Here is a 54444-nt window from a genome sequence, read left to right on the forward strand (position 1 = left end):
GAAGAAGGCCTGCGCTTCGCAATCCGCGAAGGCGGCCGTACCGTCGGCGCCGGCGTGGTTGCCAAGATCATCGCCTAATGAGCGTTTGATCCGCCGGCGGTTCGTTCCGCCGGCACAACAAGAGGGGCGGAACCTAGGTTCCGCCCCTCTGTTCGACCGGGAACGATGATATACTCTCGCTCCTTTGCTGCACGTAGTACCTCACAAATCATTGCCGGCCTCAAACCGGTTCGCTCTTTTCTAAGGAACTAGCATGTCCCAGAATCAGAAAATCCGTATCCGCCTGAAAGCGTTCGACTACAAGCTGATCGACCAGTCCGCACTGGAAATCGTCGACACCGCCAAGCGCACCGGCGCCGTCGTCAAGGGCCCAGTCCCACTGCCGACCCGCATCCAGCGTTTCGACGTCCTGCGTTCCCCGCACGTCAACAAGACCTCGCGCGACCAGTTCGAAATCCGTACGCACCAGCGCCTGATGGACATCGTGGATCCGACCGACAAGACCGTTGACGCACTGATGAAGCTGGACCTGCCAGCCGGCGTCGACGTCGAAATCAAACTGCAGTAATCGAATTTCTGGCGTCGGCGGAGCACTCCGCCGGCGGCAAAATAATCGGGGCCGGGAAGGGCCGCCATCTGGCGAACCTTTCCCGGCCCCGATGCTTTTCCGGGCCGCCTTTCCACTCCCTTCCGCCGAGCGCGCGGCTCTACCGTTGCGTAAATGCCATTGCCATCACACTCATTACATCAGGCATGGTAGGATCATCGACATGCCTTTTTGATAACGCAGCGAGCAGGCATCAGGAACGTCATCGGACACCATACAAGGGGAAATCATGAGAATCGTCTGGTCCGCCTCAGTCACCATGCTGCTCCTGCTGCTGGCAGCGATGTGCTTCGCCGTCCCGTATTCGTCGACGGCGCCGGTCTATATGCAACTCGGCGCCATCGCGCTCGGCCTTGTCTTCCTGGCCGCGGCCATCAATACCACCGGGCTGCATCATGCGGTGGCCGACCGGCTCGTCGTCCTGCTGCATATCGGCGCCGGCGTGCTGGTGGTGGCGGCCCTGATCCCGGGCGCCGCGTCCATTATTCGCTAGCCCGGCCTGCCCAGCGCTCGCACATTGCCCTAGGTTAATCATGCTAGAATCGACGGCATGATGTTTTGATAACGCGGCAGCGGAGGAGCGATGAAGGCGGTGACGGACGCGGCAGGGGCGCACTTGAAACGGTTGAACGACACCAGCTGGCCGACCTTGCTGGGCTACGCGTATGCCGCGTTCATCGGTATTGCGCTGCTGAGCCTGGCCGTGCCCGAGCCGTGGCGCGCGAGCGTCAAACCATTCGTCCTGGCGCTGCCGCTGATGCTCATCGTTGCCAAGGACTTGTCCTCGATTCCCGATGTCGCGGCCCGGCTGCGCGCGCTGCGCCGGCAAGGCGCCGGCATCGGCCAATGGACCGCGGCCTGCCTGCCGCCCGGACTGGTCGGCCTGGCGCGGCTGGAGCGCGCCATCTGGCGGGGCTTTGTCTGCTGACTGCGCAGGCAGCCGGCGCCGGCGCGTCCGGCCGGGCTGCGCTTCACTTTCCATGAACAGGGTGCCTATTCGACGGTGATCGCCATTGGCCTGTTTTCCGTGTTCGTGGACCTGCCGCTCGGCGCGGCGATCCTGCCGCTGCTGGTCGACGATGCCGCCGCCGTCCGCACGCTCCACCTGGTGTTCGCCGCGGGCAGCCTGTATACCCTCGTGTGGCTGCTGGGCGACCGCTGGCTGCTGCGCGGCGGGCACCACGTGCTCACCAGCAGCCACCTCGACCTGCAAGTCGGCGCCCGCGCCAGCGCCTGCATCCCGCTGGCGGCGATCGCGCACGCACAGGCCTTGCGCCAGCCGGTGCGCGAGTGGGCCAGGACCCATCCGCTGCGCCACACGGAGGCGGTCACGATCACACGCTTCGACAAGCCCAACCTGGTGCTGCGCCTGCGCGACGATGCCTGCTGCGCCATCACCCACCACGGGGTCGAGCGCAGCGGTGTGCGCTACGTGTTCATTTACCTCGACCGTCCCGAGCGCCTGCTCAAGGCGCTCGCGGCAAGCGCGTAGGGTGGACTCGTAGGGTGGACTCCCGAGTCCACCGCTGCGGCGCGTCCTCTCCCTACGTGCGGTCAGTCCTTGCTGCCCGTCTTCCAGCGCAATCCAAACCCGAAACGCCGGTCCATCAGCTCATGCGCGCTGGTGCGGCCCTCCTGCTCGAAGTACTCGACCATCTTGGTCACCGAAAGCTGCCCGCCCTGGTTCTCGATCATGGCGATCGCGCACATCATCTGCTTGCCGCCCTGGTCAAGGCGTACCTCGATCGGCGGCTGGTTCGGGACCGCGATCGTCACCACGCCATCGGTCGCCGACCAGTTCGGCACGCCTTCGTAGATGAACGAGAAGATGATCGCGCGGCGGATCTGGGCGAACTGGTCGCCGTTGATCCACAGGTTTTCGCCATTGCTCGAGGCGCCGGTGCGGTCGTCGGCGTCGAGCTTGATGAACGGTGCGTGGTCGTAGTCGCCCCAGGCATTGCCGAGCGCCTGCACCAGGCCCTTGCGCCCATCGGCCAGCTCGAACATGCAGCCGAGGTCGAGGTCGATGCCGCCCGAGCGGCGGCGCCCGCCCGCGGCTCCGCCCAGCCCGCCGCTCAGGGCGCCGCTCAGGCGGCCCAGCAGGCCGCTTTTTTCGGGAACGGGGGCTGGCGCCGGCGCCATGTTGCCCGACTGGTTCCAGTTCAGGTTGACGTGGATGCGGCCGAAACCGGCGCTGCCGCGCTTGTCGAGCGAGACCTTGTCGCCGCGCTTTTCCAGCGTGACTTTCGACAGCGAGATCTTCGGTGCGGCCGGGGCGGGGGCGGCCGGGGCGGGCGCGGCCGGCGCCGCTTCGGTTCCGCCAAAGTGCTTGAGCAGCGCCGACAATCCGCCATTGAAACCCTGGCCGACCGCGCCGAAGCGCCACTGTCCATCCCTCCGGTAGATCTCGGCCACGATCACCGCCTTCTCGTCGCCGAAGTCGGCGCCCGACCATGGGAAGCGCAGCGCGCTGCCTACGCTCAGGCTGCTGGCGCCGAGGGCGCGCATGGTCTGGGCGCCGTCGATCGCGGCGACAAACACCAGCTTGGCGATCGAGCTCGGGAGGGCATCGAGCTTGACGTTAAAACGGGCGCGGCCGGCGCCGAGCTCGAGGCGCACGGCGTCGCCCGGACTGGCCAGCTGGTTATAGAAAATCATGTAGCGGTCGTCGGAGAGCCGGTCGCCGGCGTCCAGGCCGAAGCACGAGACGTCGACCGAAAAGCCGGCGGCGCTGATGTCGACGTCGACCGCGAAGCTGCTGCCGACGCCCAGGTCCGCCAGTTTCCCTTTCTGGCCGCGTGAGAATGTGTTCATGTGCTTTCCCTTTCGATGGTGGTAGCGTTGGTGGCGCCGTGGTGCGCGCCGAACAGGCGCGACTGCGCGACGGTGCGCTCGGCCCAGGCGCGGTGGGTGGCCACTTCGCACATCGAGTCGTGCATCTTGAAGACGGCCGGGCTGTTCTCGTCGAGGATGGCGTGCGCCGCCGCGAGGTCCTGCGGCTTGACCTTGTAATGCTGCTCGATCGGCGTGATCTGGGTCGGGTGGATGGCGGTCTTGCCGACCATGCCGTAGGCGATATCCTCCAGCACTTCCTGGTCGAGCAGGTCGGGCAGGTCGAGGTGTTCGAACACCGGCGCCGTCAACGCGAAGTCGTACGGGCGGAAGATCGTCACCAGGCGCGCGATCACGGGCCCGAGCGGGGTGCGGTAGATCGTCATGCCGCGCGGCCGGCGCAGGCCGAGCAGGGCCAATAAATCGTTGCCGCCGATGCGCAGGGCCAGGATGCGGCTGCGTACGCCGGGCGCCTCGAGCAGCTCGCGGAAGGCTTCCATCTCGCGCTCGCTGAACACGTCGGCCGTCTCGAGGGTCGGCATCAGGACGTGGTCCGTGTCGCGCACCTGGCGGTAATACGACTCGAAATTGTGGCGCGTCGCCTTCGGGATCACGAAGCCGGTCAGCTTGTGCACGCCCGGCATCGCCAGCACCCGGGCCAGCACCTCGGGGCTGCGCACGCGCACGAAGCGGTCGGCCTCGACCTCGGCGCGCATGTTCTGCAGCACGACCGACAGGTTGAACAAGGCCCAGCCGAGGTCGCGGTCGGCGACCGAGTCTTCGGTACAGAAGATCAGCGAGCGTGCTTGCGGCAGTTTCTCGCCGTTGGCGACCTGCAGCAGGTCTTTGTGGTTGGCTGGCACGTAGAGCGACGCACCCATCGATTTATGCATCCGACGCACTCCTGATCAGGGAAACGGCTTGGTAGGGCAGCGCCGCGTCGATCTCGACGGGCACCTGTTTTTCTTCGGCGAGCAGGCGCAGGTGCGCCGTCGCCTGGTTCGACGCCTCGCGCAGCAGCAGCAGGCGCGGTACGCGCCGCAGCAGCACCCGGGTCGCTTCGCCGATACCCGGTTTGACGAGGTTGACGTCGGCAATCCCGTAGCGCCCCATGGCGGCCTCGAGATAGGCGCGCGAGCGGGCGGCGGCCGCGCCAGTATCGGCCGCGGCCGGCGCGCTGGTATAGGTGCAGGCCAGCGCCAGCCGTTCGAGCTCGTCGACAAAGCTTTGGGAGCGGTCGTGCGGCGCGAAGGCGTCGTACAGCACGCAGCCGTGGAAGTCGCCGGGGCCGATCGCCGCGCTCAGCACCGAGCGGCTGACCAGGCCCGACACCGTCGCGTTCAGGATGCTCGACGGGATCAGGTAGTCGTCGCAGGACGCCGCCACGCTGGCCGCGCCGGCCAGGTCCGACAGCACGTGCAGGCCGCCGTCGAGCAGCACCCCGTGCGCGCGGTTGAAGCGCTCGATCGAGCTTGCCAGTTCGCGCGCGATGACGCCCTTGCCGGTCCAGCCGTCGACGAACACGATCGACCCGGGAGCGTGGCCCTGGGCCAGGATGTGGCGCAAGGCATTCGCGTCGATGCCGCGGTCGCGCACGATCGACACCGAATAATGCGCTGCCGCGCGCCCGTGGATGCGCTCCAGCAGGCGCTTGAGCACGACCCCGACGGGGGTGCCGCCGCGCGCCAGCGATACCACCGTGACCGGTCCTTCGCGCCGCTGTGCAATCAGCGCGGCCAGGCGCACGCAGTCGCGCGCCATGCGCTCGCCGTTGGCGCGGCAGGCGTCGTCGAAGATGGCCAGGTAGCGCCTCGAGGGCAGCCGTTCCGGCGACAGCATCTCGCTGTAGTGGCGCCGGCCGGACTGGATCAGCGCTTCCTTGTCGGCCACGTCGACGAAGTCCGCCAGCGGCAGGGGCTTGAGCAGGAAGGTCACGTCCTGCGCCTGGTAGCTGCCGGAGAAGCTCACAGCGCCTCCACCGTCAGCCTGGCGAGCTGGGTGCGGCGCGGGATGATCGCGTAGTCGCAGTCGGCCATGAAGCGCGCGTCCGAGCGGCTGTCGCCCATGCCGAAGCTGACGATCTCGCCATGCTCGCGGCGCAGGCGCTCGCGCACCCAGGCCACCGCCTCGGCCTTGTCGAGCGTGGTGGGGAGGACCGCGAGATTGTTGCCGTTGCGGTGCACGCAATAGCCCTCGTTGCCGTCCGCGATCCACGGCAGCACCACCTCGCGCTCGACCCGTTCCAGGTTCAGGGCGACCTTGTCCGGGTCCTTGACGACGATGAAGAAGGGGGTGCCCGCGTCTTCCACCAGGCGCGCCCGGCCCTGGTAACCGGTCTGGTCGCACCAGGCGCCGATGCGCGCCGCGAGCCGTTCCAGGCCGGGCAGGGCGGCCGTCATCAGCGCATGCATGCGGCCTTGCCAGTCGCGGTCGATGTCGCCGCCGGGCTGCAGGACGATGCCGCCGAAGTTCAGGATGGCGTAACTGGAAAAGCCGAGCTCGACGCGCTTGAAGGCGTCGAGGCTGCGGGCCGTGGTCGGGATCACGGTCATGCCCTCGCTGACAAAGGCGAAGAAGGCGCGCTGGGCCGGCGTCGTGTACGAGCAGATGCGGCCGTCGCTGTAATAGGCGGCCGGCTCGAGGGCGTCGCGGGTCGCGCATTTTTCGAGCGTCTGGAACAGGGTGTCGTCCAGGTCAGCGAACAGGAACTTCTTCAACGTGGTCCTCGGTATGAAAGTGGAACAGGCGCGCGCCGAGCGTGCGCGCGAATGCCTGCAGGGCGTCGATGGCCGGCGTCTCGTGGCAGACCAGCACGTGCTGGTACTGTCCGGCGGCGACGTTGTACAGGAAGTTGGGAATGCCCTCGCCGTAATTGTCGGGGAAGCTCATGGCGTTCGCTACCGCGCCCCAGGGCAGGATCGGCGAGCGCGTGGTCGATTGCACCACCACGTCCAGGCCGCGCCGCTCGAGGGCCGCGCCGAGCAGGGTGGAAGCGTGCATGAATTCGCCGGTGCCGAGCACCAGGACCTTCTCGTCAGGGGCGATCTGCGCGGCCAGCCGGTCGGCCAGCGCCTCGGGCGGGCGCAGGGCGCGCGCCAGGCCCAGGCGGCCGAAGGCCGTGCTGGCGCCGCGCTCGGCCCGGGCGTCGTAGCGCTGGGCCGGCGCCGCGCCCGCCGGGCAGTCGGCGGCCTGGAAACGGTAGGCGCCTTCCACTAGCGCCCCCATCGTGGCGGGCAGCCCGAAGCGTTCCGTGAGGCTGCCGCTGGCAGCCTGGCCCATGAAGTTGGCGATCACCGCCAGGTGCACCCGTTCGATGGCCGGGTTCAGGCGCAGGCAGGCCCGGGTCAGGTTCAGGAAGGTGTTGCCGGTGCTGGCCTCGTCGTCGACCAGCACGATGGTGCGCGCGTTCAGCAGCAGCGACTGTTCATGCGCGCCGGCCGGCATGTGCAGGAACTGGCGCGGCGCATGGCTGTGCGCTTCCTCGAATTCGATGATCGGGCCGCTGCCGACGCGGTAGCGCGTGGTCTGCAGGAACAGCGCGCTGCGCTTCGGATGGGCGCGCAGCCAGGCTTCGAACACGCCCTGGCCGAGGCCGACCGCGGTTTCCGCCATGGCAATGAAGACGACCGGGCCTTCTGCGTCGGGGACGCCGGCGGCCAGGCGCGCGTGGACCTCGAGCATGCGTGCCGGCGCCACCGGCCAGTGCTTGCCGAGCACCTTGCTGACGAACAGGAAACCCCGTTTCGCATTCGCACGGGCGGCAAAGCCCAGCAGGGCGTCGAGTTCCTCGGCGCCGGCGTGCAGTTCGATGTCGAGCAGGCCGGTCGGCAGCTGCTCGCGGCGCCGCACGGGCAGGGCTGTTTCACCCTCCATGCGCGCGTTCATGCCAGCTCCACGGCGTGCGACTGTTCGCCGACCCGCATGCCGTCGCGCACGGGGGCGATCTCGACGCCGTCGAAGCCGTCGGCGAAGCCGCGCAGCGCGATGTACGGCAGGATCGGCCCGGCGATGCAGGCCATGCCGATCCCGCCCGACATGCGCGGATTGATTTCGAGCAGGCGCGGCTTGTTCGCGCTTTCCCTGAACTGGACGTTGAAGATGCCGTTCAGTCCATGCGTGCTGCATAACCGGGCAGTGGCCTCGAGGATGTCGGCGCGCTGGTCGATGCGCTGGCCGGCGCCGGACTGGTTCGACTTGCGGCGCACCACGGCCGTCACCAGGCGGCCCTGGTCGCCGACGCAGTCGACGCTGTATTCGCGGCCTTCCAGGTATTCCATCAGCAGCATCGTGCGGAAGCTCCCCATCTCGGCCAGGCCGCGGCGGAAGTCGGCCAGCGACACGTGGTATTCGGCGCCCGCCATCAACAGCTGGGCGGCGTTGCGCCCTTCGTCGAGCACGGCAAAGCCAAGCCCGTAGATCGAGTGCGAGGGTTTGACGCACAGCTTCGCATGCTGGCGGCGCAGGACATCGTAGGCTTGTTCGAAGCCGGCTGCATCCTCGAAACGGCAGAAGGCGGCGACCGGCGCCTGCGGCAGATCGGTCTCGGCGTAGAAGCGCGCCTTGTCGTGGATGAACTGCAAGGCGTCCTCGGTGCCTGCGCTCAGCACGCGCGTGCCGATCGCTTCGAAGCGCGCGTGGCAGCCTGCCAGCAGCGTCGCCTCGCGGCCGGGAACAAAGATGTCGACGCGCTGCTCGCGGCAGAAGGCCAGGCACCAGTCGACGTATTGGGCCGGTTCGAGGCCGGTCGGCTCAGGGTGGAATTCGTGGGCCACGCGCGCGGCCGGCGTGCGCGGATTCGGATTGCTGTGGATGATGTGGAAACGCCCGTCGGTGTCGGCCTCGCGGATCAGGTCGATCGCGGCAAACACGGACGAGAAGGTGCGATTGAACCAGACGCGCATGAAGTTCTTCTTCTCTTGCAGGGAGAGGCGCCTGGCAAAATCTCCATGGCGGCGTTGCACGCGTCTCGCCGTACCAGTGTACTGTCTTCGACGGTGCGCCTTGCCACGAAGCTTTTGTCAGACGCTCTAAAGCGCCCCGTGGCCAGCGGGGCAGGAGGCGAGGCCGGAAGGCCTCACGGCCGAGTACTCAGACGTTGACGCCGAACGAGCGGGCGAGGGGGCCCAGGCCGCCGTTATAGCCCTGGCCGACGGCGCGGAATTTCCAGTCGGTCCCGGCGCGGTACAGTTCGCCGAAGATCATCGCCGTTTCGGTCGAGCTGTCTTCGGACAGGTCGTAGCGCGCCAGTTCGGCGTTGCCGTTCGCGTTCAGGCAGCGGATGAAGGCCTTGCCGACCATGCCGAAGCTCTGGCGGCGGCTTTCGGCGTCGTGGATGGTGACGCAGAACGAGATCTTGTCGACGTCGCCTGGCACGCGCGACAGGTCGACGGTGAGGGTTTCGTCGTCGCCTTCGCCCTGGCCGGTGGTGTTGTCGCCGTTGTGGACGACCGAGCCGTCGGTCGACTTCAGGTTGTTATAGAAGATGAAGTCGGCGTCGCTGCGCACCTTGGCGTCGGCTTTCAGCATGAAGGCGGAACCGTCGAGGTCGAAGGCGGCGCCGTCGGTCGAACGCGGATCCCAGCCGAGGCCGATGACGACCTTGGTGAGGTTCGGTGCTTCCTTGCTGAGGTTGACGTTGCCGCCTTTTTGCAGACTGATTGCCATTACAGCTCCTTTCGTTGGGATGGAACGGGTGTCGCGCGGCCTTTGCAGGTACGCGCGGGCGCTGGTGTGAATATAGCGCTAATTGACCGATTCTACACATCGGGGCTTATGGCAGGCTTAGGCGGGGTGAGCCGTTACGAGGCGTGCGAAGGCAACCGCCCCGCGAACACCCTCGCGCAACTCAGCTATTGCAAACCTGCCCAAGCCTTGGCATAATGCGGCTCCCCGGGCGGTTAGTTCAGCTGGTTAGAATACTTGGTCGACATCCAAGGGGTCGCAGGTTCGAATCCTGCACCGCCCACCAGACACCTCACATAGTCGCAGCGCTCTCGAAGCGCTGCAGAGAAAAGGCGCAGTAGTGCCTTTTCTGTGCTGGCCAGCCAGGCCAGATTCCTTCTTCTCCACGACACTGCGAAAAACGCGCAACAGGGGCGACATACCCTTGATTATCTTGTTGCGTCAAGCCTTTTTGCGCGCTATACTAGCCGGCTTCGGTATGGGATCGTCTTTTTAGAACCTGTACGTTTTTAGTAGTTCAACTACCCCCGCCCAATCGTAGGTGGGAATGGAGAAAAAATGAGCTTGGGCCTTCTCGGTCGCAAGGTTGGCATGATGCGCATCTTCACGGATGACGGGGATTCGATCCCAGTTACCGTGCTCGACGTGTCGAACAACCGTGTCGCACAAATCAAAACTCCTGAAACTGACGGCTATGCTGCAGTCCAGGTCGCATTCGGTCAACGTCGCGCTTCCCGCGTGACCAAGGCAGTTGCGGGTCACCACGCAAAAGCAGGCGTCGAAGCTGGCACCATGCTGCGCGAATTCCGCGTTGACGCTGCCAAGGCAGCCGAACTGAAAACTGGCGACGCAGTCAATGTCTCGCTGTTCGAAGTGGGCCAGAAAATCGACGTGCAAGGCACCTCGATCGGTAAGGGCTACGCCGGTACCATCAAGCGTTACAACTTCGCATCGGGCCGTGCTACCCACGGTAACTCGCGTTCGCACAACGTTCCTGGCTCCATCGGTATGGCGCAGGATCCGGGCCGCGTGTTCCCTGGCAAGCGCATGACCGGTCACATGGGCGACGTCACCGTCACCACCCAGAACCTGGAAATCGCCCGCATCGACGCTGAGCGTCAACTGCTGCTGGTCAAGGGTGCTGTTCCTGGCGCGAAAAACGGTCAAGTGATCGTCAAGCCAGCCGTCAAAACCAAAGCACAGAAAGGAGCTTAATTATGGAACTTCAGCTCCTGAATGAGCAAGGTCAAGCCGGCGCCGGCGTTGCAGCTGCTGACGAAGTGTTCGGTCGCGAATACAACGAAGCGCTGATCCACCAGGTCGTGGTCGCCTACGCTGCCAACGCACGTAGCGGTAACCGCAAGCAGAAAGACCGTGAAGAAGTCAGCCACACCACGAAGAAGCCATGGCGCCAAAAAGGCACCGGCCGCGCTCGTGCTGGTATGTCGTCGTCGCCACTGTGGCGCGGCGGTGGTCGCATCTTCCCGAACTCGCCTGACGAGAACTTCACCCACAAGGTCAACAAGAAGATGTTCCGTGCAGGTATCTGCTCGATCTTCTCGCAGCTGGCCCGCGAAGGCCGTCTGAGCGTTGTCGAAAACCTGTCGATCGAAGCGCCAAAGACCAAGCTGCTGTCGCAAAAGCTGCAGGGCATGGGCCTGGAATCGGTCCTGGTGATCACCGACACCATCGACGAAAACCTGCTGCTGGCATCGCGTAACCTGCCGCACGTGCTGGTTGTCGAGCCGAAAGCAGCCGACCCGATGTCGCTGGTGTTCTACAAGAAAGTCCTGGTCACCAAAGCTGCACTGGCCAAGATCGAGGAGATGTACGCATGAGCACCGCAATCAAATTTAGCGAAGAGCGCCTGATGAAGGTGCTGATGGCTCCGGTCATTTCCGAGAAAGCCACCTTCGTCGCGGAAAAGAACGAGCAGATCGTGTTCAAGGTCCTGCCTGACGCGACCAAGCCGGAAATCAAGGCTGCCGTCGAGCTGCTGTTCAAGGTCGAAGTGGAATCGGTGCAGACCGTGAACCGCGAAGGCAAACAGAAGCGTTCGGGCCGTTTCAACGGTCGTCGCAACCACACCAAGCGTGCTTTCGTGTGCCTGAAGCCAGGCCAGGAAATCAATTTTGTCGAGGAGGCTAAATAATGGCACTCGTTAAGATGAAGCCAACCTCCCCAGGCCGCCGCGGCATGGTGAAAGTTGTGACCGAAGGCCTGTACAAGGGTCGTCCGCTCGCAGCACTGGTTGAGAAGAAATCGAAGACTGCTGGCCGTAACAACAACGGCCACATCACGACCCGTCACATGGGTGGTGGTCACAAGCAACACTACCGTCTGATCGACTTCAAGCGTCAGAAGGATGGCATTCCTGCCAAGGTCGAGCGTATCGAATACGACCCGAACCGTACCGCGCACATCGCACTGCTGTGCTACGCGGACGGCGAGCGTCAGTATGTCATCGCCACCAAGGGCATGGCTGTCGGCGACAGCGTCATGAACGGCGCCGAAGCACCGATCAAGGCCGGTAACTGCCTGCCGATCCGTAACATCCCGGTCGGTACCGTGATGAACTGCGTCGAGATGCTGCCAGGTAAGGGTGCCCAGATGGCCCGTACCGCCGGCGCCGCCGTGGTCCTGATGGCCCGCGAAGGCACCTACGCCCAGGTTCGCCTGCGCTCGGGTGAAGTTCGCCGCGTGCACATCGAGTGCCGCGCTACCGTTGGCGAAGTCGGCAATGCCGAGCACAGCCTGCGCAAGATTGGTAAAGCCGGTGCGATGCGCTGGCGCGGTGTTCGTCCTACCGTTCGCGGTGTGGTCATGAACCCGATCGATCACCCGCACGGTGGTGGTGAAGGTCGTACGGCAGCTGGTCGCCATCCAGTGTCGCCATGGGGTCAACAGACGAAGGGCAAGAAGACGCGTTCGAACAAGCGTACTTCTTCGATGATCGTCTCGCGCCGCGGCAAGAAATAAGGGATAACACATGACTCGTTCATTGAAAAAAGGGCCGTTCGTTGACGCCCACCTGGTGAAAAAAGTCGAAGCCGCGCAAGCGAACAAAGACAAGAAGCCAGTCAAAACCTGGTCGCGCCGCTCGACGATCACGCCTGACTTCATCGGTCTGACGATCGCTGTGCACAACGGCAAGCTGCACGTGCCGGTGTACGTCTCCGAGAACATGGTCGGCCACAAGCTCGGCGAATTCGCGCTGACCCGTACGTTCAAGGGCCACGCCGCTGACAAGAAGGCGAAAAAATAATGGAAACTAAAGCAATCCTCAAAGGCGTGCGCCTGTCGGAACAAAAGGGCCGCCTGGTTGCGGACCTGATCCGCGGCAAGAAAGTTGACGCAGCACTCAACATTCTGCAGTTCAGCCCGAAGAAGGGCGCCACCATCATCAAGAAGGTTCTCGAGTCGGCCATCGCCAACGCGGAACACAATGACGGCGCCGACATCGACGAGCTGAAGATCACCCAGATCTACGTTGAAAAAGGTCCGATCCTGAAGCGCTTTACGGCACGTGCCAAAGGCCGCGGTGATCGCATTTCGAAACAATCCTGTCACATCTACGTGACTGTCGGTAACTAAGGAGTCACACGATGGGACAGAAGATTCACCCAACAGGCTTCCGCCTGTCCGTCACCCGTAACTGGGCGTCGCGCTGGTACGCCGGCAACGGCAACTTCGCTGAGATGCTCAACGAAGACCTGAAGGCCCGCGCCTTCCTGAAGAAGAAGCTGAAGAACGCTTCGGTCGGCCGCATCGTCATCGAGCGTCCAGCCAAGAACGCGCGCTTCACCATCTACTCGTCGCGTCCAGGTGTCGTGATCGGTAAAAAAGGCGAAGACATCGAAGTGCTGAAGACTTCGCTGGCGAAGATCATGGGCGTGCCCGTGCACGTCAACATCGAAGAAATCCGCAAGCCGGAAATCGATTCGCAGCTGATCGCCGATTCGATTTCGCAGCAGCTCGAAAAGCGCATCATGTTCCGCCGCGCGATGAAGCGCGCCATGCAAAACGCCATGCGTCTGGGTGCCGTCGGCATCAAGATCATGTCGTCGGGCCGTCTGAACGGCATCGAAATCGCCCGTACCGAATGGTACCGCGAAGGTCGTGTGCCTCTGCACACCCTGCGCGCCGATATCGACTACGGCACCAGCGAAGCATCGACCACGTACGGCATCATCGGCGTCAAGGTCTGGGTCTACAAGGGCGACCGTTCGGTCACCGGCGAAGCCCCGGTCATCGACACCCCGCCGGACGAGAAGAAGCCACGCGGCCCACGTCGCGACGATGGCAAGCCATCGCGCGGCCCACGTCCAGCTGGCGGTGCCCGCCCAGCCGCAGCGCCAACCGTGCGTGCGCGTCCAGCCGTCAAGCTGGCGACCCCGGCCGCTGCTGCACCAGCTGAGAAAGCAGGAGAATAAGCATGCTGCAACCATCGCGCAGGAAGTATCGTAAAGAGCAGAAAGGCCGTAACACCGGCATTTCGCACACCCGCGGCACCGCGGTCTCGTTCGGCGAATTCGGTCTGAAGGCAGTTGCCCGCGGCCGTATCACCGCACGCCAGATCGAGGCGGCACGTCGCGCCATGACCCGTCACATCAAGCGTGGCGGCCGTATCTGGATCCGTATCTTCCCGGACAAGCCGATTTCGAACAAGCCGGCCGAAGTCCGTATGGGTAACGGTAAGGGTAACCCGGAGTACTACGTCGCTGAAATCCAGCCAGGCAAAGTCCTGTACGAGATGGACGGCGTCGCAGAAGAACTGGCGCGCGAAGCATTCCGCCTGGCCGCTGCCAAACTGCCACTGGCTACCACGTTCGTCGTGCGCCAGGTCGGCCAATAACAGGAGTTGAATATGAAAGCATCGGAACTCCGCGGCAAGGACCAGGAAGCGCTGCAAAAGGAGCTGAGTGAGCTGCTGAAGGCCCAGTTTGGCCTGCGCATGCAAATCGCTACCCAGCAGCTGGGCAACACCGCGCAGCTCAAGAAAGTACGTCGCGACATCGCGCGTGTGAAGACTGTGATGAACCAGAAGGAAGCCAAATGAACGACACCACTAAAACGGCGCTCAAGCGTACGCTGGTCGGCAAGGTCGTGTCCGACAAAATGGACAAGACGGTGACCGTACTGATCGAACGTCACGTGAAGCACCCGCTGTACGGCAAAATCATCGTGCGCTCGAACAAGTATCACGCACACGATGAGACCAACCAGGCCAAGACCGGCGACACGGTCGAGATCGCGGAAGGTCGCCCGATTTCGAAGACGAAGGCTTGGACTGTGACCCGTGTTGTGCAGGTTGCACAGGTACTGTAAGCACTAAAATTTGTCTTGCGTGGCCCGCTGGTATCTGCGATACTAGCGGGCTTCGTTCATGTGTTGCCGCAGTTTGTCCCCCTCGGTAACTGCGGCCTGTTCGAAGTTTATTGGAAAGTCCAATCACCCAATCGTAGTGCTCCAGCAGGGGCGGTGCGGCGGGACCAAGACTGACCGCAGGCCTACGGTACTCCGTGGGGTTTCTTCGGCTTAAGTTGGGAAAGAAAATACTATGATTCAAACTGAAAGCCGGCTCGAAGTGGCCGACAACACCGGTGCAAAAGAAGTTTTGTGCATCAAGGTGTTGGGCGGCTCCAAGCGCCGTTATGCGAGCATTGGCGACATCATCAAGGTAACCGTCAAGGTTGCTGCGCCACGTGGCCGTGTCAAAAAAGGTGAAATTTATAACGCTGTGGTTGTGCGTACCGCTAAAGGTGTGCGCCGCCAAGACGGCTCCCTGGTGAAGTTCGACGGCAACGCCGCCGTTCTGCTCAATGCCAAGCTGGAACCGATCGGCACCCGTATCTTCGGACCAGTGACCCGCGAACTGCGCACTGAAAAGTTCATGAAGATCGTGTCCCTGGCACCTGAAGTACTGTAAGGAGTCGTAATGGATAAGATTCGTAAAAACGACGAAGTCATCGTTTTGGCCGGTAAAGACAAGGGCAAGCGTGGCGTGGTTTCGCGTCGCGTCGACGCCGAGCACGTGATCGTCGAAGGCGTGAACGTGGCCAAGAAGGCCGTCAAGCCTAACCCGATGACTGGCGTTCAAGGTGGTATTGTCGACAAGACGATGCCGATTCACGTCTCCAACGTCGCGCTGTTCAACGCCGCGACCGGCAAGGCTGACCGCGTAGGCTTCAAAGACCAGGACGGCAAGAAAGTCCGCGTCTACAAGTCTTCCGGCGAAGTTGTGAAGGTTTAAGATCATGGCCCGTCTCCAACAATTCTACAAAGAAAAAGTCGTCGCTGACCTGACCGAAAAATTCGGCTACAAGTCGGTGATGGAAGTGCCGCGCCTGACCAAGATCACCCTGAACATGGGTGTTGGTGAAGCGATCGCCGACAAGAAAGTGCTCGAGCACGCTGTCAGCGACCTGACCAAGATCGCCGGCCAGAAGCCAGTGACGACCAAGTCGCGCAAGGCAATCGCCGGTTTCAAGATCCGCGAAGGCTACCCGATCGGTACGATGGTCACCCTGCGTGGCAACCGTATGTACGAGTTCCTGGACCGTTTCATCACCGTGGCCCTGCCGCGCGTGCGTGACTTCCGCGGTGTCAATGGCAAATCGTTCGATGGTCGTGGCAACTACAACATCGGTGTCAAGGAACAGATCATTTTCCCTGAAATCGATTACGACAAGATCGACGCGCTGCGTGGCATGAACATCTCGATCACCACGACCGCTAAGACCGACGATGAAGCCAAAGCGCTGCTCGCCGCCTTCAAATTCCCGTTCAGGAACTAAGAGCAATGGCAAAACTTGCACTGATTAACCGCGAACAGAAGCGTGCAGACCTGGTGGAGAAATTCGCCGCAAAGCGTGCAGCTCTGAAAGCGATCATCGACGACCAGTCGAAGACTGAAGAAGAACGTTACGAAGCGCGCCTGAAGCTGCAGGCACTGCCACGTAATTCGGCGCCGACCCGCCAGCGTAACCGCTGCGCCATCACCGGCCGCCCACGTGGCACCTTCCGTAAATTCGGCCTCGCCCGTACCAAACTCCGCGAATTCGCCATGAAAGGCGAAATCCCGGGTATGACCAAAGCCAGCTGGTAATAGGAGAATAAGCAATGAGTATGAGCGATCCTATCGCCGATATGCTGACCCGCATTCGCAACGCACAAACTGTTCAGAAGACCACGGTCGCAATGCCGTCGTCGAAAGTCAAGGTTGCCATTGCCAACGTCCTGAAGGACGAGGGTTACATTGAGGATTTCGCCGTAACCACCGAAGGTGGCAAGTCGGAACTGAAAATCGGTTTGAAGTACTACACCGGCCGTCCGGTTATCGAGCGCATCGAGCGCGTGTCCCGTCCTGGCCTGCGTGTCTACAAAGGCAAAGACGAGATCCCGACCGTCATGAACGGCCTGGGCGTCGCGATTGTGTCGACCCCGCAAGGCGTGATGACTGACCGCAAAGCCCGCGCCAATGGCGTCGGCGGCGAAGTTATCTGCTACGTAGCTTAAGGAGTAGACGATGTCTCGAGTAGCTAAGATGCCAATCGCTGTCCCAGCTGGCGCCGAAGTGGCGATCACTGCAGCAGCGATCACGGTAAAAGGCCCACTGGGCACCCTGACCCAGGCGCTGAACGGCCTGGTCAAGGTTGAAAACAACAACGGCACGCTGACGTTTGACGTGGTCGACGATTCGCGCGAATCGAACGCCATGTCGGGCACCCTGCGCGCCCTGGTCAACAACATGGTTGTCGGCGTCACCAAGGGCTTCGAGAAGAAGCTGAACCTGGTCGGCGTGGGCTACAAGGCAGCAGTGCAGGGCAACGCCCTGAACCTGTCGCTGGGCTTCTCGCACCCTGTGCTGCACGCGATGCCGGAAGGCGTCACCGCAGTGACCCCGACCCCGACCGAAATCCTGATCAAGGGTATCGATCGTCAAAAGGTCGGCCAGGTTGCCGCCGAAGTGCGCGCTTACCGCTCCCCTGAGCCTTACAAGGGCAAGGGCGTCCGTTATTCGGACGAGGTGGTGAAGCTTAAAGAAACCAAGAAGAAATAATCGGAGCTGACGATGGACAAGAAAGAATCGCGTCTGCGTCGCGGACGCCAAACCCGCATCAAGATCGCGCAGCTGGGCGTGAACCGCCTGTCGGTACACCGTACCAACCTGCACATCTATGCGAACCTGATCAGCCCGGATGCGAAGGTCCTGGTTTCGGCTTCGACGCTGGAAGCAGACGTGCGCGCCGAACTGGCCGGTCAAAGCGGCAAGGGCGGCAACGCTGCCGCCGCTGCCCTGGTTGGCAAGCGCGTCGCAGAGAAAGCACTGAAAGCAGGGATCACCGAAGTCGCATTCGACCGTTCGGGTTTCCGTTACCACGGCCGTGTGAAGGCGCTGGCAGAAGCCGCGCGTGAAGCCGGTCTGAAGTTCTAAGGAAGAATCGTCATGGCAAAAATGCAAGCGAAAATGGCAAGCGACAAGCCGGATGATGGCATGCGCGAAAAAATGATCGCGATCAACCGCGTGACCAAAGTGGTCAAGGGTGGTCGTATCATGGGTTTTGCAGCGCTGACCGTTGTCGGTGACGGCGATGGCCGCATCGGCATGGGTAAAGGCAAGTCGAAGGAAGTTCCTGTCGGCGTGCAAAAGGCAATGGAAGAAGCCCGCCGCAACCTGATCAAGGTGCCCCTCAAGAACGGTACCCTGCACCACACCGTCTCCGGTCGTCACGGCGCCTCGCGCGTCATGATGATGCCAGCCAAGCCTGGTACCGGCGTCATCGCTGGTGGCGCAATGCGCGCTATCTTCGAAGTGATGGGCGTGACCGACGTGGTCGCCAAGTCGACCGGTTCGTCGAACCCGTACAACCTGGTGCGCGCTACCCTCGACGGTCTGTCGAAGATGAGCACCGCTTCCGACATCGCCGCCAAGCGTGGCAAGTCGGTCGAAGACATCATCGGTTAAGGTGAAGACAATGGCAAACACCATCAAAGTACAACTGGTCAAGGGCCTGATCGGCACCCGTCAGGATCACCGCGCTACGGTGCGTGGTCTGGGTCTGCGCCGCGTCAACTCGGTTTCCGAGTTGCAGGACACCCCGTCGGTGCGTGGCATGATCAACAAAGTCTCGTACCTCGTTAAAGTAGTCGGGTAAGCCTTCGGGCTTACCTAACGGAGAAAACAATGGAATTGAATACCATTCAACCAGCTGACGGCGCCAAGCACTACAAGCGTCGCGTCGGCCGCGGTATCGGCTCCGGCCTGGGCAAGACCGCCGGTCGCGGTCACAAGGGTCAGAAGTCGCGTTCGGGCGGTTTCCACAAAGTCGGCTTCGAAGGCGGTCAGATGCCTCTGCAGCGTCGTCTGCCGAAGCGCGGCTTCAAGTCGCTCAACGCAACGTTCAAGGCTGAAGTGCGTCTGTCGGACCTGAACAACCTGGCCGTCGGCGATGTCGACATCCTGGTGCTCAAGCAAGCAGGCATCCTGCCAGTGGTGGCGCGCGACGTGCGCGTGATCCTGTCGGGCGAGATCACCAAAGCGGTGAACCTCAAGGGCCTGAAGGCAACCGCGGGCGCGAAAGCGGCCATCGAAGCAGCTGGCGGTTCGGTCGCCTAAAGCGGCCGCTGCCTGATCGGAGCACAAATTGGCGACTAATTCACAACTTGGTAAAAGCGCCGCCGCCGGTTTCCCCTGGGGCCGGCTGTGGTTTTTGCTTGGCGCATTGGTCGTGTACCGCCTCGGTGCCCACGTCCCGGTTCCCGGGATCGACCCCGTCGCGCTGGCATCGCTGTTCAAGCAGAACGAAAGCGGCATCCTGGGCATGTTCAACATGTTCTCGGGTGGCGCGCTTGAACGCTTTACCGTGTTCGCACTCGGGATCATGCCCTACATTTCGGCTTCGATCATCATGCAGCTGGGGTCGATCGTCTCGCCGCAGCTGGAAGCGCTGAAGAAGGAAGGCGAAGCAGGGCGCCGCAAGATCACCCAGTACACCCGTTACTTCACGGTGGTGCTGGCACTGTTCCAGGCGTTCGGCATTGCCGCCGCGCTCGAAACCCAGCCGGGCCTCGTGCTCGATCCGGGTATCGGCTTCCGCTTCGTCACGGTCGTGACCCTGTTGACCGGCACCATGTTCCTCATGTGGCTCGGTGAGCAGATTACCGAACGTGGCCTGGGCAACGGCATTTCGATCATTATCTTCGCCGGTATCGCAGCCGGTCTGCCGTCGGCACTGGGTGGCTTGTTCACCCTGGTATCGAACGGTTCGATCAGCAGCTTCGCCGCGATCGTTATCGTGATCCTGGTGGCCTTTACGACTTACGCGGTGGTATTCGTGGAGCGTGGGCAGCGCAAGATCCTCGTGAATTACGCCAAGCGCCAGGTCGGCAACAAGGTGTACGGTGGCCAAACCAGCCACCTGCCCCTGAAGCTGAACATGGCCGGCGTGATCCCGCCGATCTTCGCGTCGTCGATCATCCTGTTCCCGGCGACGATCGTCGACTGGTACACGCGGGGCAAGGACACCAGCAGCCCGTTCATCGGGTTCCTGAAAGACCTGGCAGCCTCGCTGACGACCGGTGAGCCGATCCACGCCTTGCTGTATGCGGCGGCGATCATCTTCTTCTGCTTCTTCTATACCGCGCTGGTCTTCAACAGCAAGGAAACGGCGGACAACTTGAAGAAGAGCGGCGCGTTTGTCCCGGGCATCCGCCCTGGTGACCAGACCGCACGCTACATCGACAAGATCCTGATGCGCCTGACCCTCGCTGGTGCGGTGTACATCACCCTCGTGTGCCTGGTGCCGGAGTTCATGCAGTCGTACTGGAAAGTTCCTTTCTACTTCGGCGGCACGTCGCTCCTGATCATCGTGGTGGTGACGATGGATTTCATGGCACAAGTGCAGAATTACGTCATGTCGCAGCAATATGAATCGCTGCTGCGCAAGGCGAATTTCAAGGGTGGGATTCCGACGCGATAAGCGGGAGCGAAGAGATCGAATGGCAAAAGACGACGTCATCCAAATGCAGGGTGAGATTCTCGAGAATCTCCCGAATGCGACATTTCGCGTAAAGCTGGAAAACGGACATGTGGTCCTGGGGCATATCTCGGGTAAAATGCGGATGAACTATATCCGCATCCTCCCGGGAGACAAGGTAACGGTGGAGTTGACCCCGTACGACTTGTCCCGGGCGCGTATCGTATTCCGCACCAAGTAAAAAATATTAAGTAACCTCACCAGGAAGAGAGTACAAAATGAAAGTTAATGCTTCAGTCAAGCGGATCTGCCGCAACTGCAAGATCATCAAGCGCAAGGGCGTGGTCCGCGTGATCTGCGTCGAGCCGCGTCACAAGCAGCGTCAAGGTTAAGAGGAATAACGAATGGCACGTATTGCAGGGGTTAACATCCCAAATCATCAGCACACTGTTATCGGCCTGACGGCGATCTACGGTGTTGGCCGTCCACGTTCGCAGAAGATCTGCGACGCGACTGGTATCGCGACCAACAAGAAGGTCAAGGACCTGGACGACAACGAACTCGAGAAGCTGCGTGACGAAGTTGCGAAGTTTGTCGTGGAAGGCGATCTGCGCCGCGAACTGTCCATGAACATCAAGCGTCTGATGGACCTGGGCTGCTACCGCGGCATGCGTCACCGTAAGGGCCTGCCAGTGCGCGGCCAGCGTACCCGTACCAATGCACGTACCCGCAAAGGTCCGCGTAAGGCCGCTCAATCGCTGAAGAAATAATCTAGGAACCTGACCATGGCTAAGCAACAAAGCAGCGCAGCAGCAGCACGCGTTCGTAAAAAAGTGAAGAAGAACGTGGCTGAGGGCATCGCCCACGTCCACGCTTCGTTCAACAACACCATCATCACGATCACCGACCGCCAGGGCAACGCTCTGTCGTGGGCGACGTCGGGTGGCGCTGGCTTCAAGGGCTCGCGCAAGTCGACCCCGTTCGCGGCTCAGGTCGCTGCTGAAGCAGCCGGCAAGGTCGCACAGGAAAGCGGCGTGAAGAACCTGGAAGTGCGCATCAAGGGCCCAGGCCCAGGCCGTGAATCGGCTGTCCGCGCTCTGAACAACCTGGGTATCAAGATCACCGAAATCCAGGACGTGACGCCAGTGCCGCACAACGGCTGCCGTCCTCCGAAGCGTCGTCGTATCTAAATCCAGCCGGGCAGTTCGCTGCCCAGTTGTTTTCAATACACCGCTTGAGCAGCAAGCAGTAGCAAAAGCCGGTGCAGTGACCCGAATTCGGGTATACTGCCCGGCTGTTGTCGCCTTGAGCCCCGGCTCAGGGTGTTATTTTTAGCCACGTCCGCTCAATCATGGGTCGGACTAGCGCCTGCCGCATCTCGGGATGCCGCTGGGGCGTGATTAATACATTAAAGGATTCAACGTGGCACGTTATATCGGACCAAAAGCAAAACTGTCGCGCCGTGAAGGCACCGACCTGTTCCTCAAGAGCGCACGCCGCTCGCTCGACTCGAAGTGCAAACTGGACGTCAAGCCAGGCCAGCACGGCGTCAAGTCGGGTGCCCGCACCTCGGACTACGGCAACCAGCTGCGCGAAAAGCAGAAGGTCAAGCGCATGTACGGCATCCTCGAGCGCCAGTTCCGCCGCTACTTCGCAGAAGCCAACCGCCGCAAGGGCAACACCGGCGAAACCCTGCTGAAGCTGCTGGAATCGCGCCTGGACAACGTCGCTTACCGCATGGGCTTCGGCTCGACCCGCGCCGAAGCGCGCCAGCTGGTCAGCCACAAGGCCTTCACGGTCAACGGTAACGTCGTCAACATCGCTTCGTACGCAGTCAAGACCGGCGACGTCATCGCCGTTCGCGAAAAGGCCAAGAAGCAAGTGCGTATCGTCGAAGCGCTGTCGCTGGCCGAACAAGTCGGCATGCCGAGCTGGGTGTCGGTCGACAGCAAGAAGATGGAAGGCACCTTCCGTTCGTTCCCAGAGCGTAACGAGATCGCCGCCGACGTCAACGAAGCACTGATCGTCGAACTGTACTCGCGTTAATCGTTAGTCGGTATTCACGCCCGCTCCTCACCGAGCGGGCGTTTGCACTTCCAAAAGAATTCTCACATGCCATCAGCCTTATCGGTGTAACGAGCCGAGGGTATTGAAAAGGACATTTCATGCAAAATAGTTTGTTGAAGCCACGTATCATCGATGTCGAAGCCCTGGGCGCCGGTCACGCCAAAGTCGTGATGGAGCCGTTCGAGCGTGGCTACGGCCACACCCTGGGCAACGCGCTGCGCCGCGTGCTGCTGTCGTCGATGATCGGCTACGCGCCGACCGAAGTCACCATCGCCGGCGTCGTGCATGAGTACTCGTCGCTGGACGGCGTGCAGGAAGACGTCGTCGACCTGCTGCTGAACCTGAAGGGTGTCGTGTTCAAGGTCCACAACCGTGACTCCGTAACGCTGACCCTGAAGAAGGAAGGCGAAGGCGCCGTGCTGGCATCGGACATCGACCTGCCGCATGACGTGGAACTGATCAACCCGGATCACGTGATCGCTCACCTGACCGCCGGTGGCAAGCTGGACATGCAGATCAAGGTCGAAAAGGGCCGTGGCTATGTGCCTGGTAACGTCCGCCGTCTGTCGGAAGACACGAACAAGACGATCGGCCGCATCATCCTGGACGCATCGTTCTCGCCAGTGCGCCGCGTCTCGTACGCAGTGGAATCGGCCCGTGTCGAGCAGCGTACCGACCTGGACAAGCTGATCATCAACATCGAAACGAATGGCGTCATCACCCCGGAAGAGGCGATTCGCCAGTCGGCACGCGTGCTGGTCGACCAGCTGAACGTATTCGCTGCCCTGGAAGGCACGGAAGCCGCCGCCGAAGCACCATCGCGTGCTCCGCTGGTCGATCCGATCCTGCTGCGCCCGGTCGACGACCTGGAGCTGACCGTCCGTTCGGCAAACTGCCTGAAGGCCGAGAACATCTACTACATCGGCGACCTGATCCAGCGTTCGGAAAACGAACTGCTCAAGACGCCGAACCTGGGCCGCAAGTCGCTCAACGAAATCAAGGAAGTCCTTGCTTCGCGCGGCCTGACCCTGGGCATGAAGTTGGAAAACTGGCCCCCAGCAGGTCTGGAGAAGTAATCAGTATTCACCCGAAAGTACACACTACTTTCGGGTGGGATCAGTCAAAAAGGACTGGCAAAGCCAGATCCTTTTTGATTGAAAAAAGCGTAGTAATTAACCCCTAATAACCGGTCCGCGGTCATGCGTCATGCATGAACGATCGAAGAACTGGATTTAAAAACCTCGAAAGGAAGTACCATGCGTCACCGTCACGGCCTCCGTAAGCTGAACCGTACCTCGTCCCACCGTCTCGCCATGCTGCGCAACATGACCGTCTCGCTGCTGCGTCATGAAGCCATCAAGACCACCGTGCCAAAAGCCAAGGAACTGCGTCGCGTCATCGAGCCGATCCTGACCCTGGGCAAGACCGACACGCTGGCCAACAAGCGCCTGGCATTCGCCCGCCTGCGCGACCGCGAAATGGTGCAGAAGCTGTTCGCCGAACTGGGCCCACGTTACGCCAACCGTAACGGCGGCTACCTGCGCATCCTGAAAATGGGTTTCCGCGTGGGCGACAACGCGCCAATGGCGTACGTCGAGCTGCTGGACCGTCCGGAAGTCACCTCGGCTGAAGAAGCTCCTACCGCCGAGTAATCGCTCCGTGCGACAAGAAAAACCAGGCCTCGTGCCTGGTTTTTTTTCGTCCGTCCCCGCTCGGGCGAACCGGGCCCCGCGTTACCCATCGGTACGCAAGCGGTGTACCATTTGCGCTGTGTAGCCGATTCCAAAGGAAGTCATGCCCCGTTCTCTGTCTCGCGCGCCCGCCGGCCTGTGCGCCGCGTTCTGTTTCGTGCTGTCGCTGCTGTTCGTCCTCGCAGCCCCCGCCCGCGCCCAAGAATTCCTCGACCCCTCGCTCGCCTTCCGCGTCTCCGCGCAGATGGAAGGAGACAAGACCGCCGTCCTCACCTATGCGATCGCCGACGGCTACTACATGTACCGCGAGCAGTTCAAGTTCAAGGCCGAGGGCGCCAAGCTGGGCGAGGCGCAGATCCCGCCGGGAAAAGTGAAATATGACGAGACCTTCCAGAAGGATGTCGAGACCTATAAAGGCTCGGTGACGATCCGGATTCCCGTCGAGGGCAGCGGACCCTTCACCCTGGTTGCGACCAGCCAGGGCTGCGCCGACGCCGGCCTGTGCTATCCGCCGCAGGAAGCGCGCCTCGCGCTCGCGGCGGGCGCCGCCGCCTTGCCGCCGAGCCTGCCGATCGGCGCCAACGCCCCCGCCCAGTCCCCGTCCATCCTGTCGTCGAGGCCCCTGAGCGAAGGGCCGCGCGGCGCGGGCACGAGCGAGGCGCCGGCTTCGGCTGCGGCCGTGCAGGCGCCGGCCGCGGCGCAGGCGCCGTCCGAGATGGCCGGCATCGACGCCATCCTGCAGGGCGGCCGCCTGCTCGCGATCGTGCCCGCGTTCGCGCTGCTCGGGCTGGGCCTGGCATTTACCCCCTGCGTGCTGCCGATGGTGCCGATCCTGTCGTCCATCATCGTCGGCGAGGGCGGCAACACCAGGCGTTCGCGCGGCCTGCTGCTGTCGGTGACCTATTCGCTCGGCATGGCCATCGTCTACACCGCGCTCGGCGTGGCCGCCGGCCTGATCGGGGAGGGCCTGGCCGCGGCCCTGCAGAACCCCTGGGTGCTGGGCGCTTTTGCCCTGTTGATCGTGGCGATGGCGATGTCGATGTTCGGTTTCTACGAGCTGCAGGTGCCGGCTGCCCTGCAGACCAGGCTGGCCGGCGCGTCGAGCCGCCAGCGTTCCGGCAAGCTGGCCGGGGTGTTCGCCATGGGCGCCATCTCGGCCCTGATCGTCGGTCCCTGCGTGGCAGCGCCGCTTGCCGGCGCCCTGGTCTACATCAGCCAGACGCGCGACGTGCTGATCGGCGGCGCCGCGCTGTTTTCGATGGCGATCGGCATGAGCATCCCGCTGTTGCTGGTCGGCGTCTCGGCCGGTTCGCTCCTGCCGCGGGCCGGCGCCTGGATGGAATCGGTGAAACGCTTCTTCGGCGTGCTGATGCTGGGCATGGCCTTGTGGCTGGTCTCGCCGGTGTTGCCGGCGGCGCTGCAAATGGCGCTGTGGGCAGCCCTGCTGCTCGGTTACGGCGCGTGGCTGCTGAGCCGGCGCGGGCACTGGGCCTCGCTCGCCCTGGGCGCCGCCTTCGGCATCCTCGGCGCGATGCAGCTGGTCGGCGTGGCCAGCGGCGGGCGCGACGCCCTGGCGCCGCTGGCGCACCTGAGCGGCACCCCGCGCCACGCGCTCACCTTCCAGCGCGTAAAAACCGTGGACGAACTCGACGCGGTGCTGGCCGCGAACCGCGGCAAGACCGCGATGCTCGATTTTTATGCGGACTGGTGCGTGTCCTGCATCGAGATGGAAAAGCTGACCTTCGTCGACCCGGCGGTGCAGGCGAAGCTGGCCAATACCTTGCTGCTGCAGGTCGACGTGACGGCCAACGACGCCCACGACAAGGCGATGCTGAAACGGTTTGGCTTGTTCGGCCCGCCGGGGATTATTTTCTTCGACGACAAGGGCGTCGAGATCGCGGACAGCAGGGTGATCGGCTTCCAGAACGCAGAGAAATTCTTGCGGTCGCTGCAAAAGCTCGACTAGCAGAGAAGCGTAGGGTGGAGTCCCGACTCCACGCCCTTGCCGGCCGCGTCGATCGGATGATCGAACCGTCTCCGCCTGCTGCTGCGCTGGCAGGAGGGCGCCAACGAAGATCGCACCTCCCACCCGTGGAGTCGGGAACGGTTCGCCGCCCGCTCCACCCTACACGGGTTTAGCTTTGTACTGCCGCGCCGCGCTGGCCGTGGTGGCCGTGGTGGCCGTGATGGCCGCGGTGCTTGCCGCCGAAGCGCATCGCCTTGCTGTCCATGACCTGCTTCTGTTCCGGCGTCAGCGCGGCGTAGAAGCTGTTCAGGGCCGCCAGGCGCGCTTCCATGCGGGCGGTGCGCTGCTTCTGGCGTTCGATCTGCATCTGCAGGCGCTGCGGAGCGGGCAGGGCGGCCAGCTTGGCGCGCTCGGCGCCGGCCTGGGCCAGCGGACGCTGTTGCGGCTTGCCGGCGGCCAGGAAGGCGGCGAAGGCCGGTTCCTGCTGCGGGGTCAGCTTCAGCTCGGCGCGCAGCTTGGCGGCGCGCTGGGCCTGGCGCTCGGCCATTTTCGCGTGACGCTCGGCCTTGTGGGCCGCGCGCTGCTCGACGGTCATGGCGTGGCCATGGCGGCCTTCCTGCGGCTGGGCAGCCGGCTGGGCGGCGCTCTGGGCATAGGCGGCACCGGCGAAGCCGATGGCGGCGAGGGAAACCAGGATGTTCTTGCGGATGGTGTTCATTTCAGGTGTCCTTTTGGTGTGTGAGTCAGTGTGAGCGCCCAACAAAACTCTCATGGCGGCGTTGCGTCGTCTCGCCGTACTAGCGTACTGTCTTCGACAACGCGCCTTGCCCTGAGAGCTTTGTCAGACGCTCTTCTTGTGTGGCGTGAACTGCTCGCTGCACAGGACCATCTTCGCCAAAAAATGTAAGCCCAGCGTGTCCCCTGCCACACACTTTGTATCAATATGTTTCCTTCCTGAATCCATATACATACCGATACAAATGCGCTGTGCACTGCGAATGTAAGCAGGGATAATTGCGCCCATGGACAATCCCTCTACTATCCTCATCGTCGACGACGACCGCGACATTCGCCAGCTGCTGGCCGATTACCTCGAGTCGAATGGCTACCGCGCGCTGGCAGCGGGCGACGGCGTCGCGATGTGGAAAATTCTCGACGAGTCGCGCCCCGACCTGATCGTGCTCGACCTGAACCTGCCCGGCGACGACGGCCTGACCCTGTGCCGCAAGCTGCGCGCCACCTCGAGCCTGCCGGTCATCATGCTGACCGCCCGCAACGAGCCGCTCGACCGCATCCTCGGCCTGGAGATGGGCGCCGACGACTACCTGCCGAAACCCTTCGAGCCACGCGAGCTGCTGGCGCGCATCCGCAGCGTGCTGCGCCGCTCGCATGCGATGCCCTCGAATGCCCCGACCGAGAACGTGCAGCAGATGCGCTTTGCCGGCTGGACGCTCGACCTCACCGCGCGCCACCTGGTCAACCCGGACGGCGTGGTGATCATGCTCTCGGGCGCCGAGTTCCGCCTGCTGCGCGTCTTCCTGGAACACCCGAACCGCGTGCTCAACCGCGACCAGCTGCTCAACCTCACGCAGGGACGTGACGCCGATCCGTTCGACCGCTCGATCGACATCCAGATCAGCCGCCTGCGCCAGAAGCTGGGCGAGGATGCGCGCATGCCGCAAATTATCAAGACCGTGCGCAACGGCGGCTATGTGCTGGCCGGCCAGGTCACGGTGGAGCCGGCCGCGTGAAAGCCTTCATCGGCTCGATGACCGGCCGTGTCTTCGCTACCCTGTTGCTCGGCATTCTGGTATCGGCCGCGCTGACCCAGTGGCTGGCCGACGTCGAGCGCCAGCGCGTGCTCGAGCGCCAGCGCGACCAGACCCTGATCGAGCGCGCCGAGCAGCTCATCATGGCGACCGAGATCGTGCCGGCCTCGGCCCGGCGCGCCTACCTGGCCGTGGCCAACCGTCCCGGCCTGCAGCTCGAAGTCGGCGCGCCGCATCGACAGGCGCCGATGTCGATCTTCGCCAGGACCCTGTCCGACCGCCTCGGCCCGGACTACCTGATCGCCTCGGCAGCACAGCGTCCCGAGGCCTGCGCCCATCCGCCGCGCATGCCCCTGCTGTACGGCCTGCTCAGCGCCGAATGGACCGGCGCCTGCGAAAACCTGAACGTGCGCCTGCGCGACGGCGAGCAGCTGCACCTGGCCGTCCTGCCGCCGCGCTCGCTGGTCGGCGTCGAGACCGATTACCGCGGCGTGCTCGCCCTGTTTTTCGTCAGCATCGCCTTCCTCGCTTACCTGGTCGCGCGCATGACGACGCGCCCGCTCAAGCAGCTGGCGCAAGCGGCGCAGGACCTCGGCAACGACATCAACCGCGCCGCGCTCGACCTCACCGGCGCCAGCGAAATCCGCCAGGCCAGCGCCGCCTTCAACGCGATGCAGGCGCGCATTCGCCAGTACATCTTCCAGCGCACGCAAATGCTGGCCGCGATCACCCACGACCTGCAGACGCCGCTCACGCGCATGCGCCTGCGCCTGGAAAAAGTCGCGGACGACGAGCTGCAGGAACGCCTGATCGGCGACCTGTCGGCCATGCAGGCCATGGTGCGCGAGGGGCTCGAGCTGGCGCGCAGCATGGATACCACGGGGAGCATGCAGATGCTCGACCTCGATTCGCTGGTGGCCGCCAGCGTCGACGACGCCGCCGACGCCGACCAGCCGGTCACGCTGTCGGGGCGCTCGGGCATGGCGCTGCTGGGACGTCCGCTCGACCTGCGCCGCTGCCTGGGCAACCTGATCGACAACGCGGTCAAGTACGGCCAGACGGCCCAGGTCGTGGTGGACCGGGTCAAGGGCGCGGCGCGCATCCGCGTGCGCGACGCCGGCCCCGGGATTCCACAGGCCGAGATGCAGCGCGTATTCGATCCGTTCTACCGCGTCGAGACCTCGCGCTCGCGCGAATCCGGCGGCACCGGCCTGGGCCTGACGATCGCCCGCAACATTGCCGAACAGCACGGGGGCAGCATCACGCTCGCGAACCATCCCGAAGGCGGACTGGAAGTGACGCTGATGCTGCCGGAATACTATCCTGAAAAATAAGGCTGCCATGGGCGCCAGTGACGCTGGTAGCATCGCAGCTTTCGCATTGCATTGATTGATCGATAAAGCCGCCGGGACGCGCGGTAAGGGACCTGAATGAAAAAGAATACGCTAGCAGTGATCGCCATCGTCGTTGCCGCCGGTGCGGCGGGAACCTGGTACATGAACCGCGGTGTCCATGCCGAGGCCGGAAGCGGGCAGGGCGCCCCGGGCGGTCCCGGCGGGCGCGGCGGCGCGATGCCGCCCACCACCGTCAATGTGGTCGCGCCGCAACGCCAGGATGTCGGCGTCGACGTCGCGGCCAACGGCACCGTCACCCCGCAGCGCACGGTCGATTTGCGGCCGCAAACGACCAGCACGATCCGCCAGGTGCATATCAAGGAAGGCCAGTTCGTGAAGGCCGGCCAATTGATGTTCTCGCTCGACGACCGCAGCGACCAGGCCAGCCTGGCCCAGGCGCAAGCCGAAGTCCAGCGCGGCCGCGCCACCCTGGCCGACCTCGAGCGCCAGTACAAGCGCAGCCAGGAACTGGTCGCCCAGAAATTCCTCGCCCAGAGCGCCGTCGACACGCTGCGCAGCCAGGTCGAGGCGGCCCGCGCCGCGCTGGCCGCCAGCAGCGCCGCCGCGCGCGCCCGCCAGGTCAACGCCAGCTACACCAGCATCCGCGCGCCGATGGCCGGCCGCGTCGGCGCCATCAACGTCTATCCGGGTTCGCTGGTGCAGCCGGCGACCTCGCTCACCACCGTCACCCAACTCGACCCGATCGACGTCGCCTTCACGCTGCCGGAATCGAGCCTGGGCTCGCTGCTGGCCGCGCAACGGGCGGGCAAGGTCGCCGTCGAGGCGAGCACCGGCGAGGCCGACGCCAAGCCCGTGACGGGCGAACTGAGCTTTGTCGACAACACCGTCGACCCGACCAGCGGCACCATCCGCGTCAAAGCCCAGTTCGGCAATGCCGAGGGCCTGTTGTGGCCGGGACAATACGTGAATACCCGGGTGACCGTGCGCACGATCAAGGACGCCATGGTGATTCCGCAAAACGCGATTATCATCAACGCCCAGGGGACCTTCGTCTACGTGGCCGAGAAGGACGGCACGGCGCGCATGGTGCCGATCACGCGCCAGCACGCCTTCGGCCTGAACGCGGCCGTGACCGGCCTGTCCGGCAACGAGCAGGTCATTACTGAAGGCAAGCAGAACCTGCGTCCGGGCGGCAAGGTACGCTTGGCAGGTGCCAAGCCACAAGGCGGTCCTGCTGCACCGGCGGGAAAGGATAAAGCCGCATGAATTTGTCCGAACTGTGTATCCGCCGCCCGGTGATGGTGGTGCTGCTGTCGATCAGCCTGGTGCTGGTCGGCGTGCTGGCCTACATGCACATCCCGGTCGCCGCACTCCCTAGCTATAACACCCCGGTCATCAACGTCGGCGCCAACCTGCCCGGCGCCAGCCCGGAGACGATGGCGTCCTCGGTGGCGCTGCCGCTCGAAAAGCAATTCTCGACGATCGCCGGCATCAAGCTGATCACCTCGACCAGCACCCAGGGCAATACCAGCCTGACCCTCGAGTTCGCCAACGAGATCGACGTCGACAAGGCCGCCGTCGACGTGCAGGCCGCGCTGCTGGCCGCCCAGCGCCAGTTGCCGCAGGAGATGACGGACCTGCCGTCCTACCGCAAGGTCAATCCGGCCGACTCGCCGATCCTGTTCATGCACATGACCTCGCCGTCGATGAACCTGTCGGAGCTGAACGATTACGCCGAGAACATGGTCTCGCCGGCGATCTCGACCCTGCCAGGCATCGCCCAGGTCACGGTCAACGGCGGCAAGCGTTACGCCGTGCGCGTGCGCGCCCGTTCCGACCTGATGAACGCGCGAAATATTTCGATGGACGAACTGGCCGCCGCGCTGCGCGCCGCCAATTCCAACGCGCCGCTGGGCGTGCTCGACGGCCCGGCCCAGACACTCACCATCCAGGGTGGCGGCCAGATGCGCAAAGCAGCCGACTTTGCCAACCTGATCGTCGCCAACCGCGACGGCCTGCCGGTGCGCCTGCGCGACGTGGCCGAAGTCGAGGACAGCTACCAGTCGGTCAAGGCCGCGGGCAGCCTGAACGGCGAGCGCTCGATCGTGCTGATGGTGCAGCGCCAGCCGAATGCGAACACCGTGCAGGTGGTCGACTCGGTGCGCGCGCTGATGCCGAAGTTCGAGCAGCAACTGCCGGCCTCGATCAAGATCCACCTCGTCAACGACCGTTCGATCTCGATCCGCGAAGCCATCCACGACGTCAACCTGACCCTGGCCGGCACGGTGATCCTGGTCATCCTGGTGATCTTCCTGTTCCTGCATCGCCTGACGGCCACCCTGATCCCGGCGGTGACGGTCCCGATCTCGCTGCTGGGCGCGCTGTCGCTGCTGTACGCCTTCGGCTACAGCCTCGACAACATCTCCCTGCTCGGCATTACGCTGGCGGTCGGCCTGGTGGTCGACGACGCCATCGTGGTGCTGGAAAACATCGTGCGCCACATGGAGATGGGCAAAAAACCTTTCCATGCAGCCCTGGTCGGCTCGCGCGAGATGGGTTTTACCATCATCTCGATCTCGATTTCGCTGGTGGCCGTGTTCATCCCGATCTTCTTCATGCCGGGCGTGATCGGCTTGCTGTTCCGTGAGTTCGCGGTCGTGGTGGGGCTGGCCGTGCTGGTGTCGGCGGTGGTCTCGCTGACCCTGGTGCCGATGCTGTGCTCGCGCCTGATCAAGGGCGGCGGCCACGTCGAGCCGCACGAGATGTCCTGGATCGGGCGCCGTTTCGAGGCCATGTTCACGAGCGTGCGCAACGGCTATGGACGCACCCTCGATTCCGCGCTGCGCCACCGCTTCCTGGTGCTGATGCTGGCCGTCGGCACCCTGGTACTGACCGTCTTCCTGTATTCGACCATGCCGAAGGGCTTCTTCCCCGAGGAAGACCTGGGCCAGCTGCGCGTCACCGTCGAAGCGGCCGAGGACACCTCGTCGGCCAAGCTGATGGAACTGCAGGGCAAGGTGGTCGACGCGATGCGCGCCAACAAGCACGTGCAGGACGTCACCTCGTTTACCGGCGGCGGCAACACCGGCCGCATGTTCCTGGTGCTGGTGCCGCGCAGTGAACGTCCGGCGATGCCGGTCGTGCTGGACGAATTGCGCAAGGCCACGCGCGGGATTGCCGGCGTGCAGGTCTACATGTCGCCGGTGCAGAACCTGCAACTGGGCGGACGCCAGAGCAAGAGCCGCTACCAGTACACGCTGCAGAGCGTGTCGGGCGGCGAAATCGGCGGCTGGGCCGAGCAGTTCCTCGAGCGCATGCGCGCCAACCCGCTGTTCCGCGACGTCACCAGCGATTCGCAGAACCGCGGCCTGCAGGCGACCCTCGACATCGACCGCGACAAGGCGTCGCGCCTCGGGGTCGACATGGCCAGCGTGCGCAGCGTGCTCTACGCCACCTTCGGCGAGCGCCAGGTGTCGACCATTTATACGAGCGCGGCAAGTTACTACGTGATCCTGGAAGCGGCCGAAGCGGACCGCTATTACGACGATGCGCTGGGTAAAGTCTCGGTGCGGTCGAAGTCGGGCGAACTGGTGAAATTGTCGAGTTTTGCCAGCGTGCGGCGCACGGTCGGCCCGATCGCGATCAACCACCAGGGGCAGTTGCAGGCCATTACCCTGTCCTTCAACCTGGCGCCGAACGTGCCGCTGGGCGATGCCACCGCAGCGATCGAGCAGATGGGCCGCGACATGAAGCTGCCGGCATCCGTCATCACCCAGTACGGCGGCGACGCGGCAGTGTTCCAGGACACCCAGTCGAGCCAGCTGATCCTGATCATCACGGCGATCGGCGTCATCTACGTGCTGCTCGGCGTCCTGTACGAGAGCTACATCCACCCGCTGACCATCCTGGCAGGCCTGCCCTCGGCGGCGGTCGGGGCCTTGCTCACGCTGTGGCTGTTCGACATGGACCTGACGCTGATCGCGATGATCGGCATCCTGATGCTGATCGGTATCGTCAAGAAGAACGCGATCATGATGATCGACTTCGCGCTCGATGCCCAAAGAAATGCCGGCATGAAGCCGGTCGATGCGATCCGCGAGGCCTGCATCCTGCGCTTCCGCCCGATCCTGATGACGACGCTGGCGGCGATGATGGGCGCGTTGCCGATCGCGCTGGGCATCGGCGCCGGCGCCGAGCTGCGCCAGCCGCTGGGCCTGGCCGTGGTGGGCGGCCTGATCTTCTCGCAGGTGATCACGCTCTACATCACGCCGGTCATCTACCTGTACCTCGACAAGTACAGCGGCACCGGGCCGATGACGGACGACGACGTGGCCGCGGCCGAGGCGGCCCACGCCACGCCCGAGCCGCATCCCGCGCTGAAGCACCCGTCACGGGCGGCCTGAAACAAGTTGTAACAACTGTCGGCAGAGCAAGACGGTAAGCTCGGGGCAGGAACCTTGCTCAGCCGAGCGAGCGGAAGGTGTGTTGGCCGAGACGCCAAGGCAGTGATGCTCGCTGTACGGCGGTACAGCGAGCATCGGAGGCCGACACGCCGACGCGCAGTAGGCTGAGCGAGGTTCCTGTAAGGCAGGAGTGCGGAAGGGGCCCAAACCGGGTAGACTTCCGCACTCGGCCGCCTTCGGCGACTTATCAGGATGTGCTATTGAACTTGCGTGACGATTCCCATACCTGCACGAGCGAGAGCGATGTCTGCGCACATTGCGGGCAGCCCCTGCCTGCAAGCACCGTGCTCCAGTATGGCGAACGGCGCACCAACCGCACCGGCCTGGCGCTCACGATCGGCCTGCACCTGCTGCTGGTAGGCTTGTACTTGTACCAGCCGGAACGTACCGAGAAAAAGGCCTCGGCGCCATCCGGCCAGGAAGAAGTCGTCTACGTCGCGCCGCTGTCGAAGCCGTCGCCGCCGCCGCCGCAGAAGTCGGCCACCCGCAAGCCTGTCGAACCCTCGAAGAACACCCCGCGCGCCGCGCCGACCCGTCCGCGCGTGGAGCGCCTGCCCGACACCATTACCTTGCCCGACGAAAAACCGGTCGAAGTCGCCAAGGCCGAGCCGGTGCAGGAAGCCAAGCGCGAGGAGGCGCCGCCCGCAATGGACATGGCGGACTTCATCGCCAAGCGCCGCCAGGCGCGCGGCGCCACCGACCCCAGCACCACCACCGAGGAAAGCGAAGCGGCGCGCGGCACCCGCAACGCGCTGGCGAACATCGCGGCGATCAACAACCGCGGGCGCGACGACGCGAACGAGTCGGGCGGCATCTTCTCGGTATCGAACAAGACCTTCCACAGCATGGACCTCAAGTTCCGCGGCTGGAACCCCAACTTCAAGCGCCGCTGGCTGACTGCGGTGACGGTGGAGCAGGGCAGCGAGCCGGACGTCGAAACGGCCGTGGTCAAGAAGATGATCGAGCTGATCCGCCGCGAAAAGAAGGGCGACTTCGAGTGGGACTCGCATCGCCTGGGCCGCGTCGTGACGATGAGCGCGCGCCCGCAGGACACGGCCGAGCTGCAGGCTTTCCTGATGAAGGAAATGTTCCCGGAGTACAGGGCGGCACCAGGCCGGTAATGCGAAAAAAAGCCGTGCCCCTGCACGGTTTTTTTTATTTCAGCAACGTAGGGTGGGCACAAGTGCCCAACCTACTTGAAAGTAGCGGCGCCACTTTTTCTCTCGGCAATTAAGTACGTCGGGTCGACACAGGTGTCCACTCCACGCGCCGCTCCATTGCTCAGCTCGTTTGAGTTTTGCCATAAACACAATATGCAGACGCGTTAGGCTCAAGTGCATGCCCCATCTGGTGCGTGCCAGCCACCGGTTTTAGAGGGGCAATGTCCCTGGTCGCCAGGGCCCACCTGAACCAACCGGAGCACGTCATGACCGACAAGCCTTACCCGGCTTTCAATCCCACGCGCCGCGCCACCCTCAAGACCGCAAGCCTCGCACTCGGCGCCAGCATGCTGCCGCTCGGCGCCTTCGCGGCGAAACCGGCAAACGCGCCGCAATACCGCCGCTACAATGCTTCTTCGACCATGGGCAAAAGAATGCTCAAGAGCTATGCCCGCGCGGTGCGCGCGATGCTCGAGCTGCCGCCCGAAGATCCGCGCAACTGGTATCGCCATGCGATCGTCCACACGCTCGACTGCCCGCACGGCAACTGGTGGTTCCTGTCCTGGCACCGCGGCTACCTGGGCTGGTTCGAGCAGATCTGCCGTGAGCTGAGCCACGACCCGCATTTCGCGCTGCCCTACTGGGACTGGACCGCGGAACCGCAGATCCCCGACGGCATGTTCGACGACGTGCTCGACCCCAACCATGCGGCCTACATCCCGAGCGCCGACAACTTCGAGCGGCGCCTGGCCAGCGCGATCGCCGGTTCCGGCTACTGGAGCTCGCCCGGCGGCGTCTTCAGCCGCAATTCGCAGTATGCGCAACTGCTGGCGCGCAGCGTGCGCTTCGATGCCGACCTGATGTTCGACATCCTGCGCGACCCGTCCGGACGCCTGTTCTTCGACCAGCCGAATGCGCGCGGCATCCGCCGCGAGCGGCCCGGCTTCAACGTCTCGACCAGCGATTCGGTCTCGATCGCCACCGTGCGCGCCGCCCTCGATGCGCGCGACTTCCCCACCTTCGGCAGCCCGAAGAGCGCGAACCACGCCACCGCGGCCGGTTTCGGCATCCTCGAGGCACGCCCGCACAATTCGGTGCACCGCTGCGTCGGCTCGCGCGACTGCAATTTCGTCGAGACGGCCGGCTTCATGGCGGACATGCTGTCGCCGGTCGACCCGATCTTTTTCCTGCACCACGGGAACATGGACCGCCTGTGGGACGTGTGGACGCGCAAGCAGGCAGCGCTCGGCCTGCCCACCGCACCGGCCGGCGCCGAGCTGCGCACCGACTTGCCGGACGAGCAGAAATCCGCTGCCGAGCGCGCCACCGACTACTACCGCTGGGCGCGCGAACCGCTGCTGTTCTTCGTCGACAGCCGCGGCCAGCCGGTGACCAAGACCCGCAACGGCGATTACGAGTCGATGGCCGCCTTCGGCTACGACTACGAGCCGGGTTCGGGAGAGGAGGTTGCCGGCGGCGCGGGCGGCGGCAAGCCGCGCACGGCGACCCGGCGCGTCTACGGCGGCAAGGTCCTGAATCGCCGCGTGCACGGCCCGCAACCGGCCATGGGGACGGTCCAGCTGCCGGCGGGGACGGTCGAACAGGCGGCCAGCAGCGGCACCAGCCTGGTCGCCAACGTCACGCTGAACTTCCCGCAACTGTGCCGCGACGCCTACGTCGTCCTCCTCAACGGCCCGGACGACCCCGCGCATGTGGAGCAGGGCAGTCCATTCTACCTGGCGACGATCACCATGTTCGGGCACCGCGGCACCCACGGCGCGCTGTCCTTCGCCCTGCCGCTGGGCGACAGGCTCCAGCAGTCGGGCAGGATGCAGCCGATGGCGGGCGACGGGACGGTCAGGCTGCGGGTGGTGTCGATGCACGCGATGATGGGGCACCACGGCATGGGCGACGAGGGAGACGTCGAGCTGGTGGGCGTGAATATCGAAGCGTATTGAGCGGCGGTTGCCGCGGCATAAAAAAACCGTGCCTCGGCACGGTTTCTTGTTTTGAATCCGACGGGACGGATTTAGCCGCCCGCCTTCAGCTTGCGCGCGATGTCCAGCGCAAAATACGTCAGCACGCCATCGGCGCCGGCGCGTTTGAAGGCCATCATCGCTTCCATCATGACCTTGTCGTGGTCCAGCCAGCCGTTCTGGGCGGCGGCCTTGATCATCGCGTACTCGCCGCTGACCTGGTAGGCGAAGGTCGGCACCTTGAACTCGTCCTTCACGCGGCGCACCACGTCGAGGTAGGGCATGCCGGGCTTGACCATCACCATGTCGGCGCCTTCGGCGATGTCGAGCGCCACTTCGCGCAGCGCTTCGTCGCTGTTGGCCGGATCCATCTGGTAGGTGTTCTTGTCGGCCTTGCCGAGATTCGCCGCGGAACCGACGGCGTCGCGGAAGGGGCCGTAGAAGGCCGAGGCATACTTGGCCGAATACGCCATGATGCGGGTATGGATGAAGCCGCGCTCCTCGAGCGCGTTGCGGATCACGCCGATGCGCCCGTCCATCATGTCCGAGGGCGCCACCACGTCCACGCCGGCCTCGGCATGGGTCAGGGCCTGGCGGGTCAGCATGGCGATCGTCTTTTCGTTGACGATGTAGCCGGTCTCGTCGGGCAAGCCGTCCTGGCCATGGGTCGTGTAGGGATCGAGCGCGATGTCGGTCAGCAAACCGAGTTGGGGGAAGCGTTGTTTGAGCGCCCTGACTGTGCGCGGCACCAGGCCGTCGGGGTTGGTCGCTTCCACCCCGTCATCCGTTTTCAGCGAAGCGTCGATGACCGGGAACAGCGCCAGTACCGGAATGCCGAGCGCCACGCATTCTTCGGCCACGCCCATCAGGAGGTCGCTTGATACCCGTTCCACGCCCGGCATCGATGCCACCTGCTGGCGCTGGTTCTCGCCGTCGAGGATGAAGACCGGATAGATCAGGTCGGATGCGGTGACGGTGTTTTCGCGCATCAGGGCGCGCGAGAACGGGTCGCGGCGCATGCGGCGCAGGCGGGTGGCGGGATACATGACGGAGGTAATCGTGGTCATCGAAGTCGCTTTCTTCAGGAGGTGTGGTCCGGGTTGGCGTCGCCGGCGGGATCGGCCGCATCATCGACAGCGTCATCGCGGTCCAGTCCGACCAGTTGCTGGATCTTGGCATCGGCTTCCTCGATGCCGATGCGTTTCAGGGCGGAGAACAACTGCACCGTAAACGGGAAACCTTCGCCATCCTCGTCGACATAGCTTTCCAGCACGCCTTTGGCTTCGCGCAGCACGTTGGCCTGCTCGTTACGGTTGAGCTTGTCCGCCTTGGTCAGGATGCAGTGGATCGGCTTGCCGGTCGGCGCGAACCATTCGAGCATCTGCACGTCGAGGTCGGTGAAGGGACGGCGCGAATCCATGATCAGCACCAGCGCCGCGAGCTGCTCGCGCCGCTGCACGTAGTCGCCGAGCAGCTTTTGCCAGTGCAGCTTGGCATTGCCCGACACTTCCGCATAGCCATAGCCCGGCAAGTCCACCAGCAGGGCGCGGATTTCATCGACGATCGTCGGGTCCTTGCGGTGCTGGCCGACGTGGGCGCCGCCGATCGAGAAATAATTGATGTGCTGGGTGCGGCCAGGGGTCTTGGAGGCGAACGCCAGGCCCTTCTGGTTGGTCAGGATATTAATCGCGGTCGACTTGCCCGCGTTGGAACGGCCGGCGAAGGCGATCTCGGGCACCACGGTGTTGGGGAGATCGCGCAGCTGGTTGACGGTCGTGAAGAAGCGGGCTTGCCAGAGTTTGGACATGGGGGAGAGGTGAAAAAGGCAATGAAATGAAGCAATAGGGAAACAAAGCTATTGTACAATAAGGGGTTATCTATTGTTCGCGGCGTGAAGAACCTCGAATAACCTGCTGCGCGTCGGATATTTGCCCTGCGCCGCCAAGGCGATAGCCCGCTGTACCACCGTACAGCGAGCATCACCGCCTCGGCGGCTCGGGCAAATCTCCTTCCGCTCGCGACGGTCCTCGAGTTCCTTCTATAAAAGGCGCTGGTTTCAGTTCTGTATTTACAATAATTTGTTGTCGACTTTTTCAGGGTGCTCGAATGAATCGTGTGTCTGTATCGACCGCTAGCGCGGTGTTCGTGAAATCGTTGTTGGCTGCAACCCTGGTTCTCGGTACTGCCGCTACGGCCGGCGCCGCGGAAGCGCAGCGTCCCGCCAAACCCGATCCCGCCAAGGGTGCCACCCTGTACGACAGCGGCGACAATGCCCGTGGCCTGCCTGCCTGCCTGTCCTGCCACGGCGCCAACGGCAATTCGACCATCGCGGCCAATCCCAAGCTGTCGAACCAGATCGAAGCCTACACCCATAAACAGCTGGTCGACTTCACGACGCCGCAACGCGTCAACCCGATCATGACGACCTATGCCAAGATGCTCACCGACGAGGAAAAGCGCAATGTTGCCGCTTACCTTGCCGTGCAGCAGGCCAAGCCGGGTGCGGCGAAGAACAAGGACACGGTCGAGCTGGGCCGCAAGATCTACCGCGGCGGCATCGCCGAGAAGGGCGTCGCCGCCTGCGCTAGCTGCCACGGCGCCACCGGCAGCGGGATTCCGGTACAGTATCCACGCCTCGCCGGCCAGATGCAGGATTACACGGTAGCCCAGCTGGTGGCCTTCCGCACTGGCGCACGCAACAACAGCCCGCAGATGACGGCCCTGTCGCAGCGCCTGTCGGACGCCGAAATGAAGGCTGTCGCCGACTACATCGCCGGGCTGCGCTGATCCCATGTCGTGCCGGTAAGATGAAAGACGAGGGGTAAGACCAAGGGGTGGCGGCGCGAGCCGGCGCCCCTTTCTTTTTGATCCCTGCAAGCTTGCGGTGATCCGCCGCACGAGGAAGTTGGAAACAGAATGAGCACCACCGGAATTGAATTGAACACGCGCCGCCGCTGGGTGGCCGAAGCTGTCGAGCTGGTGTCGTCGATGCGTTTTGCCATCAGCCTGCTGGTGCTGCTGTCGATTGCCGCCATCATCGGCACCGTGGTGCGCCAGGGCGACATCATGCCGAACTATGTGAACCAGTTCGGCCCCTTCTGGTACGAAGTCTTCCGCAAATTCGGCGTCTACACCGTCTACACCAGCTGGTGGTTCCTGGCCATCCTGCTGGTGCTGATCGTCTCCACCGGCCTGTGCGTGGTGCGCAACGGGCCCAAGATGATGCGCGACATGCGCAGCTGGCGCGAGCATGTGCGCGAAGACTCGCTGCGCAACTTCCACCACAAGAACGAGTGGACGGCCGCGCTCGATCCGGCCGCCCTGGCCGCGCAGAGCGCGGCCCGCCTCGGCCACGCCGGCTACAAGGTCAAGATCGTCGAGAAGGAGCACGGCGTGCTGGTGGCGGCGAAGAAGGGCGCGGGCAACAAGTTCGGCTATATCTTCGCGCACACGGCCATCATCGTGATCCTGCTGGGCGGCATGCTCGACTCCGAACTGCCCATCCGTGTCCAGCAATGGTTCTTCGGCAAAACTCCCTATATGGGCGGCGGCCTGATCAGTGAGGTGCCGGCCCAGCACCGCCTGAGCGTCGCCAACCCCACCTACCGCGGCAACATCCTGCTGGCCGAGGGCCAGACCGGCCAGACCGCCACCATTCCGCAAGCCAGCGGCTCGCTGCTGCAAGATCTGCCGTTCGCGATCGAGCTGAAGAAATTCCACATCGATTTCTACTCGACCGGCATGCCCAAGCTGTTCGCCAGCGACGTCGTGGTGCACGACCGCGAGGACGGCAAGACCTTCGCGGCCACGATCAAGGTCAACGAGCCGCTGATCTACAAGGGCGTGGCCGTCTACCAGTCGAGCTTCGAGGACGGCGGCAGCCGCCTGAAACTGACCGGCTTCCCGATGGCCGGCAAGATCGACGACGCCTTCGAGATCGAGGGCGAAGTCAACGGCGCCACCGAGCTGAAGGCGGCCGGCACCACCTTCGCCGTCGAGTGGTCGGGTTTCCGTCCCTTCAACGTCGAGAACACGTCGGGCAACGACCCGCGCGCGGTGACCAAGGGCCAGTCGTTTAACCAACAGTTCGCCGCCACGCTGGGCAAGGCTTCCGGCTCGGCCGCGAAGAACGCCGACAACAAGGACCTCAAGAATGTCGGCCCGAGCGTGCAATATAAACTGCGCGACCAGACCGGCCAGGCGCGCGAATTCATGAACTACATGCAGCCGGTGATGCTCGACGGCGCCCAGGTCTACCTGGCCGGCGTGCGCGACAACCCGAACGAGGCCTTCCGCTTCCTGCGCATTCCCGCCGACGACAAGCACGGCGTACGCGAATGGATGCGCCTGCGCGCGGCGCTGGCCGACCCGGTCCTGCGCGCCGAGGCGGCGCGGCGCTATGCGGCGCGCGCGGTCAGCCCCGGCCAGGCCAGCCAGCCCGGGTTCAACGACCAGTTGCGCGAGTCGGCCGAACGCACGCTCGGCATGTTCGCCGGCGACGGCACGCCGGGCGGTTTCGTCGCGGTGGCCCAGTTCCTGGAAAAGATTCCGCCAAGCGAACAGGAAAAGGCGGCCGGCGTCTTCATCAAGATGCTCAACGGCGCGTTGTGGGAATTGTGGCAGGCCGCGCGCGCGCGCGACGGCGAGGCCCCGGTCGAAGGCAGCGAGACCCAGGCGCGCTTCCTGCAACTGGCGACCAACGCGTTGTCGGACAGCTTCTTCTACGGCGCCCCGGTCTACCTGCAGCTGGAAGAATTCAACGAAATCAAGGCCTCGGTGCTGCAGGTGACGCGCTCGCCGGGCAAGAAGATCGTCTACCTCGGCTGCGTGCTGCTCATTGCCGGCATCTTCGCCATGTTCTATATTCGCGAACGTCGCCTCTGGGTCTGGGTGCGCAAGGACGGCAACGGCGCCCACGCGCTGATGGCGATGAGCACCCAGCGCAAGACGCTGGACTTCGAAAAAGAGTTCGCCGACCTGGCAGCCAAGCTGCCGCAATCGGCGTAAGCTGGCAATCGCTGCCAAGATATACAGGCCATTGGAGACCATCATGGAAGCATCCCGACCGAACCCTGGCACGATCTACAAGGAAGCGCCCGGTTATTTCCGCCGCTTGAGCGCGATCGACTGGATTTTCGGTGCAGCGCTGCTGGGAGCAGCACTGTTTGCCCTGAACCGCTATGCCGCCAACATGGACGTCTACGAGCGCGCCATCCTGCTGCTGGCCGCGCCCACCTTCGCCGCGCTGGGCTGGCACTGGAAGCCGGTGCGCTGGCTGATCCCGCTCATCGCCGCGCTGTCGCTGTGGGCCATTTCGCTCTACGACGGCTCGCTGGCCGCCGCCGAACAAAAATTCTTCCTCAAGTACATGCTGTCGAGCCAATCCGCGATCTTGTGGATGAGCGCGCTGTTCGTGTTCTCGACCGTGTTCTACTGGATCGGCCTGCTGTCGCGCTCCGGCACCGGCGGCGTGCTCGGCTCGCGCCTGTGCTGGGCTGCGGTGGTGATGGGCTTTACGGGGATGATGGTGCGCTGGTTCGAGTCCTACCTGCTGGGGCCGGACATCGGCCACATTCCGGTGTCGAACCTGTACGAGGTGTTCATCCTGTTCGCGCTGATCACGGCCCTGTTCTACCTGTACTACGAAGAACACTACGCGACGCGCCAGCTGGGCGCTTTCGTGCTCCTGATCATCGGCGCGGCGGTCGCCTTCCTGCTCTGGTACACGGTCTCGCGCGACGCGGCCACCATCCAGCCGCTGGTCCCGGCCCTGCAAAGCTGGTGGATGAAGATCCACGTACCGGCCAACTTCATCGGCTACGGCACCTTTGCGCTGGCCGCCATGGTCGGCACCGCGTACCTGCTCAAATCGCACGGCATCCTGGCCGACCGCATTCCGAGCCTGGAAGTGCTGGACGACGTGATGTACAAGTCGATCTCGGTCGGTTTCGCCTTCTTCACGGTCGCCACCATCCTGGGGGCGCTGTGGGCGGCCGAAGCCTGGGGCGGCTACTGGTCCTGGGACCCGAAGGAAACCTGGGCGCTGATCGTCTGGCTCAACTACGCGGCCTGGCTGCACATGCGCCTGATGTCCGGCCTGCGCGGACGCGTCGCGGCCTGGTGGGCGGTGGTGGGCCTCTTGGTGACGACCTTCGCCTTCATCGGCGTCAACATGTTCCTGTCGGGCCTGCACTCCTACGGGGAACTCTGAGCCTGCGCCGTGCGCATGAGCACGGCGCTAAGCCAGCATTATTCACAAAACAGCACCCGGCCCGCCGTCCGACGCGATATGCATATGTTTGATATGATTCAATCATTACAATCATACCAAGGACAATGCAATGTCTACCGTCACTACGGCCCATCCGGTCTATCGCAGCGGGCCTAGCCCGCTTCACGCGATCCTGCTTGCCGGGACAGTTCCGCTCTTCCTCGGCGCACTGCTGAGCGATATCGCCTACAAGCAAACCTACCAGATCCAGTGGAGTAACTTTGCCTCCTGGCTGATCGCCGGCGCGATGGTGTTCTGCGGGCTTGCCTTGCTGTTCGCGCTGATCAACCTGTTGCGCGCGGATCGCAAGGGCGGCCAGCCATTGACCTACTTCCTGGTGCTGCTGGCAACCTTCGTACTGGGCCTCATCAATGCCTTCCAGCATGCGAAGGATGCGTGGGCGGTGATGCCGTCCGGCCTGGTCCTGTCGGTTATCGTCACCGTGCTGGCCCTGGTCGCCGCCTGGATCGGACTCACGCCACGTACCGGAGGTGTGCAATGAAGCGCCTGAATACACTCGGCCTGATCGGCCTGACGCTGCTGCTGGCAGCCTGCGACAACAAGAGCGGCGGCCCGCTTGCCTTTGGCGCCGACCCGAAACTGCCGGAACCGCAGCGCGGCATGTTGCCGAGCATGAAGATCGCCGAACCCGAAGCCTGGGGCGATCAAAAGCCGACCGTGCCGGCCGGTTACAGCATCACGGCGATCGCGACCGACCTCAAAATCCCGCGCCAGACCCTGGTCCTGCCGAATGGCGACATCCTGGTCGCGGAAGGCCGTGGCGGCAGCGCCGCCAAGCTCAAGCCGAAGGACGTGATTGCCGGCTACATCAAGGCCAAGGGCAATACCCAGGTCAAGGGCGGCAATCGCCTGACCCTGCTGCGCGATGCCGACGGCGACGGCAAATACGAGCTGCAAACTGTCTTTGCGGACAACCTGAACGCGCCTTACGGCCTCGCGTTTGCCAACAACAAAGTGTATGTCGCCAACCAGGATGAGCTGGTCAGCTTCGACTACGAGGCAAACCAGACCAAGGCCGGCGGCCCGCCGAAGAGCATCGCCAAGCTGCCGTCCCAGATCAATCACCACTGGACGAAGGCGCTGACGATCAGTCCCGACGGGCGTTTTGCCTATGTCGGTATCGGCTCGAACAGCAATATCACGGAGCGCGGCATGGAGGCGGAAGTCGACCGCGCCATGGTCTGGCAGATCGACGTCGAAACCGGCGCCCATAAACCGTTTGCGACGGGCCTGCGCAATCCGACGGCGCTCGCGATTCACCCGGAAACCAAGCAGCTGTGGGCCGTGGTCAACGAACGCGACGAAATCGGGCCGGACCTGGTGCCCGACTACCTGACCTCGGTGCGCGAAGGCGCCTTCTACGGCTGGCCCTACAGCTACTGGGGCCAGAACGTCGACGCCCGCGTCATGCCGCAAGACCCGAAAAAGGTCGCCGCCGCCGTCAAGCCCGATTACAGCCTGGGGGCACACGTCGCCGCGCTCGGCCTGAATTTTTCCATCCCGGCCATGGGTGACAAGTTTGCCAACGGCGCCTTTGTCGGCGAACACGGCAGCTGGAACCGTCCCGATCCTGTCGGTTACAAAGTGATCTTCGTGCCCTTCGCCGACGGTCGTCCTTCCGGTACGCCGGTCGACTTCGTGTCCGGCTTCCGGGATGACAACGGTAAAACCCGCGGCCGTCCGGTGGGCGTCACGGTCGATCCACGCGGCGCGCTCATCGTCGCCGACGACCTGGCCAACACCGTGTGGCGGGTGACGCCTGCCAAGTAAATCGAGCTACCAGGCAAAGCAATTTGACGAATTCGTGTATCTTAGGGATTCAACTGCCTGGAGTTAATCGATGCTCATCAAATCCTCCCGCGACGGCGTGAATCCGCCGTCCGCTTCCGAAATCACGCCGCGCGAGGTGTATGAAGAGCGGCGCAAGTTCATCGCCAGGATGGCTGCCGGCGCGGCCGTCGGCGGCGCCCTGTGGGAGATGGCCAACCGCCAGGCTTTCGCCCAGGGCGCCTCCACAGGGGGCGCGGCCGGGCAGAAGCTGGCCGCCCGCGCCAATCCCTCCCTGTCCACCACCGAGCCGCGCACGCCGTTCAAGGACGCCACTCACTACAACAACTTCTACGAGTTCGGGCTCGACAAGGGCGACCCGGCGGACAACGCGCACACCCTCAAGACCCGTCCCTGGACGGTGTCGATCGAGGGAGAAGTGAAAAAGCCGATGCGCCTCGACATCGACAGCCTGATCAAGCTGGCACCGCTGGAAGAGCGGGTCTACCGCCTGCGCTGCGTCGAAGGCTGGTCGATGGTCATTCCCTGGGTCGGCTATTCGCTGGCGAACCTGATCAAGCACGTCGAACCGACGGGCAACGCGAAATTTGTCGAATTTACCACCCTGGCCGATCCGAAGCAGATGCCGGGCCTGCGCTCCGGCGTGCTCGACTGGCCCTATGTCGAGGGCCTGCGCATGGACGAAGCCATGCATCCGCTGGCGCTATTGACCGTCGGCATGTACGGCCAGGTGCTGCCGAACCAGAACGGCGCGCCGGTGCGCATCGTGGTGCCCTGGAAGTATGGTTTCAAATCGGCCAAGTCGATCGTGCGCATCCGTTTCATGCGCGAGCAGCCGAAGACGGCGTGGAACGTGTCGGCCCCTTCCGAATACGGTTTTTATTCGAACGTCAATCCGAAGGTGGATCACCCGCGCTGGTCGCAGGCGACCGAACGGCGTATCGGCGAAGACGGCTTCTTCAAGCGCAAGCGCGACACGCTGATGTTCAACGGCTATCCCGAGGTGGCGCCGCTGTACGCCGGCATGGACCTGAAAAAGTTCTTCTGAACGATGGCCTTCAATCCATCGCCGAAACAGGTATCAAGCATCAAGGGCGCCGTGTTCGTCGCGGCGCTGCTGCCTTTCCTGTGGGGCCTGTGGCTGGTGCTGAACCAGGTGCCGGTCGACCCGCTCGAATACATCACCCACGAGACGGGCGACTGGGCTTTATATCTGCTGTGCATCACGCTCGCCGTCACCCCGCTGCGGCGCCTGAGCGGCTGGAACTGGCTCATCAAACTGCGGCGCATGCTCGGCCTGTTCGCCTTTTTCTACGTGTCGCTGCATTTCATTGCCTTCCTGTGGTTCGACCATTTCTTCGATGTGGCGGCGATGCTGCGCGATGTCGCGAAACGGCCCTTCATCCTGGTCGGTTTTACGGCCTTCGTGCTCCTCATTCCGCTCGCCATCACCAGCACCAACGGCATGATCAAGCGGCTAGGGGGCAAGCGCTGGCAATGGCTGCACCGCCTGATCTACCTGGTCGCGCCGCTCGCGGTGCTGCATTTCTGGTGGATGAAGGCAGCCAAGAACAACCTGGCCCAGCCGATGCTGTTTGCGGGCATTGTGGCGCTGCTGCTGGCGCTGCGGGTGTTCTGGAGCCGGACCCGGGCGCGCGCGCCGGTACGCACCTGAAGCGCCGCACTTACATACACGCAGAAATGTTTAGTAGCATTCCTTACCGCTCTGCTTCACCTGGTAGGTTCGTTTCACGGTGTAATGGACTCATTCGCAGTCCCACTGCCACACCGGAGGAACGACAATGAAAACCACCTTGATCGCATCGGCACTGATTGCCCTGAGCGTGACCGCCAGCGGCAATGCACTGGCCCAACGTGGCGACTATGGACACGATCGCTACGACAACAGCCGCAATGGACGGGCTGAGCAACGCAACGACCGGTACGACAATGGCCGCGGCGATGCGCGCCATGGCAGCAACGACCGTTACTACCATGCCCAGCACTTTCGCCGCGACGACATGCGCGGCGGCGGTCCCCGTCACGATCTGCGCCGCGGCGGGCGCCTGCAACCGGAATACCGGAGCGAGCGTTATGTCGTGCGCGACTGGCGCGCGCGCCACCTGAGCGCGCCGCCGCGGAATTATCACTGGGTGCGCGCCGGCAACGACTACGTGCTCGCGGCCATCGCCACCGGCATCATTGCCCAGGTCTTGCTGGGCAATTAAGCCAGCGTCGGGCAATAAAAAACCGCGCCGTCGAACGAGGGCGCGGTTTTTTTTGCATGCTGCCGGATCGCCGTTACTTCCGCATCGCTTCCAGCGCAAACAACTCGGCCGGCTCTTCGCGCCGGCGCATCAGGTTGAAGCGGGTTCATTCAACCGCGGGCTGCATAACAGCCTTGCCCGAACCTGCATTGCTGCCGTTCTTTTATCGGAATAAATTGGTTCTCGCAGGATCCATTCGATAACGATAAAAGGAGACGACGTGATTTGTGCTGAACAAGCGCCATGGAAATACCTGGTGATGTGGCTGCGGTTTTACTATGCCATCCACTTCCTGAAATCGGGCATCAATTACGCCGTGTTTGGCGTGATTCCCGATTTCAGCAAGGCCGGCGCAGTCGGGCCCTATCTGGCCGAAATGAACAATATCGGGTTTTACCCGTTTATCAAATATCTCGAGATCGTATTGGGGTCGATGTTGTTATTGAACATCCTGACGCCGCTGGTGCTGGCGGTCATGGCCGGTATCGCTTTCCAGATCGCCTACCTGAACCTGTTCATTTCCCCGCATCCAAGGCAGTTGTTTACCGGGACCCAGGAACTGCTACTGTGCGGCCTGCTGATTCTCGCCTACGGAAAGCATTTCAGGTCGCTGTTCGTCTTCAAGCCGGCAGCCGGTTTTCCGTGGAATGGGAGCAAGGCATGAAACAGCCCGTGAGAACGAAGGATGTGCTCATCCTGGTCGGCGTCGCACTCGCCTGGACGCTGGTCGTCATCGCCTTTTCGACGACGATGGGTGCGCGCCCCTTGCGCATCTACGACTGGGGACCGCCGGTGCTGGCCGCCGTGCTGACCCTGGTGTGCATGCTGAGGGACAAGATGGCGCAGCGCGGCGATCGCGCCTAGCGGGCAAAAAAAATGCTCCGGCGGTCACACCGGAGCATGCTTCACTTCTGCTGGCGCCATGCCGGCGCCGCATCTCATTTCAGTATCGATTCCAGCGCGAACAGTTCGGCCGGCTCTTCGCGCCGGCGCACCAGGTGCATGGCATCGCCGTCGACGATGACTTCGGCGGCGCGGCCGCGCGTGTTGTAGTTCGAGGCCATGGTCATGCCATAGGCGCCGGCGCTCATCATCGCCAGCAGGTCGCCCGGCTCGACGGCCAGCTCACGGTCGCGCGCCAGCCAGTCGCCCGATTCGCAAACCGGGCCGACCACGTCGTAGACGCTGGCCGCGGCGCCGGCGCGCGGGGCGACCGGCTTCATGTCCATCCAGGCCTGGTACAGGGTCGGGCGCATCATGTCGTTCATGGCGGCGTCGACGATGCAGAAATTCTTTTCCACGCCCGGCTTCAGGAACTCGACAGTAGTGAGCAGCACGCCGGTGCTGGCCACGATCGAGCGGCCCGGCTCGAAGATGACCTTGACCGCGCGGCCGTCGTGGCGCTCGGCGCGCCAGGCGTCGATGCGCGCGAACAGGCGCCCCAGGTAGTCGCCGACCGGCACCGGCGGCTTGTCGCCGGCCGCGCCGTAGTCGACGCCGAGGCCGCCGCCGATGTCGAGGTGGTGGATGTGGATGCCCTCGGCGTCGAGCGTGTCGATCAGTTCGATCAGCTTGTCGAGCGCTTCGAGCAGCGGCGCGTCGTCGAGCAGCTGGGAACCGATGTGGCAGTCGATGCCGACCACGTCCAGGTGCGGCAGGGAAGCTGCGGTACGGTAGGTGGCCAGCGCATCGTCGAAGGCGACGCCGAACTTGTTCGCCTTCAGGCCGGTCGCGATATAGGGGTGGGTTTTTGCGTCGACGTTCGGGTTCACGCGCAGCGAGACCGGCGCGCGCTTGCCCATGGCGCCGGCCACCTCGTTCAGGCGGTGCAACTCGGGGATCGATTCCACGTTAAAGCACAGGATGTTCTTTTCCAGCGCCAGGCGCATTTCCGGCACGGTCTTGCCGACGCCCGAGAAGATTACCTTGGCCGGGTCGCCGCCGGCCGCGATCACGCGCAGCAGCTCGCCGCCCGAGACGATGTCGAAGCCCGCTCCCTGGCGCGCCAGCAGGTCGAGGATGGCCAGGTTCGAATTGGCCTTCATCGCATAGCAGACCAGGGCGTCGCGGCCGGCGCAGGCGTCGCTGTAGGCTGCGAAGTTTTCCAGCAGCGCCGACTTCGAATACACATAGGTCGGCGTGCCGAACTGCTCGGCGATATTGGACAAAGGCAGGCTCTCGGCGTGCAGGACGCCGTCTTGGTACGAAAAATGCGACATGGATCTTATTGGGCGGGGGCTGGGGTGGGTGGCGTCGCGGCGGGTGCCGGCGTGGCCGGTGCCGGGGTCTGCGCGGCCGGCTTGGCCGGCGGCTTCGGCATGTACAGCGGACCGGTCTGGCCGCAGCCGGCAAGGGCGGTGGCGGCCAGCACGACAGCAAGGAGCAGCGCGTTAGGTGACTTCACGATTAGAATCAGGGTTTGATCAAGAACCTTGGAGTGTAGCATGACCGAAACCGAATTTTTGGACCTGGCCGAATCGACGCTGAACCGCATCGAAGCCTGCTTTGACGAGCTCAACGACAAGGACGTGGTCGACGTCGAGTGCAAGCGCAACGGCAACGTACTCGAGATCGAATTCATCGACAACGGTTCGAAGATCATCGTCAACAGCCAGGCGCCGCTGCAGGAAATGTGGATGGCGGCGCGCGCCGGCGGCTATCACTACAAGCGCGTGGGCGACGAGTGGCGCAACACGCGCGACGATACCGAGTTCTTTACGGCCTTGTCGGAGATCGCCACGCAGCAGGGCGGGGCGCCGGTCAAGCTGGGGTGAGGCGTAGGGTGGTCGGCTCCACCCTTGACTTTGCATACATGGCGGCTTGCGCGCCGCCCACGCGTTCAAACCCTCCGTGCACCGACGCGAGGTTTCACCCGCTGCTTGAACGCGTGGGCGGCGCCATGGCCGCGGGCTATTTACCTACCCGGGTATAGCCGACCACCCTACGAATATTTCACGGATGCTCATCCAGTGAAATATTCGTTCATCAACCCCACTTAAAACAGCTCGTTCCTCACCGCGTCCTGCGCCTTCTGCTGCGCCGGCGGCGGTGTCGTTCCCACGTCCAGCGACGTCACCCCCGTTCCCGGCGGGTTCTCGGCGTAGTAGTACTCGCCGTTGGACAGGATCAAGCCTGGCGGCACGTTGCGCTCTTCGATCGGCATGCCTTTCAGCGCCGTCTGCATGTAGCTGATCCAGATCGGCAGGGCCAGGCCGCCGCCGGTTTCCTTGTTGCCCAGGTTTTTCGGCTGGTCGTAGCCCATCCAGGCGATGCCGACCACTTTCGGCTGGTAGCCGGCGAACCAGGCGTCGATCGAGTCGTTGGTGGTGCCGGTTTTACCCGCGATGTCGGTGCGTTTCAGGGCCTGCGCAGCCTTGGCCGCGGTGCCGTAGCGCGCGACGTCGCGCAGCATGCTGTCCATGATGAAGGCGTTGCGGGCGTCGATCACGCGATTGGCCTCGACGCCGGCGCGCTCAGGACGCGCTTCCGACAACACCTTGCCCGAGCTGTCCGTCACCTTCGAAATCAGGTAAGGGCTGACGCGGTAGCCGCCGTTGGCGAACACGGCATAGGCGCCGGCCATCTGCAGCGGCGTGGTGGCGCCCGCGCCCAGCGCCAGGGTCAGGTAGGGCGGGTTCTTTTCGGCGTCGAAACCGAAGCGGGTGGCGTATTCCTGGCCGTAGCGCGCGCCGATGCGGTTCAGGATGCGGATCGAGACCATGTTTTTCGACTTGGTCAGGCCGCGCCGCATCGTCATCGGGCCTTCGTACTTGGCGTCGTAGTTCTTCGGCTCCCAGGGCTGGCCGCCGGTCTGGCCCGCGTCGAAGGAAATCGGCGCGTCGTTGACCAGGGTGGCCGGCGACAGGCCGCGCTCGAGCGAGGCCGAATAGATGAAGGGCTTGAACGAGGAACCCGGCTGGCGCCAGGCCTGCGTCACGTGGTTGAACTTGTTGCGGTTGAAGTCGAAGCCGCCGACCAGCGCCTTGATCGCGCCGTCCTCGGTGCTGGCCGACACGAAGGCCGACTCGACCAGCGGCATCTGCGTGATCTTCCAGTCGGCGCCGCCGTCCTGCATGACGCGGATCAGGGCGCCGCGGCGGATGCGGCGGTTCGGCTGGGCCTTGCTTGATAACCAGCTCGAGGCGAACGACAGGCCGGAACCGGTGATCTTGATTTCCTCGCCCGACGCGAGCACGGCGGTGACGCTCGATGGCGAGGCGGCCAGCACGACGGCGGCGACGATGTCGTCGCTGTCGGGCTTCTCGGCCAGTTCCGCCTCGATCGCCTCGTCGGCCTCGGTCTTGTCCTTCGGGATGTCGATATACGATTCCGGGCCGCGGTAGGGGTGGCGCCGCTCGTAATCCATCACGCCGCGGCGCACCGCGAGATAGGCGGCGTCCTGGTCGGCCTTGGTAATGGTGGTAAACACGTTCAGGCCGCGCGTATAGGTGTCTTCCTTGAACTGTTCGTAGACCAGCTGGCGCGCCATCTCGGCCACGTATTCGGCATGCACGCCGAAGGCGGTGCTGTCGGTCTTGATGGTCAGCTCTTCGTTCTTCGCCGTTTCAAATTGCGCGTCGGTGATGTAGCCGAGCGAATGCATGCGCTGCAGGATGTACTGCTGGCGGGTGCGGGCGCGGGTCGGGTTGACCACCGGATTGTAGGCGGACGGCGCTTTCGGCAGGCCGGCCAGCATCGCCGCTTCGGCGACCGTGATGTCACGCAGATCCTTGCCGAAATAGATCTGGGCCGCCGACTGGAAGCCGAAGGCGCGCTGGCCCAGGTAGATCTGGTTCATGTAGACCTCGAGGATCTGGTCCTTGGTCAGGTTCTTTTCGATCTTCCAGGCGAGCAGGGCCTCGTAGGCCTTGCGCTTGAGGGTCTGCTCGCTCGACAGGAAGAAGTTGCGCGCCACCTGCTGGGTGATGGTCGAGGCGCCCTGGCGCGAGCCGCTGGTGGCGTTGTGCAGCATGGCGCGCAGCACGCCCCAGTAATCGACGCCGCCGTGTTCGTAGAAGCGGTCGTCCTCGATCGACAGCACCGCCTTCTTCATCACGTCCGGGATTTCCTTGAAGCGCACCAGGGTGCGGCGCTCCTCGCCGAACTCGCCGATGAGGACGTTATCGGCCGTGAAGATGCGCAGCGGCATCTTCGGGCGGTAATCGGTGATGGTGTCGAGCGCCGGCAGGTTCGGGTAGGCCATGGCCAGCGCAAACACGAGCACCAGCACGCCGACCGCGGCCAGTCCCGCCAGGGCGGCAAAGGCCAGCAGGATGAGCCGCTTCGGGCTGTATTTGTTCGGCGCCGGGGATTTCTTTGATTGGGAAGATTTCATGCTGGGTTCACAGTGTTGAGCCGCCTCATTATAAGGCACCCCTTACTCCAGCGGCACGGATGCCGCGCGCCCCGGTCTTTGTGGTCTGCCTGACAAGGGTTCTTACCAAGGGATTATCAGAATGTGGCGTCCCCGGCGGATTGTAATGTTCCAATGTAGAAATATCTTGTCGAGGCGCATTATTCTGGCTACGATTTAATTCGGTGCCTCATGTATACGCACTAAGTACCGCATTTAACAGCGATATCTCAACAAGAAAAATTCCCCCGCGCGGGCGTTGAAACATTGGTCTGCCAGGCAGACAGCAGCTGAGGGAGTACGCTCGTGATCAATCTAGGTTCCTTGTTCGGAAAGTCGAGCCCGCCGCTTGCCGGGCTCGACATCAGCACCTCGGGCCTGCGCCTGGTCGAGCTGGCCGATGCCGGCAAGGGCGTGCTGCGGCTCGAGCGCCATGCGTTCGAAGCGCTGCCGCGCGGCGCCGTCGTCGACGGCAATATCGAAAACTTCGACCAGGTCGCCGAAGCGGTGCGCCGCATCTGGAAGAAGAGCGGCACCGGCGCCCGCCTGGTGGCGCTCGGCATGCCGCCTGCCGCCGTCATCACCAAGAAGATCATCCTGCCGGCCGGCATGGCCGAAGACCAGCTCGAAGTGCAGGTCGAGTCCGAAGCCAGCCAGTACATCCCGTTCGCGCTCGACGAGGTCAGCCTCGATTTCGACGTGGTCGGCCCGGCCGCCAATTCGCCGGACGACATGGAAGTCATGCTGGCCGCCGCGCGCCGCGAAAAAGTCGAGGACCGGGTTGCCATCGCGGAAGCGGCCGGCATCACCGCCACCGTGATGGACATCGAATCGTATGCCGCGCGCGCCGCGCTGGAGCGCGCAGCGCCCGGCGGCGCCGAGAAGATCGTGGCCCTGTTCCAGATCGGCGCCGGCATGACCCACGTCTCGATGCTGCAGAACGGCGACACCATCTACGAGCGCGAGCAGCCTTTTGGGGGCAATGCGCTGACCCAGGAAATCGTGCGCGCCTACGGCATGTCCTACGAGGATGCGGAGGCGCGCAAGAAGTCGGGCGACCTGCCGGAGAACTTCCGGGCGGACCTGCTCGCGCCTTTCCTCGAAAACGCCGCGCTGGAAGTGACGCGCGCGATCCAGTTCTTCTTCACCTCGACCCCCTACACCCGCATCGACCAGATCTGGCTGGCCGGCGGCAGCGCCCAGCTGCCCGGGCTGGCGGAGCTGGTCGGCGGGCGCACCCGCATCCCGACCGCCCAGGTCGCGCCGTTCGACGGCATGCTGCTGGCCCCGGGGCTGCGCGAAGCGCAGCTGCGCCTGGAGGGCCCGTCCTACCTGGTCGCCTGCGGCCTTGCCATGCGGAGGTTCGGCTGATGATCCGGATTAACCTGCTCCCGCACCGGGAAGCGAAACGCAAGCAGAAACAGGCGGCCTTCGTCGCCATGCTGGTGCTCGGCGGCCTGATCGGCGCTGCCGTGGTGCTGCTGGTCGGCGGCTGGAACGCCAGCCGCATCGCGATCCAGGAAGAGCGCAACAGCGTGCTGCGCACCGAGAACGCGGAACTCGACAAGAAGATCAAGGACATCGCGACCCTCAAGGAAGAGATCAACGCGCTCAAATCGCGCCAGCAGGCCGTCGAGGACCTGCAGGGCGACCGCAACCAGCCGGTCTACCTGTTCGACGAACTGGTGCGCCAGGCGCCGGAAGGGGTCTACCTGAAAGGCTTCGAGCAGCAAGGCCAGCGCGTGGTCCTGAACGGCTACGCCCAGTCGCAGGAACGCGTGGCCGAGCTGCTGCGCAACCTCTCCGGCAATTCGCCCTGGCTCGAGCGCCCGGAATTGACCGAAGTAAAAGCGGCCACGCTGACCCAGGACAAGATCGTGCGCAAGGTGGTCGAGTTCACGCTGGCCGTGGCGATCAAGCGCGCCCGCGCCGAGGACGAGACCGAGGCGCCAGGCAAGGCGTCCAGCGCCGCCACGGCCGGAGGAAGCACCCCATGAACATCGACCTGAAACAACTGGGCGCCGACCTGTCGGCGCAATTCCAGGGCCTCGAAGGCCGTCCGCCGGGCCTGTGGCCGCTGGCGCCGCGCCTGCTGTGCGCGGCCGGCGTGCTGGCGGCCGTCGTCGGGCTCGGCCATTTCCTGTACTGGAGCGGCCAGTTCGAGACCCAGGACCGGCTGGCGGGCGAGGAAACCGCG

The 54444-nt window shown here is 63.8% G+C and carries 66 protein-coding genes, 1 tRNA gene and 1 pseudogene (1 of these 68 only partly in view); 55 read left to right on the plus strand and 13 right to left on the minus strand.

What is annotated here, in order from left to right:
- The 5 genes and pseudogenes from ACFPAH_RS21830 to ACFPAH_RS21850 form a co-directional block, all read left to right on the plus strand.
- Window positions 1-78: pseudogene (locus ACFPAH_RS21830) on the plus strand (elongation factor Tu); the annotation flags it as partial.
- Window positions 79-253: 175 nt separating this feature from the next.
- On the plus strand, window positions 254-568 hold the full coding sequence (rpsJ, locus tag ACFPAH_RS21835; RefSeq protein WP_056337538.1) for a 30S ribosomal protein S10: 315 nt from the start codon (window positions 254-256) through the stop codon (window positions 566-568).
- Window positions 569-836: 268 nt separating this feature from the next.
- The gene (locus ACFPAH_RS21840) at window positions 837-1100 is read left to right on the plus strand and encodes a hypothetical protein (RefSeq protein WP_379749579.1); all 264 of its coding nucleotides are present in this window, start codon (window positions 837-839) and stop codon (window positions 1098-1100) included.
- 123 nt (window positions 1101-1223) lie between these two features.
- Complete coding sequence (locus tag ACFPAH_RS21845; protein ID WP_379749581.1) at window positions 1224-1535, plus strand: hypothetical protein; 312 nt, start codon at window positions 1224-1226, stop codon at window positions 1533-1535.
- A 75-nt stretch (window positions 1536-1610) separates the two neighbouring features.
- Window positions 1611-2099, plus strand: a complete 489-nt coding sequence (locus ACFPAH_RS21850; protein ID WP_379749583.1) for a hypothetical protein — start codon at window positions 1611-1613, stop codon at window positions 2097-2099.
- A 62-nt stretch (window positions 2100-2161) separates the two neighbouring features.
- On the opposite strand, the gene ACFPAH_RS21855 is transcribed toward ACFPAH_RS21850, so the two are convergent.
- The 7 genes from ACFPAH_RS21855 to ACFPAH_RS21885 all read right to left on the minus strand — a co-directional run bounded on the left by ACFPAH_RS21855 (window position 2162) and on the right by ACFPAH_RS21885 (window position 9103).
- Window positions 2162-3421, minus strand: coding sequence for a TerD family protein (locus ACFPAH_RS21855; RefSeq protein WP_379749585.1), 1260 nt, complete (start codon window positions 3419-3421; stop codon window positions 2162-2164).
- Window positions 3418-4332 (minus strand): HpcH/HpaI aldolase/citrate lyase family protein, encoded by a 915-nt coding sequence (locus ACFPAH_RS21860; protein WP_379749587.1) that lies wholly within the window; start codon window positions 4330-4332, stop codon window positions 3418-3420. Before ACFPAH_RS21860 ends, ACFPAH_RS21855 begins: the two co-directional genes overlap by 4 nt.
- A complete protein-coding gene (locus ACFPAH_RS21865; protein ID WP_379749589.1) occupies window positions 4325-5407 on the minus strand; it encodes a cysteine protease StiP domain-containing protein in 1083 nt (360 codons plus the stop codon). Before ACFPAH_RS21865 ends, ACFPAH_RS21860 begins: the two co-directional genes overlap by 8 nt.
- Window positions 5404-6156, minus strand: coding sequence for a hypothetical protein (locus ACFPAH_RS21870; protein ID WP_379749591.1), 753 nt, complete (start codon window positions 6154-6156; stop codon window positions 5404-5406). Before ACFPAH_RS21870 ends, ACFPAH_RS21865 begins: the two co-directional genes overlap by 4 nt.
- Window positions 6134-7324 carry a phosphoribosyltransferase domain-containing protein gene (locus tag ACFPAH_RS21875; protein WP_379749593.1) on the minus strand — a complete coding sequence of 397 codons (1191 nt, stop codon included), beginning with the start codon at window positions 7322-7324 and terminating at the stop codon, window positions 6134-6136. The genes ACFPAH_RS21870 and ACFPAH_RS21875 overlap by 23 nt, the downstream gene beginning before the upstream one ends.
- Entirely contained in the window at window positions 7321-8340 is a 1020-nt protein-coding gene (locus ACFPAH_RS21880; protein ID WP_379749595.1) for an ATP-grasp domain-containing protein, read from the minus strand. The genes ACFPAH_RS21875 and ACFPAH_RS21880 overlap by 4 nt, the downstream gene beginning before the upstream one ends.
- Before the next feature lie 187 nt (window positions 8341-8527).
- Window positions 8528-9103, minus strand: a complete 576-nt coding sequence (locus ACFPAH_RS21885; protein ID WP_379749597.1) for a TerD family protein — start codon at window positions 9101-9103, stop codon at window positions 8528-8530.
- A 227-nt stretch (window positions 9104-9330) separates the two neighbouring features.
- Here ACFPAH_RS21885 and ACFPAH_RS21890 point away from each other — a divergent pair.
- The 30 genes from ACFPAH_RS21890 (at window position 9331) to dsbD (ending at window position 25824) form a co-directional block, all read left to right on the plus strand.
- Window positions 9331-9407, plus strand: a tRNA-Val gene (locus ACFPAH_RS21890).
- Window positions 9408-9679: 272 nt separating this feature from the next.
- Window positions 9680-10336, plus strand: a complete 657-nt coding sequence (rplC, locus tag ACFPAH_RS21895) for a 50S ribosomal protein L3 (RefSeq protein ID WP_379749599.1) — start codon at window positions 9680-9682, stop codon at window positions 10334-10336.
- A gap of 2 nt (window positions 10337-10338) precedes the next feature.
- Entirely contained in the window at window positions 10339-10959 is a 621-nt protein-coding gene (gene rplD, locus ACFPAH_RS21900; protein WP_379749601.1) for a 50S ribosomal protein L4, read from the plus strand.
- Window positions 10956-11273 (plus strand): 50S ribosomal protein L23, encoded by a 318-nt coding sequence (rplW, locus tag ACFPAH_RS21905; protein WP_182990702.1) that lies wholly within the window; start codon window positions 10956-10958, stop codon window positions 11271-11273. Before rplD ends, rplW begins: the two co-directional genes overlap by 4 nt.
- Window positions 11273-12100 carry a 50S ribosomal protein L2 gene (rplB, locus tag ACFPAH_RS21910; RefSeq protein ID WP_379749603.1) on the plus strand — a complete coding sequence of 276 codons (828 nt, stop codon included), beginning with the start codon at window positions 11273-11275 and terminating at the stop codon, window positions 12098-12100. The genes rplW and rplB overlap by 1 nt, the downstream gene beginning before the upstream one ends.
- 10 nt (window positions 12101-12110) lie before the next feature.
- Complete coding sequence (gene rpsS / locus ACFPAH_RS21915; RefSeq protein ID WP_056337578.1) at window positions 12111-12386, plus strand: 30S ribosomal protein S19; 276 nt, start codon at window positions 12111-12113, stop codon at window positions 12384-12386.
- On the plus strand, window positions 12383-12715 hold the full coding sequence (gene rplV, locus ACFPAH_RS21920; protein WP_182991690.1) for a 50S ribosomal protein L22: 333 nt from the start codon (window positions 12383-12385) through the stop codon (window positions 12713-12715). Before rpsS ends, rplV begins: the two co-directional genes overlap by 4 nt.
- An 11-nt stretch (window positions 12716-12726) precedes the next feature.
- The gene (gene rpsC, locus ACFPAH_RS21925) at window positions 12727-13554 is read left to right on the plus strand and encodes a 30S ribosomal protein S3 (protein ID WP_379749605.1); all 828 of its coding nucleotides are present in this window, start codon (window positions 12727-12729) and stop codon (window positions 13552-13554) included.
- 2 nt (window positions 13555-13556) lie between these two features.
- Window positions 13557-13976, plus strand: a complete 420-nt coding sequence (gene rplP, locus ACFPAH_RS21930; protein ID WP_005663456.1) for a 50S ribosomal protein L16 — start codon at window positions 13557-13559, stop codon at window positions 13974-13976.
- Between the two features lie 12 nt (window positions 13977-13988).
- Complete coding sequence (gene rpmC / locus ACFPAH_RS21935; protein WP_159698333.1) at window positions 13989-14180, plus strand: 50S ribosomal protein L29; 192 nt, start codon at window positions 13989-13991, stop codon at window positions 14178-14180.
- Window positions 14177-14449, plus strand: coding sequence for a 30S ribosomal protein S17 (gene rpsQ / locus ACFPAH_RS21940; protein ID WP_020655684.1), 273 nt, complete (start codon window positions 14177-14179; stop codon window positions 14447-14449). The genes rpmC and rpsQ overlap by 4 nt, the downstream gene beginning before the upstream one ends.
- Window positions 14450-14681: 232 nt before the next feature.
- Window positions 14682-15050 carry a 50S ribosomal protein L14 gene (rplN, locus tag ACFPAH_RS21945; RefSeq protein WP_005663451.1) on the plus strand — a complete coding sequence of 123 codons (369 nt, stop codon included), beginning with the start codon at window positions 14682-14684 and terminating at the stop codon, window positions 15048-15050.
- A gap of 9 nt (window positions 15051-15059) precedes the next feature.
- A complete protein-coding gene (gene rplX, locus ACFPAH_RS21950; RefSeq protein ID WP_379749608.1) occupies window positions 15060-15374 on the plus strand; it encodes a 50S ribosomal protein L24 in 315 nt (104 codons plus the stop codon).
- Between the two features lie 4 nt (window positions 15375-15378).
- On the plus strand, window positions 15379-15918 hold the full coding sequence (gene rplE, locus ACFPAH_RS21955; RefSeq protein WP_379749610.1) for a 50S ribosomal protein L5: 540 nt from the start codon (window positions 15379-15381) through the stop codon (window positions 15916-15918).
- Between the two features lie 5 nt (window positions 15919-15923).
- Window positions 15924-16229: a 30S ribosomal protein S14 gene (rpsN, locus tag ACFPAH_RS21960; RefSeq protein WP_056449167.1), complete on the plus strand. Its 306-nt coding sequence runs from the start codon at window positions 15924-15926 to the stop codon at window positions 16227-16229.
- Window positions 16230-16243: 14 nt separating this feature from the next.
- Window positions 16244-16639 (plus strand): 30S ribosomal protein S8, encoded by a 396-nt coding sequence (rpsH, locus tag ACFPAH_RS21965; protein WP_379749613.1) that lies wholly within the window; start codon window positions 16244-16246, stop codon window positions 16637-16639.
- A 10-nt stretch (window positions 16640-16649) separates the two neighbouring features.
- Entirely contained in the window at window positions 16650-17183 is a 534-nt protein-coding gene (gene rplF / locus ACFPAH_RS21970; RefSeq protein WP_379749615.1) for a 50S ribosomal protein L6, read from the plus strand.
- A 12-nt stretch (window positions 17184-17195) separates the two neighbouring features.
- Complete coding sequence (gene rplR / locus ACFPAH_RS21975; protein WP_379749617.1) at window positions 17196-17558, plus strand: 50S ribosomal protein L18; 363 nt, start codon at window positions 17196-17198, stop codon at window positions 17556-17558.
- Between the two features lie 12 nt (window positions 17559-17570).
- A complete protein-coding gene (rpsE, locus tag ACFPAH_RS21980) occupies window positions 17571-18089 on the plus strand; it encodes a 30S ribosomal protein S5 (protein ID WP_193687461.1) in 519 nt (172 codons plus the stop codon).
- Between the two features lie 10 nt (window positions 18090-18099).
- Window positions 18100-18279, plus strand: coding sequence for a 50S ribosomal protein L30 (gene rpmD / locus ACFPAH_RS21985; protein ID WP_056337609.1), 180 nt, complete (start codon window positions 18100-18102; stop codon window positions 18277-18279).
- A 29-nt stretch (window positions 18280-18308) separates the two neighbouring features.
- The gene (gene rplO / locus ACFPAH_RS21990) at window positions 18309-18740 is read left to right on the plus strand and encodes a 50S ribosomal protein L15 (RefSeq protein WP_159627936.1); all 432 of its coding nucleotides are present in this window, start codon (window positions 18309-18311) and stop codon (window positions 18738-18740) included.
- 28 nt (window positions 18741-18768) lie between these two features.
- Complete coding sequence (secY, locus tag ACFPAH_RS21995) at window positions 18769-20103, plus strand: preprotein translocase subunit SecY (RefSeq protein ID WP_379749619.1); 1335 nt, start codon at window positions 18769-18771, stop codon at window positions 20101-20103.
- Window positions 20104-20122: 19 nt separating this feature from the next.
- Window positions 20123-20341, plus strand: a complete 219-nt coding sequence (gene infA / locus ACFPAH_RS22000) for a translation initiation factor IF-1 (protein ID WP_005663428.1) — start codon at window positions 20123-20125, stop codon at window positions 20339-20341.
- A 37-nt stretch (window positions 20342-20378) separates the two neighbouring features.
- A complete protein-coding gene (rpmJ, locus tag ACFPAH_RS22005; protein ID WP_005663407.1) occupies window positions 20379-20492 on the plus strand; it encodes a 50S ribosomal protein L36 in 114 nt (37 codons plus the stop codon).
- Window positions 20493-20504: 12 nt separating this feature from the next.
- Entirely contained in the window at window positions 20505-20870 is a 366-nt protein-coding gene (gene rpsM, locus ACFPAH_RS22010) for a 30S ribosomal protein S13 (RefSeq protein WP_056337616.1), read from the plus strand.
- 15 nt (window positions 20871-20885) lie between these two features.
- A complete protein-coding gene (gene rpsK / locus ACFPAH_RS22015) occupies window positions 20886-21290 on the plus strand; it encodes a 30S ribosomal protein S11 (protein WP_005663404.1) in 405 nt (134 codons plus the stop codon).
- Between the two features lie 232 nt (window positions 21291-21522).
- Window positions 21523-22146 (plus strand): 30S ribosomal protein S4, encoded by a 624-nt coding sequence (gene rpsD, locus ACFPAH_RS22020; RefSeq protein WP_379749621.1) that lies wholly within the window; start codon window positions 21523-21525, stop codon window positions 22144-22146.
- Window positions 22147-22265: 119 nt separating this feature from the next.
- Window positions 22266-23243, plus strand: coding sequence for a DNA-directed RNA polymerase subunit alpha (locus tag ACFPAH_RS22025; RefSeq protein ID WP_026354946.1), 978 nt, complete (start codon window positions 22266-22268; stop codon window positions 23241-23243).
- A 180-nt stretch (window positions 23244-23423) separates the two neighbouring features.
- Window positions 23424-23819 carry a 50S ribosomal protein L17 gene (gene rplQ / locus ACFPAH_RS22030; protein WP_005663400.1) on the plus strand — a complete coding sequence of 132 codons (396 nt, stop codon included), beginning with the start codon at window positions 23424-23426 and terminating at the stop codon, window positions 23817-23819.
- A gap of 142 nt (window positions 23820-23961) precedes the next feature.
- Window positions 23962-25824 (plus strand): protein-disulfide reductase DsbD, encoded by a 1863-nt coding sequence (gene dsbD, locus ACFPAH_RS22035; RefSeq protein WP_379749623.1) that lies wholly within the window; start codon window positions 23962-23964, stop codon window positions 25822-25824.
- A gap of 169 nt (window positions 25825-25993) precedes the next feature.
- Here the strand turns inward: dsbD and ACFPAH_RS22040 are convergent, their stop codons facing one another.
- On the minus strand, window positions 25994-26542 hold the full coding sequence (locus tag ACFPAH_RS22040; RefSeq protein WP_379749625.1) for a Spy/CpxP family protein refolding chaperone: 549 nt from the start codon (window positions 26540-26542) through the stop codon (window positions 25994-25996).
- A gap of 304 nt (window positions 26543-26846) precedes the next feature.
- Between ACFPAH_RS22040 and ACFPAH_RS22045 the strand changes: the two genes are divergently transcribed.
- From ACFPAH_RS22045 to ACFPAH_RS22070, 6 genes are all read left to right on the plus strand, one after another.
- A complete protein-coding gene (locus tag ACFPAH_RS22045; protein WP_379749627.1) occupies window positions 26847-27575 on the plus strand; it encodes a response regulator in 729 nt (242 codons plus the stop codon).
- Window positions 27572-28927: an ATP-binding protein gene (locus tag ACFPAH_RS22050; RefSeq protein WP_379749629.1), complete on the plus strand. Its 1356-nt coding sequence runs from the start codon at window positions 27572-27574 to the stop codon at window positions 28925-28927. The genes ACFPAH_RS22045 and ACFPAH_RS22050 overlap by 4 nt, the downstream gene beginning before the upstream one ends.
- Window positions 28928-29023: 96 nt before the next feature.
- Window positions 29024-30214 carry an efflux RND transporter periplasmic adaptor subunit gene (locus tag ACFPAH_RS22055; protein WP_379749631.1) on the plus strand — a complete coding sequence of 397 codons (1191 nt, stop codon included), beginning with the start codon at window positions 29024-29026 and terminating at the stop codon, window positions 30212-30214.
- Window positions 30211-33351 (plus strand): efflux RND transporter permease subunit, encoded by a 3141-nt coding sequence (locus tag ACFPAH_RS22060; RefSeq protein WP_379749633.1) that lies wholly within the window; start codon window positions 30211-30213, stop codon window positions 33349-33351. Before ACFPAH_RS22055 ends, ACFPAH_RS22060 begins: the two co-directional genes overlap by 4 nt.
- A 344-nt stretch (window positions 33352-33695) precedes the next feature.
- Entirely contained in the window at window positions 33696-34532 is an 837-nt protein-coding gene (locus tag ACFPAH_RS22065) for a hypothetical protein (protein WP_379749635.1), read from the plus strand.
- 305 nt (window positions 34533-34837) lie between these two features.
- A complete protein-coding gene (locus tag ACFPAH_RS22070; RefSeq protein WP_379749637.1) occupies window positions 34838-36529 on the plus strand; it encodes a tyrosinase family protein in 1692 nt (563 codons plus the stop codon).
- A gap of 71 nt (window positions 36530-36600) precedes the next feature.
- Here ACFPAH_RS22070 and hemB read toward each other — a convergent pair whose 3' ends face one another.
- Together hemB and yihA are read right to left on the minus strand one after the other, a co-directional pair.
- Entirely contained in the window at window positions 36601-37614 is a 1014-nt protein-coding gene (gene hemB, locus ACFPAH_RS22075) for a porphobilinogen synthase (RefSeq protein ID WP_379749639.1), read from the minus strand.
- A gap of 14 nt (window positions 37615-37628) precedes the next feature.
- Window positions 37629-38354: a ribosome biogenesis GTP-binding protein YihA/YsxC gene (gene yihA / locus ACFPAH_RS22080; protein ID WP_379749641.1), complete on the minus strand. Its 726-nt coding sequence runs from the start codon at window positions 38352-38354 to the stop codon at window positions 37629-37631.
- Window positions 38355-38653: 299 nt separating this feature from the next.
- Between yihA and ACFPAH_RS22085 the strand changes: the two genes are divergently transcribed.
- From ACFPAH_RS22085 to ACFPAH_RS22130, 10 genes are all read left to right on the plus strand, one after another.
- A complete protein-coding gene (locus ACFPAH_RS22085; RefSeq protein ID WP_379749643.1) occupies window positions 38654-39334 on the plus strand; it encodes a c-type cytochrome in 681 nt (226 codons plus the stop codon).
- Between the two features lie 129 nt (window positions 39335-39463).
- Window positions 39464-41554, plus strand: a complete 2091-nt coding sequence (locus ACFPAH_RS22090) for a cytochrome c biogenesis protein ResB (RefSeq protein ID WP_379749645.1) — start codon at window positions 39464-39466, stop codon at window positions 41552-41554.
- Window positions 41555-41597: 43 nt separating this feature from the next.
- A complete protein-coding gene (gene ccsB, locus ACFPAH_RS22095) occupies window positions 41598-42758 on the plus strand; it encodes a c-type cytochrome biogenesis protein CcsB (protein WP_379749647.1) in 1161 nt (386 codons plus the stop codon).
- 130 nt (window positions 42759-42888) lie between these two features.
- Entirely contained in the window at window positions 42889-43320 is a 432-nt protein-coding gene (locus tag ACFPAH_RS22100) for a DUF2231 domain-containing protein (RefSeq protein WP_379749649.1), read from the plus strand.
- Entirely contained in the window at window positions 43317-44609 is a 1293-nt protein-coding gene (locus ACFPAH_RS22105; protein WP_379749651.1) for a PQQ-dependent sugar dehydrogenase, read from the plus strand. The genes ACFPAH_RS22100 and ACFPAH_RS22105 overlap by 4 nt, the downstream gene beginning before the upstream one ends.
- Window positions 44610-44679: 70 nt before the next feature.
- Window positions 44680-45675, plus strand: a complete 996-nt coding sequence (gene msrP / locus ACFPAH_RS22110) for a protein-methionine-sulfoxide reductase catalytic subunit MsrP (RefSeq protein ID WP_379749653.1) — start codon at window positions 44680-44682, stop codon at window positions 45673-45675.
- Between the two features lie 3 nt (window positions 45676-45678).
- Window positions 45679-46302: a sulfite oxidase heme-binding subunit YedZ gene (locus ACFPAH_RS22115; protein ID WP_379749655.1), complete on the plus strand. Its 624-nt coding sequence runs from the start codon at window positions 45679-45681 to the stop codon at window positions 46300-46302.
- A 127-nt stretch (window positions 46303-46429) separates the two neighbouring features.
- Window positions 46430-46855 carry an RcnB family protein gene (locus tag ACFPAH_RS22120; protein ID WP_379749657.1) on the plus strand — a complete coding sequence of 142 codons (426 nt, stop codon included), beginning with the start codon at window positions 46430-46432 and terminating at the stop codon, window positions 46853-46855.
- A gap of 298 nt (window positions 46856-47153) precedes the next feature.
- Window positions 47154-47558: a hypothetical protein gene (locus ACFPAH_RS22125; protein WP_379749683.1), complete on the plus strand. Its 405-nt coding sequence runs from the start codon at window positions 47154-47156 to the stop codon at window positions 47556-47558.
- An 8-nt stretch (window positions 47559-47566) separates the two neighbouring features.
- A complete protein-coding gene (locus tag ACFPAH_RS22130) occupies window positions 47567-47758 on the plus strand; it encodes a hypothetical protein (protein ID WP_379749659.1) in 192 nt (63 codons plus the stop codon).
- Between the two features lie 74 nt (window positions 47759-47832).
- On the opposite strand, the gene lysA is transcribed toward ACFPAH_RS22130, so the two are convergent.
- Window positions 47833-49113, minus strand: a complete 1281-nt coding sequence (gene lysA / locus ACFPAH_RS22135) for a diaminopimelate decarboxylase (RefSeq protein ID WP_379749661.1) — start codon at window positions 49111-49113, stop codon at window positions 47833-47835.
- Between the two features lie 5 nt (window positions 49114-49118).
- Window positions 49119-49298 carry an LPS translocon maturation chaperone LptM gene (lptM, locus tag ACFPAH_RS22140; protein WP_379749663.1) on the minus strand — a complete coding sequence of 60 codons (180 nt, stop codon included), beginning with the start codon at window positions 49296-49298 and terminating at the stop codon, window positions 49119-49121.
- Between the two features lie 40 nt (window positions 49299-49338).
- On the opposite strand from lptM, the gene cyaY reads away from it, so the two are divergent.
- Entirely contained in the window at window positions 49339-49668 is a 330-nt protein-coding gene (cyaY, locus tag ACFPAH_RS22145) for an iron donor protein CyaY (RefSeq protein WP_379749665.1), read from the plus strand.
- A 221-nt stretch (window positions 49669-49889) separates the two neighbouring features.
- Here cyaY and ACFPAH_RS22150 read toward each other — a convergent pair whose 3' ends face one another.
- Window positions 49890-52229 (minus strand): penicillin-binding protein 1A, encoded by a 2340-nt coding sequence (locus tag ACFPAH_RS22150; protein ID WP_379749667.1) that lies wholly within the window; start codon window positions 52227-52229, stop codon window positions 49890-49892.
- Window positions 52230-52553: 324 nt separating this feature from the next.
- Here ACFPAH_RS22150 and ACFPAH_RS22155 point away from each other — a divergent pair, with 324 nt between their 5' ends.
- The 3 genes in view from ACFPAH_RS22155 to ACFPAH_RS22165 are tightly spaced (each overlapping or abutting the next) and all read left to right on the plus strand, a layout consistent with a single transcriptional unit that may run on beyond the window.
- Window positions 52554-53618, plus strand: coding sequence for a pilus assembly protein PilM (locus ACFPAH_RS22155; protein WP_379749669.1), 1065 nt, complete (start codon window positions 52554-52556; stop codon window positions 53616-53618).
- Window positions 53618-54244, plus strand: coding sequence for a PilN domain-containing protein (locus ACFPAH_RS22160; RefSeq protein ID WP_379749671.1), 627 nt, complete (start codon window positions 53618-53620; stop codon window positions 54242-54244). Before ACFPAH_RS22155 ends, ACFPAH_RS22160 begins: the two co-directional genes overlap by 1 nt.
- Window positions 54241-54444, plus strand: partial view of a type 4a pilus biogenesis protein PilO gene (locus ACFPAH_RS22165; protein ID WP_379749673.1) — the 5' end (the start) only. Its footprint extends 474 nt past the window's final position; 204 of the gene's 678 nt are visible here — the first part of the coding sequence; it begins with the start codon at window positions 54241-54243; its stop codon lies off the right edge, out of view. The genes ACFPAH_RS22160 and ACFPAH_RS22165 overlap by 4 nt, the downstream gene beginning before the upstream one ends.

It is taken from the genome of Massilia sp. GCM10023247 (assembly GCF_042653325.1).
Lineage (GTDB): Bacteria > Pseudomonadota > Gammaproteobacteria > Burkholderiales > Burkholderiaceae_D > Telluria.

Bases quoted from the DNA above. Each gene is read 5' to 3' on its own strand.
- rpsJ (WP_056337538.1), top strand. From the start codon at position 254: ATGTCCCAGAATCAGAAAATCCGTATCCGCCTGAAAGCGTTCGACTAC.
- ACFPAH_RS21840 (WP_379749579.1), top strand. From the start codon at position 837: ATGAGAATCGTCTGGTCCGCCTCAGTCACCATGCTGCTCCTGCTGCTG.
- ACFPAH_RS21855 (WP_379749585.1), bottom strand. From the start codon at position 3,421: ATGAACACATTCTCACGCGGCCAGAAAGGGAAACTGGCGGACCTGGGC.
- ACFPAH_RS21860 (WP_379749587.1), bottom strand. From the start codon at position 4,332: ATGCATAAATCGATGGGTGCGTCGCTCTACGTGCCAGCCAACCACAAA.
- ACFPAH_RS21875 (WP_379749593.1), bottom strand. From the start codon at position 7,324: ATGAACGCGCGCATGGAGGGTGAAACAGCCCTGCCCGTGCGGCGCCGC.
- ACFPAH_RS21880 (WP_379749595.1), bottom strand. From the start codon at position 8,340: ATGCGCGTCTGGTTCAATCGCACCTTCTCGTCCGTGTTTGCCGCGATC.
- ACFPAH_RS21885 (WP_379749597.1), bottom strand. From the start codon at position 9,103: ATGGCAATCAGTCTGCAAAAAGGCGGCAACGTCAACCTCAGCAAGGAA.
- rplC (WP_379749599.1), top strand. From the start codon at position 9,680: ATGAGCTTGGGCCTTCTCGGTCGCAAGGTTGGCATGATGCGCATCTTC.
- rplD (WP_379749601.1), top strand. From the start codon at position 10,339: ATGGAACTTCAGCTCCTGAATGAGCAAGGTCAAGCCGGCGCCGGCGTT.
- rplW (WP_182990702.1), top strand. From the start codon at position 10,956: ATGAGCACCGCAATCAAATTTAGCGAAGAGCGCCTGATGAAGGTGCTG.
- rplB (WP_379749603.1), top strand. From the start codon at position 11,273: ATGGCACTCGTTAAGATGAAGCCAACCTCCCCAGGCCGCCGCGGCATG.
- rpsS (WP_056337578.1), top strand. From the start codon at position 12,111: ATGACTCGTTCATTGAAAAAAGGGCCGTTCGTTGACGCCCACCTGGTG.
- rpsC (WP_379749605.1), top strand. From the start codon at position 12,727: ATGGGACAGAAGATTCACCCAACAGGCTTCCGCCTGTCCGTCACCCGT.
- rplP (WP_005663456.1), top strand. From the start codon at position 13,557: ATGCTGCAACCATCGCGCAGGAAGTATCGTAAAGAGCAGAAAGGCCGT.
- rpmC (WP_159698333.1), top strand. From the start codon at position 13,989: ATGAAAGCATCGGAACTCCGCGGCAAGGACCAGGAAGCGCTGCAAAAG.
- rpsQ (WP_020655684.1), top strand. From the start codon at position 14,177: ATGAACGACACCACTAAAACGGCGCTCAAGCGTACGCTGGTCGGCAAG.
- rplN (WP_005663451.1), top strand. From the start codon at position 14,682: ATGATTCAAACTGAAAGCCGGCTCGAAGTGGCCGACAACACCGGTGCA.
- rplX (WP_379749608.1), top strand. From the start codon at position 15,060: ATGGATAAGATTCGTAAAAACGACGAAGTCATCGTTTTGGCCGGTAAA.
- rplE (WP_379749610.1), top strand. From the start codon at position 15,379: ATGGCCCGTCTCCAACAATTCTACAAAGAAAAAGTCGTCGCTGACCTG.
- rpsN (WP_056449167.1), top strand. From the start codon at position 15,924: ATGGCAAAACTTGCACTGATTAACCGCGAACAGAAGCGTGCAGACCTG.
- rpsH (WP_379749613.1), top strand. From the start codon at position 16,244: ATGAGTATGAGCGATCCTATCGCCGATATGCTGACCCGCATTCGCAAC.
- rplF (WP_379749615.1), top strand. From the start codon at position 16,650: ATGTCTCGAGTAGCTAAGATGCCAATCGCTGTCCCAGCTGGCGCCGAA.
- rplR (WP_379749617.1), top strand. From the start codon at position 17,196: ATGGACAAGAAAGAATCGCGTCTGCGTCGCGGACGCCAAACCCGCATC.
- rpsE (WP_193687461.1), top strand. From the start codon at position 17,571: ATGGCAAAAATGCAAGCGAAAATGGCAAGCGACAAGCCGGATGATGGC.
- rpmD (WP_056337609.1), top strand. From the start codon at position 18,100: ATGGCAAACACCATCAAAGTACAACTGGTCAAGGGCCTGATCGGCACC.
- rplO (WP_159627936.1), top strand. From the start codon at position 18,309: ATGGAATTGAATACCATTCAACCAGCTGACGGCGCCAAGCACTACAAG.
- infA (WP_005663428.1), top strand. From the start codon at position 20,123: ATGGCAAAAGACGACGTCATCCAAATGCAGGGTGAGATTCTCGAGAAT.
- rpmJ (WP_005663407.1), top strand. From the start codon at position 20,379: ATGAAAGTTAATGCTTCAGTCAAGCGGATCTGCCGCAACTGCAAGATC.
- rpsM (WP_056337616.1), top strand. From the start codon at position 20,505: ATGGCACGTATTGCAGGGGTTAACATCCCAAATCATCAGCACACTGTT.
- rpsK (WP_005663404.1), top strand. From the start codon at position 20,886: ATGGCTAAGCAACAAAGCAGCGCAGCAGCAGCACGCGTTCGTAAAAAA.
- ACFPAH_RS22025 (WP_026354946.1), top strand. From the start codon at position 22,266: ATGCAAAATAGTTTGTTGAAGCCACGTATCATCGATGTCGAAGCCCTG.
- rplQ (WP_005663400.1), top strand. From the start codon at position 23,424: ATGCGTCACCGTCACGGCCTCCGTAAGCTGAACCGTACCTCGTCCCAC.
- dsbD (WP_379749623.1), top strand. From the start codon at position 23,962: ATGCCCCGTTCTCTGTCTCGCGCGCCCGCCGGCCTGTGCGCCGCGTTC.
- ACFPAH_RS22040 (WP_379749625.1), bottom strand. From the start codon at position 26,542: ATGAACACCATCCGCAAGAACATCCTGGTTTCCCTCGCCGCCATCGGC.
- ACFPAH_RS22045 (WP_379749627.1), top strand. From the start codon at position 26,847: ATGGACAATCCCTCTACTATCCTCATCGTCGACGACGACCGCGACATT.
- ACFPAH_RS22055 (WP_379749631.1), top strand. From the start codon at position 29,024: ATGAAAAAGAATACGCTAGCAGTGATCGCCATCGTCGTTGCCGCCGGT.
- ACFPAH_RS22060 (WP_379749633.1), top strand. From the start codon at position 30,211: ATGAATTTGTCCGAACTGTGTATCCGCCGCCCGGTGATGGTGGTGCTG.
- ACFPAH_RS22070 (WP_379749637.1), top strand. From the start codon at position 34,838: ATGACCGACAAGCCTTACCCGGCTTTCAATCCCACGCGCCGCGCCACC.
- hemB (WP_379749639.1), bottom strand. From the start codon at position 37,614: ATGACCACGATTACCTCCGTCATGTATCCCGCCACCCGCCTGCGCCGC.
- yihA (WP_379749641.1), bottom strand. From the start codon at position 38,354: ATGTCCAAACTCTGGCAAGCCCGCTTCTTCACGACCGTCAACCAGCTG.
- ACFPAH_RS22085 (WP_379749643.1), top strand. From the start codon at position 38,654: ATGAATCGTGTGTCTGTATCGACCGCTAGCGCGGTGTTCGTGAAATCG.
- ACFPAH_RS22090 (WP_379749645.1), top strand. From the start codon at position 39,464: ATGAGCACCACCGGAATTGAATTGAACACGCGCCGCCGCTGGGTGGCC.
- ccsB (WP_379749647.1), top strand. From the start codon at position 41,598: ATGGAAGCATCCCGACCGAACCCTGGCACGATCTACAAGGAAGCGCCC.
- ACFPAH_RS22100 (WP_379749649.1), top strand. From the start codon at position 42,889: ATGTCTACCGTCACTACGGCCCATCCGGTCTATCGCAGCGGGCCTAGC.
- ACFPAH_RS22105 (WP_379749651.1), top strand. From the start codon at position 43,317: ATGAAGCGCCTGAATACACTCGGCCTGATCGGCCTGACGCTGCTGCTG.
- msrP (WP_379749653.1), top strand. From the start codon at position 44,680: ATGCTCATCAAATCCTCCCGCGACGGCGTGAATCCGCCGTCCGCTTCC.
- ACFPAH_RS22115 (WP_379749655.1), top strand. From the start codon at position 45,679: ATGGCCTTCAATCCATCGCCGAAACAGGTATCAAGCATCAAGGGCGCC.
- ACFPAH_RS22120 (WP_379749657.1), top strand. From the start codon at position 46,430: ATGAAAACCACCTTGATCGCATCGGCACTGATTGCCCTGAGCGTGACC.
- ACFPAH_RS22125 (WP_379749683.1), top strand. From the start codon at position 47,154: ATGTGGCTGCGGTTTTACTATGCCATCCACTTCCTGAAATCGGGCATC.
- lysA (WP_379749661.1), bottom strand. From the start codon at position 49,113: ATGTCGCATTTTTCGTACCAAGACGGCGTCCTGCACGCCGAGAGCCTG.
- cyaY (WP_379749665.1), top strand. From the start codon at position 49,339: ATGACCGAAACCGAATTTTTGGACCTGGCCGAATCGACGCTGAACCGC.
- ACFPAH_RS22150 (WP_379749667.1), bottom strand. From the start codon at position 52,229: ATGAAATCTTCCCAATCAAAGAAATCCCCGGCGCCGAACAAATACAGC.
- ACFPAH_RS22160 (WP_379749671.1), top strand. From the start codon at position 53,618: ATGATCCGGATTAACCTGCTCCCGCACCGGGAAGCGAAACGCAAGCAG.